Origin of the sequence: Flavobacterium psychrolimnae (genome assembly GCF_003312425.1) — a bacterium.
Lineage (GTDB): Bacteria > Bacteroidota > Bacteroidia > Flavobacteriales > Flavobacteriaceae > Flavobacterium > Flavobacterium psychrolimnae.
Genome location: NZ_QNUX01000009.1, coordinates 115,344 through 171,500 on the forward strand (window position 1 = coordinate 115,344; position 56,157 = coordinate 171,500).

Annotated in this window: 42 protein-coding genes and 1 pseudogene (1 of these 43 cut by a window edge); 23 read left to right on the top strand and 20 right to left on the bottom strand. The window is 35.6% G+C overall.

Translation table 11 applies throughout. The features are described from left to right. From mgtE to DR980_RS10790, 3 genes are all read left to right on the top strand, one after another. Positions 1-317: the 3' portion of a magnesium transporter gene (mgtE, locus tag DR980_RS10780; RefSeq protein ID WP_113635986.1), read on the top strand. Its footprint begins 1,036 nt before the window's first position; only the last 317 of its 1,353 coding nucleotides appear in the window; its start codon lies beyond the left edge, outside the window; its stop codon occupies positions 315-317. Between the two features lie 158 nt (positions 318-475). Then, a complete protein-coding gene (proC, locus tag DR980_RS10785; protein ID WP_113635987.1) occupies positions 476-1,252 on the top strand; it encodes a pyrroline-5-carboxylate reductase in 777 nt (258 codons plus the stop codon). A gap of 150 nt (positions 1,253-1,402) precedes the next feature. Further along, positions 1,403-1,783: a Dabb family protein gene (locus tag DR980_RS10790; RefSeq protein WP_113635989.1), complete on the top strand. Its 381-nt coding sequence runs from the start codon at positions 1,403-1,405 to the stop codon at positions 1,781-1,783. A gap of 114 nt (positions 1,784-1,897) precedes the next feature. On the opposite strand, the gene nhaA is transcribed toward DR980_RS10790, so the two are convergent. Beyond that, positions 1,898-3,067, bottom strand: coding sequence for a Na+/H+ antiporter NhaA (gene nhaA, locus DR980_RS10795; RefSeq protein WP_113635991.1), 1,170 nt, complete (start codon positions 3,065-3,067; stop codon positions 1,898-1,900). A gap of 146 nt (positions 3,068-3,213) precedes the next feature. Here nhaA and DR980_RS10800 point away from each other — a divergent pair. Both DR980_RS10800 and DR980_RS10805 read left to right on the top strand, forming a co-directional pair. After that, positions 3,214-4,152: pseudogene (locus tag DR980_RS10800) on the top strand (2-hydroxyacid dehydrogenase); the annotation flags it as partial. 456 nt (positions 4,153-4,608) lie between these two features. Continuing rightward, the gene (locus DR980_RS10805) at positions 4,609-4,890 is read left to right on the top strand and encodes a TM2 domain-containing protein (protein WP_113635993.1); all 282 of its coding nucleotides are present in this window, start codon (positions 4,609-4,611) and stop codon (positions 4,888-4,890) included. Between the two features lie 131 nt (positions 4,891-5,021). On the opposite strand, the gene DR980_RS10810 is transcribed toward DR980_RS10805, so the two are convergent. Then, positions 5,022-6,824 carry a GNAT family N-acyltransferase gene (locus DR980_RS10810; RefSeq protein ID WP_113635995.1) on the bottom strand — a complete coding sequence of 601 codons (1,803 nt, stop codon included), beginning with the start codon at positions 6,822-6,824 and terminating at the stop codon, positions 5,022-5,024. 115 nt (positions 6,825-6,939) lie between these two features. Between DR980_RS10810 and DR980_RS10815 the strand changes: the two genes are divergently transcribed. The 3 genes from DR980_RS10815 (at position 6,940) to DR980_RS10825 (ending at position 10,079) form a co-directional block, all read left to right on the top strand. Beyond that, positions 6,940-7,701, top strand: coding sequence for an exodeoxyribonuclease III (locus DR980_RS10815; RefSeq protein ID WP_113635997.1), 762 nt, complete (start codon positions 6,940-6,942; stop codon positions 7,699-7,701). 165 nt (positions 7,702-7,866) lie between these two features. Further along, on the top strand, positions 7,867-8,808 hold the full coding sequence (locus DR980_RS10820) for an OmpA/MotB family protein (protein ID WP_113635998.1): 942 nt from the start codon (positions 7,867-7,869) through the stop codon (positions 8,806-8,808). A gap of 233 nt (positions 8,809-9,041) precedes the next feature. Beyond that, entirely contained in the window at positions 9,042-10,079 is a 1,038-nt protein-coding gene (locus DR980_RS10825) for an aldo/keto reductase (RefSeq protein WP_113636001.1), read from the top strand. Between the two features lie 99 nt (positions 10,080-10,178). Here the strand turns inward: DR980_RS10825 and DR980_RS10830 are convergent, their stop codons facing one another. From DR980_RS10830 to panC, 8 genes are all read right to left on the bottom strand, one after another. Beyond that, entirely contained in the window at positions 10,179-12,146 is a 1,968-nt protein-coding gene (locus DR980_RS10830) for a transglycosylase domain-containing protein (protein WP_113636003.1), read from the bottom strand. A gap of 201 nt (positions 12,147-12,347) precedes the next feature. After that, positions 12,348-12,788: a hypothetical protein gene (locus tag DR980_RS10835; RefSeq protein ID WP_113636005.1), complete on the bottom strand. Its 441-nt coding sequence runs from the start codon at positions 12,786-12,788 to the stop codon at positions 12,348-12,350. A gap of 41 nt (positions 12,789-12,829) precedes the next feature. Then, on the bottom strand, positions 12,830-13,234 hold the full coding sequence (locus DR980_RS10840; RefSeq protein WP_244199292.1) for a hypothetical protein: 405 nt from the start codon (positions 13,232-13,234) through the stop codon (positions 12,830-12,832). Between the two features lie 185 nt (positions 13,235-13,419). Then, positions 13,420-15,063, bottom strand: coding sequence for a carboxylesterase/lipase family protein (locus tag DR980_RS10845; protein ID WP_113636007.1), 1,644 nt, complete (start codon positions 15,061-15,063; stop codon positions 13,420-13,422). Between the two features lie 35 nt (positions 15,064-15,098). After that, positions 15,099-16,460 (bottom strand): DNA repair protein RadA, encoded by a 1,362-nt coding sequence (gene radA / locus DR980_RS10850; protein ID WP_113636009.1) that lies wholly within the window; start codon positions 16,458-16,460, stop codon positions 15,099-15,101. After that, the gene (locus DR980_RS10855; protein WP_113636011.1) at positions 16,460-17,608 is read right to left on the bottom strand and encodes an alpha/beta hydrolase; all 1,149 of its coding nucleotides are present in this window, start codon (positions 17,606-17,608) and stop codon (positions 16,460-16,462) included. Before DR980_RS10855 ends, radA begins: the two co-directional genes overlap by 1 nt. 223 nt (positions 17,609-17,831) lie before the next feature. Then, on the bottom strand, positions 17,832-18,182 hold the full coding sequence (panD, locus tag DR980_RS10860; RefSeq protein WP_113636013.1) for an aspartate 1-decarboxylase: 351 nt from the start codon (positions 18,180-18,182) through the stop codon (positions 17,832-17,834). A 14-nt stretch (positions 18,183-18,196) separates the two neighbouring features. Continuing rightward, positions 18,197-19,045, bottom strand: coding sequence for a pantoate--beta-alanine ligase (gene panC / locus DR980_RS10865; protein WP_113636015.1), 849 nt, complete (start codon positions 19,043-19,045; stop codon positions 18,197-18,199). 108 nt (positions 19,046-19,153) lie between these two features. Between panC and DR980_RS10870 the strand changes: the two genes are divergently transcribed. The 7 genes from DR980_RS10870 (at position 19,154) to DR980_RS10900 (ending at position 30,399) form a co-directional block, all read left to right on the top strand. Next, a complete protein-coding gene (locus tag DR980_RS10870; protein WP_113636017.1) occupies positions 19,154-19,960 on the top strand; it encodes a glycogen/starch synthase in 807 nt (268 codons plus the stop codon). 20 nt (positions 19,961-19,980) lie between these two features. After that, positions 19,981-21,642: a DUF4270 domain-containing protein gene (locus DR980_RS10875; RefSeq protein ID WP_113636019.1), complete on the top strand. Its 1,662-nt coding sequence runs from the start codon at positions 19,981-19,983 to the stop codon at positions 21,640-21,642. Between the two features lie 9 nt (positions 21,643-21,651). Further along, the gene (glmS, locus tag DR980_RS10880; protein WP_113636021.1) at positions 21,652-23,499 is read left to right on the top strand and encodes a glutamine--fructose-6-phosphate transaminase (isomerizing); all 1,848 of its coding nucleotides are present in this window, start codon (positions 21,652-21,654) and stop codon (positions 23,497-23,499) included. Positions 23,500-23,877: 378 nt separating this feature from the next. After that, the gene (locus DR980_RS10885; RefSeq protein ID WP_113636023.1) at positions 23,878-26,685 is read left to right on the top strand and encodes a TonB-dependent receptor domain-containing protein; all 2,808 of its coding nucleotides are present in this window, start codon (positions 23,878-23,880) and stop codon (positions 26,683-26,685) included. A gap of 29 nt (positions 26,686-26,714) precedes the next feature. Then, complete coding sequence (locus DR980_RS10890) at positions 26,715-28,265, top strand: SGNH/GDSL hydrolase family protein (RefSeq protein ID WP_113636025.1); 1,551 nt, start codon at positions 26,715-26,717, stop codon at positions 28,263-28,265. A 260-nt stretch (positions 28,266-28,525) separates the two neighbouring features. Continuing rightward, the gene (atpD, locus tag DR980_RS10895; protein ID WP_113636027.1) at positions 28,526-30,037 is read left to right on the top strand and encodes a F0F1 ATP synthase subunit beta; all 1,512 of its coding nucleotides are present in this window, start codon (positions 28,526-28,528) and stop codon (positions 30,035-30,037) included. Positions 30,038-30,117: 80 nt separating this feature from the next. Further along, positions 30,118-30,399 carry a FoF1 ATP synthase subunit delta/epsilon gene (locus DR980_RS10900; protein WP_113636029.1) on the top strand — a complete coding sequence of 94 codons (282 nt, stop codon included), beginning with the start codon at positions 30,118-30,120 and terminating at the stop codon, positions 30,397-30,399. A 48-nt stretch (positions 30,400-30,447) separates the two neighbouring features. Here the strand turns inward: DR980_RS10900 and DR980_RS10905 are convergent, their stop codons facing one another. The 6 genes from DR980_RS10905 to DR980_RS10930 all read right to left on the bottom strand — a co-directional run bounded on the left by DR980_RS10905 (position 30,448) and on the right by DR980_RS10930 (position 36,362). Next, complete coding sequence (locus DR980_RS10905) at positions 30,448-30,990, bottom strand: GNAT family N-acetyltransferase (RefSeq protein WP_113636031.1); 543 nt, start codon at positions 30,988-30,990, stop codon at positions 30,448-30,450. Positions 30,991-31,067: 77 nt separating this feature from the next. Further along, positions 31,068-31,496, bottom strand: coding sequence for a DoxX family membrane protein (locus tag DR980_RS10910; RefSeq protein WP_113636033.1), 429 nt, complete (start codon positions 31,494-31,496; stop codon positions 31,068-31,070). Between the two features lie 166 nt (positions 31,497-31,662). Further along, positions 31,663-33,219 carry a phosphatase PAP2 family protein gene (locus tag DR980_RS10915; protein ID WP_113636035.1) on the bottom strand — a complete coding sequence of 519 codons (1,557 nt, stop codon included), beginning with the start codon at positions 33,217-33,219 and terminating at the stop codon, positions 31,663-31,665. Beyond that, positions 33,209-34,132 carry a hypothetical protein gene (locus DR980_RS10920; protein WP_113636077.1) on the bottom strand — a complete coding sequence of 308 codons (924 nt, stop codon included), beginning with the start codon at positions 34,130-34,132 and terminating at the stop codon, positions 33,209-33,211. Before DR980_RS10920 ends, DR980_RS10915 begins: the two co-directional genes overlap by 11 nt. Before the next feature lie 82 nt (positions 34,133-34,214). Further along, positions 34,215-35,342 carry a hypothetical protein gene (locus DR980_RS10925; protein ID WP_244199294.1) on the bottom strand — a complete coding sequence of 376 codons (1,128 nt, stop codon included), beginning with the start codon at positions 35,340-35,342 and terminating at the stop codon, positions 34,215-34,217. A 480-nt stretch (positions 35,343-35,822) separates the two neighbouring features. After that, the gene (locus tag DR980_RS10930) at positions 35,823-36,362 is read right to left on the bottom strand and encodes a hypothetical protein (protein WP_146779237.1); all 540 of its coding nucleotides are present in this window, start codon (positions 36,360-36,362) and stop codon (positions 35,823-35,825) included. A gap of 296 nt (positions 36,363-36,658) precedes the next feature. Between DR980_RS10930 and DR980_RS10935 the strand changes: the two genes are divergently transcribed. The 5 genes from DR980_RS10935 to DR980_RS10955 all read left to right on the top strand — a co-directional run bounded on the left by DR980_RS10935 (position 36,659) and on the right by DR980_RS10955 (position 41,711). After that, positions 36,659-37,810 carry an aminotransferase class I/II-fold pyridoxal phosphate-dependent enzyme gene (locus tag DR980_RS10935; protein ID WP_113636040.1) on the top strand — a complete coding sequence of 384 codons (1,152 nt, stop codon included), beginning with the start codon at positions 36,659-36,661 and terminating at the stop codon, positions 37,808-37,810. Between the two features lie 47 nt (positions 37,811-37,857). Then, positions 37,858-38,250: a GxxExxY protein gene (locus DR980_RS10940; protein ID WP_113636043.1), complete on the top strand. Its 393-nt coding sequence runs from the start codon at positions 37,858-37,860 to the stop codon at positions 38,248-38,250. A gap of 56 nt (positions 38,251-38,306) precedes the next feature. Then, the gene (bioD, locus tag DR980_RS10945; protein WP_113636045.1) at positions 38,307-38,924 is read left to right on the top strand and encodes a dethiobiotin synthase; all 618 of its coding nucleotides are present in this window, start codon (positions 38,307-38,309) and stop codon (positions 38,922-38,924) included. An 85-nt stretch (positions 38,925-39,009) separates the two neighbouring features. After that, positions 39,010-40,281 (top strand): adenosylmethionine--8-amino-7-oxononanoate transaminase, encoded by a 1,272-nt coding sequence (bioA, locus tag DR980_RS10950; protein WP_113636048.1) that lies wholly within the window; start codon positions 39,010-39,012, stop codon positions 40,279-40,281. Between the two features lie 275 nt (positions 40,282-40,556). Then, complete coding sequence (locus DR980_RS10955; RefSeq protein ID WP_113636081.1) at positions 40,557-41,711, top strand: beta-ketoacyl synthase N-terminal-like domain-containing protein; 1,155 nt, start codon at positions 40,557-40,559, stop codon at positions 41,709-41,711. Between the two features lie 15 nt (positions 41,712-41,726). On the opposite strand, the gene DR980_RS10960 is transcribed toward DR980_RS10955, so the two are convergent. Further along, positions 41,727-42,206, bottom strand: a complete 480-nt coding sequence (locus DR980_RS10960; RefSeq protein WP_113636050.1) for a regulatory protein RecX — start codon at positions 42,204-42,206, stop codon at positions 41,727-41,729. Between the two features lie 372 nt (positions 42,207-42,578). Between DR980_RS10960 and DR980_RS16365 the strand changes: the two genes are divergently transcribed. After that, entirely contained in the window at positions 42,579-46,022 is a 3,444-nt protein-coding gene (locus tag DR980_RS16365; RefSeq protein WP_167400558.1) for a glycine-rich domain-containing protein, read from the top strand. 361 nt (positions 46,023-46,383) lie between these two features. Further along, positions 46,384-50,184, top strand: coding sequence for a T9SS sorting signal type C domain-containing protein (locus tag DR980_RS10975; RefSeq protein ID WP_244199295.1), 3,801 nt, complete (start codon positions 46,384-46,386; stop codon positions 50,182-50,184). Between the two features lie 67 nt (positions 50,185-50,251). Here DR980_RS10975 and bioB read toward each other — a convergent pair whose 3' ends face one another. The 3 genes from bioB to DR980_RS10990 form a co-directional block, all read right to left on the bottom strand. Continuing rightward, on the bottom strand, positions 50,252-51,337 hold the full coding sequence (gene bioB / locus DR980_RS10980; RefSeq protein WP_091172407.1) for a biotin synthase BioB: 1,086 nt from the start codon (positions 51,335-51,337) through the stop codon (positions 50,252-50,254). A 278-nt stretch (positions 51,338-51,615) separates the two neighbouring features. Next, positions 51,616-52,071, bottom strand: a complete 456-nt coding sequence (locus DR980_RS10985) for a hypothetical protein (protein WP_113636057.1) — start codon at positions 52,069-52,071, stop codon at positions 51,616-51,618. A 94-nt stretch (positions 52,072-52,165) separates the two neighbouring features. Further along, positions 52,166-53,107 carry a bifunctional riboflavin kinase/FAD synthetase gene (locus tag DR980_RS10990; protein WP_113636083.1) on the bottom strand — a complete coding sequence of 314 codons (942 nt, stop codon included), beginning with the start codon at positions 53,105-53,107 and terminating at the stop codon, positions 52,166-52,168. 214 nt (positions 53,108-53,321) lie between these two features. Here DR980_RS10990 and DR980_RS10995 point away from each other — a divergent pair, with 214 nt between their 5' ends. Continuing rightward, the gene (locus DR980_RS10995; protein ID WP_113636060.1) at positions 53,322-56,021 is read left to right on the top strand and encodes a zinc-dependent metalloprotease; all 2,700 of its coding nucleotides are present in this window, start codon (positions 53,322-53,324) and stop codon (positions 56,019-56,021) included. Positions 56,022-56,157: the final 136 nt, after the last annotated feature.

The following is a 56,157-nucleotide window of genomic DNA, read 5'->3' on the forward strand; positions in this document are numbered from 1 at the left end:
CGTCGAGCGGATCCTTGTTTAATCGATTGGTCAAAGAAGTGTCTCTAAGCTTATTAAACGGACTGATTTTAGCGACGATATTGTTTTTAGGAAGTCATTTTCTGTTGAATGTTGAAATTATAATCGGAGTTATTGTTACCGTAGCATTGATGTCGGTAATTATTATTGCTTCATTAATAGGCACTTTTGTTCCGTTATTATTGGATAAATTTGGTATTGACCCCGCTTTGGCTACCGGACCGTTCATCACAACAAGTAATGATATTTGTGGAATTCTAATTTATTTTTCGATAGCAAAAATGATTTTAGGGTTTTAAAATAGAAGCAAGAGAATAGAACAAAGAATAAAGAGGATAGAATATTGAGAAGGAATTCAACAACAAACTAATACAACTATAACTACACAACCAACACTTTTCTTTAACAACTTACTTTCATTTGGATACTGTTAGGGAGAGGAAAAACCACAACCAGCATGAAAGTACACATCATTGGCGGCGGAAACTTAGGTGTTTCTATTGCATTAGGATTATCAAAATTTTCTCCGGAAAATCAAGTCACTATAACCCGAAGAAACACATCCAGTATTTTGTATCTTGAAAAACTGGGTGCTACAGTTTCCACGAATAATATCCATCAGATTCAGGAAGCTGATGTCATTATTTTGACCATAAAACCGTATCAAGTAGATACCGTTTTAGCCGAAATCCTTCCTGTGATTTCCAATAAAATCATTGCTTCGGCAGTTAGCGGCTTATCCATAGAAAATTTACAAAACAAAATCGGTACTGCTAATAGTGCGATCCGAATAATGCCCAATATTGCGGCACAATTTGGCGCTTCAGCTACTTGTATTGCGTTTCATGAAAAAGACAAAGAGAAGGGACAAGACGTAGTTTCCCTTTTTCAGAGTTTGGGAACCGCACCTATTATTGACGAAAAACTAATGGATGCAGCAACCGTTTTGGCGGCCAGCGGAACTGCTTTTGCATTGCGATACATTCGCGCATCGATGCAAGCCGGAATTGAAATAGGATTCGATTGGCAGACCGCTTTGGCAATTTCAGCACAAACCGTAAAAGGCGCTGCCGAAATGCTACTAGAAGAAAAAGTACACCCGGAACAATTAATTGACCGTGTGACCACACCACAAGGCTGCACGATTGCGGGATTGAACGAAATGGAAATGCACGGATTCAGTTCGTCATTGATTCGAGGAATCAAAACTTCATTGAAACAAATCAAGGGGTAAATCTCCATTTCCGTTTCCGTAAAATATTCGCATATAAGCTGCGCAAATGTCTCTGACTTTGCGCAATTTTTTTACTTAAGCTTAGCAAATATTGATCTTTCATATTTGTATAAGCATTCAAATAAATCCTATATTTGGAAAAAAACTACCATGAAAAAACTACTTCTATTAACGCTTATTTTAATTTCAAGTTACACTGTAAGCGCCCAACAAAATAAGCAAAAACAATTGCTTAGACATGTAGTGATGTTTGGTTGGAAACCAGGAACCGATGCCGCTGCAATTGACAAAGTGGTAACTGCTTTTGGAGACTTGGAACATAAAATTAAATTAATAAAAGCCTATGAATGGGGAATTAACAACAGTCCTGAAAACTTGAATAATGGTTTGACGCATTGTTTTACCCTAACATTCAAAAGTGAAGCCGATAGAGATGCGTATTTGATTCATCCGGATCACAAAGCTTTTGTGGCTGTTTTGAGTCCGGCACCAGATAAAGTCACAGTAGTAGATTATTGGACAAATAACTAAACAGAGAGACACAATCCAAATAATGGATTTAGTTTTTAAATAAAATTTAAACTAACATAAAAAAACCTTCGTTTAATCTCTTAAACGAAGATTTTTTTATGAAATAGATTGTAGCTAAACTTTCTTGGATTGTTTTTTTGCTTTAGCGGGTTTCAAATTAAATTTCAACCATAAAAAACCAATGGTTCCTGCTATAAAAGAAGCAACCAGAATTGCAATTTTAGAATACGTGATTACTTCTTCTCCATCATTTTTGAAGGCAAGCAATGTTATGAAAATAGACATTGTAAATCCTATTCCACCCAGCATTCCTGCGCCTAGAATAGTGCTCCATTTTAAATCTCTTGGCAGCGTACAAATCCCTAAACTCACGGCAAGGAATGAAAACAACCAAATCCCTAATGGTTTTCCTACCACAAGGCCTAACATAATTCCAATTGTGTTGGGGTGATTCAATCCCTCATGCCAATCGGAGTTTATAGCAATACACGTATTGGCTATTGCAAATAACGGAAGGATAAAAAACGCTACCGGATAATGTAAAAAATGCTGTAATCGATAGGAAGATGTCTTCTTGCCTCCATCACCAAATGGAATTACAAAGGCTAATAATACTCCGGTTACAGTAGCGTGAACACCAGAATTTAGCATGAAATACCACATTGCAGCACCACCAATTAAATAGGGAATAAGACTGTGTACTTTTCTTCGGTTCAGGATAAACAAACCACCCATAATGGCAAAAGCAATCAGCAAATTCATATAAGCAATGGTGTCTGTATAAAATATGGCAATTACCATAATAGCACCTAAGTCATCAATTACGGCAAGTGCGGTTAGGAAAACTTTTAAAGAGGTAGGAACACGATTTCCTAAAAGGGACAAAATACCAATTGCAAAAGCAATATCTGTCGCCATCGGAATTCCGGCTCCGTTTTGTGTGATTGTTCCAAAATTTAATAATAAAAAGATTCCTGCCGGGACAACCATTCCTCCCAAGGCACCAAAAATAGGCAATGCCGCGTTTTTTATACTGGATAATTCGCCTTGATACATTTCGCGTTCTAATTCTAAACCAATGAGTAGAAAGAAAATCGCCATTAGGCCATCATTAATCCAGTGTGTAATGGAATGGCTTCCAATATCAGTTCCCCAAAAAGCAATATATTCGGTTTGAAAAGATGAATTAGCCAATAACATGGAAACTATGGTAACAAATAGTAGTAAGAGTCCGCCTGATTTTTCGCTTTCAAAAAAAGCTTTGAAGGTTTTTGTCAATTTCATTTTTGGATTTTAATTTATTCTAAATATAAGATGTAGAACAAAAAATTATAAAACGCTAATTTACGATTTTACGAGCTAATTTCCTCCGATAAATCAATAAACCGTAATTTTTTTTGTTAATTTGAAGGATCAAAAACCGAACAATTATGGATATCAAAATCCTTCATATAGACAGTAATCATCCCATACTTTGGGATCAGTTGCATCAATCTGGATTTATAAATCACAGTGATTTTTCCTCTTCAAAAGAAGAGATTGAGGCCAAAATTCAGGATTATCATGGAATTGTAATTCGAAGCCGATTTAAGATTGACAAAGAATTTTTGGACAAAGCCACTAATTTGCAATTCATTGCGCGTGTTGGAGCTGGATTAGAAAGTATCGATTGTGATTATGCAACATCCAAAAACGTTACGCTCATAGCTGCTCCCGAAGGTAATAGAAATGCGGTTGCCGAACATACTTTAGGGATGATTTTATCTCTTTTTAATAAATTGAACGAAGCTGATAGTGAGATACGAGCGGGACACTGGAATCGGGAAAGCAACCGCGGTCATGAACTGGACGGAAAAATAGTTGGGATCATTGGTTATGGAAACATGGGAAAATCTTTTGCGAAAAAACTCCGTGGTTTTGATGTGGAAGTGCTTTGTTATGATATTCAGGAAAATGTGGGTGACGCCAATGCAAAACAGGTTTCCTTACAGGAATTTCAGCAAAAAGTAGATGTAATAAGTTTGCATATTCCTTGGACTCCGGATACTGATAAAATGGTTGACAATGATTTTATCAATGGATTTAAGAAGTCTTTTTGGATTGTAAATACGTCTCGGGGCAAGAATATTGTCACTGCCGATTTGGTTAAGGCCATGCAATCTGGGAAAATTCTCGGCGCAGCTTTGGACGTTCTGGAATATGAAAAATTATCTTTTGAAACGCTGTTTAAAGATAAACACACACCGGAAGCTTTTCAATATTTATTGAAATCCAAGAATGTGATTTTGACACCGCATATTGCCGGTTGGACTTTTGAAAGCCATGAGCGATTGGCACAAGTAATCGTTGATAAAATAAAAGCAAAGTATTTTGGTCAAGCTAAAGTTGAAGCGCCGGAGCAACGCGTTACCGGAATTGGCGGTTTCTTTTTTAAATCAAAAAACCCTAAAGAATTGGTGGCTTGGTACGGGAAACATTTGGGTTTAAAAACCGATGATTATGGTTCTACTTTCTGGTGGAAAGACAAAGAAGGAAATGACTGTTCTACACAATGGTCGCCATTTTCGGAGGACACCACTTATTTTGCGCCAAGCGAAAAACCGTTCATGCAAAACTTCCGAGTAAATGATTTAGAGGACTTGTTAAAAAAATTATCGGATGAAGGTGTAACAATTGTGGGTGATATGGAGACTTATGAATATGGAAAATTTGGTTGGATAGTAGATTCCGAAGGAAATAAAATCGAACTTTGGGAACCAATTGACGCCGCATTTCAATAAAATTATATTTTTAACCACTGAAAAACAACCTTATAACTATAATTTATGGAAAACTCTAAAATTGAAGAATGGAATAATCCGCGACCGGTTCGTCAGGATAATAAAAAACTGCCTGCTGGAATTTTAGCGATACTTTTAGGTCCTTTAGCAATTCATAAATTCCTTTTGGGATATACCACTGAAGGGATTATCTGGTTAGTGATAAGTCTTTTTACTTGTGGAACGGTGACGTACATTTTAGGTATTATCGAAGGAATTATCTATTTGACCAAATCTGATGAAGAGTTTTACCAAACGTATCAAGTTGGAAAAAAAGCTTGGTTCTAAAATATAAAAAATCCCGATTTTAATCTGTGGAAATCTGTTCAATCCGTGAAATCTGTGGCTAAAAAATAGCACACGGATTACACGGAATTAAACAGTCAAAATCGCAGAAATCATTTTTTATAATTCTGAAATTAATCTTCTTTATCTGCTAATTTTCGTTCAAGTTCTTTCTGAAACTCTTCCATTACGGGTTTCATGGTGCTTTCCGGAATATCTGCAATTCGGATGTACATTAATCCGTCAACGGCATTATTAAAAAGCGGATCTACATTGAATGCTACTACTTTCGCATTCTGTTTGATGTATTTTTTGATCAAAACCGGCAAACGCAAACTTCCTGGTTCCAGTTCGTCAATAATCTTATCAAACTTATTCAAATCGGATTCGGCTTCATCAAAAATGAAATCCTTATCGGCATCCTTCAGTTTTACTTTATACGCTTTCTTAGGATGAATATACTGTGCAATATACGGATCATAATAATTGGACTTCATGAATTCAATCATCAGTGATTTTGAAAAATCTGAAAATTGATTACTGATACTCACGCCGCCCAATAAAAATTTATGTTCTGGATAACGCAAAGTCGTGTGCATAATTCCTTTCCAAAGCAGGAAAAGCGGCATTGGTTTCTGTTGGTATTCTTTGATGATAAAAGCTCTTCCCATTTCTATGGATTTGTGCATCATATCATGCAATTCTGGTTCAAATCGGAACAAGTCGTTGAGGTAAAAACCATTTATTCCGTATTTTGGATAAATTTCTGAACCCAATCCCATTCGGTACGCACCTGCAATTTTATTAGCTTCATTATCCCATAAAAAGAGGTGGTGATAATATTGATCATGCTTGTCTAAGTCAATAGATTCATTTGTTCCTTCGCCCACTTCTCTGAAAGTAATTTCTCGAAGACGGCCTATTTCATGAAGGATATTTGGTATTTTTTTTGCTTCTGCAAGAAACACTTCGTAATTTTTACTTTGTAAAAGGCGACAATCCGTACTTCGCAAAGCATCCACTTCTTTGGTCATTTTGTCTTGGCTGGCAGCAGTGACAATTGTTTTTGGGCTTTTAGGAATTTTTAAAGTAGGCGTTGGCAAAAAAGGAATTTCTTTCTCGAAAGGATTGGCCAACATGTATGTTTTTTTTCTTAGAAATTCAGAGTATTCCTCTAAAGTCTTGTGCTCGTTTTGTTCGCTTACTGAAATTGGTTTTCCAATACGGACTTTAATCACGCGATGTTTTTGACTAAATACTTCCGACGGCAGTTTTGCCGTTCTAAAAGTCCCGCTTATTTTAGAAAGCAAATAAAATAACCGACTATTTTTAGCGTGAAAATAAATAGGCACAACAGGTACTTGTGCTTTTCGAATAACTTTGATAGCACCTTCTTCCCAAGGTTTGTCTACCATTAATTTTCCATCTTTGTAGGTTGAAACTTCACCTGCGGGGAAAATTCCTAGCGGTTTCCCATCACTCAAATGACGAAATGTTTCTTTTAATCCTACCACACTCGATTTTGTATCCTTGTGATTTTCAAAAGGATTTACTGGCATGATGTATTTCTTGAGCGGCTCAATGCGATGCAAAAGAAAATTGGCGATAATTTTGAAATTTGGTTCTCTTTCCAGCATCAATTTCAATAACAAAACCCCATCAATTCCTCCCAATGGATGATTTGAAATCGTGATATAAGCACCTTCCTTTGGCAAACGTTTTAAATCCTCTTCGGGAATTTCGAATTTTATTTGTAAATCATCAAGTATGCCATTCAGGAAATCAACTTCTGTTAAATGTTTATTTCTGTCGTATACTTTGTTTAAAGTGGAGATTTTTAGCACCTTCATTAGCATCCAGCCGGAAAAAGTACCTAAAACCCCGTACTTATCAGCATTTATTGCTTTTGCAACTTCTTTCGCGGTTACTAAACCCATGTATTTTTTGTTTTTTTAGAGCAAGAAACAAAGATAGCAAAAAACTCCATTTTCTCTATTTTTCTCCATCAAACTTCTACTTTTTTGTTACATTTGGAAATCAAAAAATACTTTAATGAGAATAATTTCATACAACGTAAACGGAATCAGAGCCGCTATTTCAAAAGGATTTATCGACTGGTTGCAGCACGCAAATCCAGATATTATTTGTCTTCAGGAAATTAAAGCAACCGAAGACCAAATTCCGGTAGACGATATGACTAAGGCCGGTTATCCATACCAATATTACTATTCAGCAACCAAAAAAGGGTATAGCGGAGTGGCTATACTTTCTAAAATCAAACCCAATAATGTCGTTCATGGCACGGGAATTCATCACATGGATTTTGAGGGAAGAAACCTTCGTGCTGATTTTGATGGATTTTCTGTAATGAGTTTGTACTTGCCATCGGGGACAAATATCGATCGATTGGACCATAAATTCACGTTTATGGATGATTTTCAAACCTACATTGACGAACTCAAAAAAGAAACGCCAAACCTCATTGTTTGCGGGGATTACAACATTTGCCACGAGGCAATCGATATTCATGATCCTATCCGAAACAAAAATGTTTCCGGTTTTTTACCACAGGAAAGAACTTGGCTTGATACTTTTATGAAGTCCGGATTTGTGGATAGTTTTCGCCATTTCAATAGTGAACCGCACCAATATACATGGTGGAGTTACCGCGCTGGAGCCAGAGGAAACAACAAAGGTTGGCGCATCGATTACAATTTAGTCAGCGATTCTTTAAAACATAAATTGAAAAGAGCCGTTATTTTATCAGATGCCGTGCATTCGGATCATTGCCCAATTTTGGTAGAAATCGAATAACATTTTCAGGAGCTATTTCCCGTCTCGTCCTAAATACGAGATTGCAATCTTTTCTTTCGTTAAATAACTAGAGAAAAGGATTGTCACCGATATTGGGGCTCAATCGAATACTATTTGATTTTTTGCTTTCAAAACAACATTAGAAACAACATAAATACCATCAAAATGATTAAAAGAGTTTCCATCGGAATATTAATTCTGGCGCTTTCAACTTCCTGTGTATCCAAGAAAATATACAATGATTTAGAAAGTAAATACGCCGATTCTAAAAAAGAAAACAGAAATTTAGCAGACGAAAATGCCGATTTACTAAAAGCTAAAAACCAACTGGAATTAGACCGCGATGGTTTAAAAACTGATTTGAGTAAATCCAAAGCAGAACTGGAAAAATTGAAAGCAGATTACGCCGCAGCGCAAAATAAATTTAAAGTCTTGCAGGATTCGTACGCCGCTTTGGAAAAAAACAGCGGTGATGCTTTGCAAAGCAACATGAAGAAAAATCGTGATTTGCTGGAGCAATTAGACGAAAAAGGAAAAGCATTGGCTTTAGAACAAGACCGATTAAGCAAAAGCGCACAACGTTTGCAAGAATTAGAGGATTTGATTGCCGCCAAAGAAGCGAGCATGAAAAAACTAAAAGAAACCTTGTCTAAAGCCTTGAACAGTTTTGAAGGAAAAGGGTTGACAGTAGAACAAAAAAACGGAAAAGTATATGTTTCTATGGAGAACAAACTACTTTTTAATTCCGGAAGTTGGGCGGTAGGTTCCGAAGGGAAAAAAGCAGTTGTAGAATTAGCAAAGGTTTTGGGTGACAACCCGGACATATCAGTACTGATCGAAGGTCATACTGATGATGATGCTTTCACGGCTTCAGGTCCAATTGCCGATAACTGGGATTTATCGACTAAAAGAGCTACTGCAATAGTTGCTATTTTGAGCGAAAACAAAAAAATCAATAAACAAAATCTTACTGCGGCAGGAAGAGGAGAATTTTCGCCATTAACTAGCAATTCAACTGCAGATGGGAAAGCTAAAAACCGTAGAATTGAAATCATTTTAACACCAAGATTAGATGAAATCGCCGAAATGTTGAATGAGATAAATTAAAAAATAATTAAAGTTTCAAATTGAGAAAGGTTCAGAGTGTATGCTTTGGACCTTTTTTCTTTTACCGCAAATTCGCTAATTTTATCTTTTGATAGAAGGATTTTAAATTCGCAAATTCGCGGTTGTGTTTTTTGAATATCTTGTAAACGTTTCTCAATTTTCTGTTAACACTAAATCGTAACCACAAACTAATTTTATCTTTGTTTTCGAAAATAAAATACAATTTCCTTAAAATGAAATACACAACCTTACCCAATACTGATATAAAAGTCAGCAAAATTTGCCTTGGAACCATGACTTTTGGTGAGCAAAATACCGAAGCGGATGGTCATGCCCAAATGGATTATGCTTTAGAAAACGGAGTCAATTTCTTTGATACTGCCGAAATGTATTCGGTTCCAGCGCGTCAGGAAACCTACGGAAGCACTGAGAAAATCCTTGGAACTTGGTTCAAAAAAACAGGAAAGAGAGAAGAAATAGTTTTGGCATCGAAAATTGCCGGACCAAATCCAAATTTTGGATACATGAGAGAAAAGTTAGATTTCTCACCAGCCAGCATCAAATTTGCATTGGATAATAGTTTACAGCGCTTACAAACAGATTATATTGATGTGTACCAATTGCATTGGCCAGAACGCAAAACCAACTATTTTGGACAACGCGGTTTTAAAGTACAAGATGATGCTTGGGAAGATAACATTCACAATGTATTGGAAACGTTGGACGGTTTTGTCAAAGAAGGAAAAATTAAACACATCGGACTTTCAAATGAAAATCCTTGGGGAATTATGCGTTTTCTGGAAGAGAGTAAATACAATAATTTGCCAAGAGTGAAAACGATTCAAAATCCATATTCTCTATTAAACCGACTTTTTGAAAACGGTTCTGCCGAAGTTTGCCTGAAAGAAAATGTTGGTTTATTAGCGTATTCGCCGATGGCTTTTGGTGTTTTGTCCGGTAAATTCCTAACTGGTGAAGCGCATCCAAATGCCAGAATCAAATTGTTTCCGCAGTATTCTCGATACAACAGCGCACAAAGTACTGAAGCTACTCGATTGTATCAGGAGATAGCCAAAAAAAATGGACTGACTTTAACGGAATTGTCTTTGGCATTTATAGAACAACAACCGTTTGTAACGAGCACGATTATTGGCGCTACCACATTGGAACAATTAAAAGAGAATATTGATACGATTCAGGTTACACTTTCGGATGAACTTCTAAAAGCGATTGATGAAGTACAAGCTGTTATTCCTGATCCGGCACCGTAAATTAAAAAACCATTTTTTGTAATTCTGATGAAGGAAAAATCCCGTTGCGTGAGATTCCTCCTTCGTCGGAATGACATTTCTATTTACAATTTCCAATAATTAAAGATCAAATTCATCATCAACGGATAAGGAATCTACTTTTATTTGTGTTGAATCTTGCACTTTGAATTTGATAAAAGATTTTGCAGGTCCTGAAATCAGTATTGGTAAGGACTTGTAAATAGTGTCTTCAGGAGTTAAGAGTCCTCTTCGAAACATAATATTGGTTAAGAACGATTCTTGTTTTACAGCAAAATCTTTCAACATCCCCTGATCGTTAAACTGATACATGAATTTTTTAGGACTCGGGATAATTCGGGCGAGATACAAGCATTCATTCAGCGATAATTCCGAAGGTATTTTTTGGAAGTAAAACTGACTTGCTTCCCCAATTCCATATATATTTGGACCCCATTCGATAATATTAAAATATACTTCGAGCATGCGTTCCTTGCTTACAATCCGGTTATTTTCCAGAATGTAAACCAATAAAATTTCTTCCAGTTTACGAGATACTGTTTTCTCACGACTCAGGAAAGCATTTTTTACTAATTGCATGCTGATGGTACTAGCGCCGCGGGAGAACTTTTTGGTTCTTATATTTTTGACTATGGATTGTTTGAATGCTTCGCTGATAAAACCACGGTGCGAAAAGAAAGAAGGGTCTTCTGTAGTTAAAACGGATTTTCTTAAATACGGGGAAATTTGGTCTAAAGTCGTATAATTTGGATTGGCAGAACCAACCAAAATCGGGCGTTGCAACACATTTTTGATAAGGGCACGATATACAAATTCGCCATTGAGTTTGTTGAGATTCGCTTCGCCATACTTTGTGATTTTTAGATTTTCTTTTTTCAATTTACTGTCAAAAACCAGTTGATTGGGTTTGTTTTGGTTGAAAGCAAAATCTAATTTGTAATCAAAAGTACCAGTAGCTTCCATTCCCTGAAAGTGGGTAAATAGACCATCAGGAAGCGAAGTGATAAAATCCTGTGCTTTCATTTTTGGAATAGTTACTTTGAGTTTGTAAATCGTGTCTTTTTCGGTTTCGTAAGCCAGATAAGGATGAAGTTTTATTTTATTTAACTCTAAAGTTGAACTGCTGTCAATTGAAATAAAATCCGAACCCAATAAGAATCGGTAATCAAATTTGGCGTTTTTTAGCAGTACATCTTTACTGGCAATTTTTGGATGATTGATTTTTAAATTGGCAATAGCCATAAACCCGTCAATGTGAAGTTCGTCACCGTCTTTATCTATGTTTTGAACGTTCAATCGAATCGAGTCAAAGCTCGACTTCAGGTTGAAACGCTCGTCTAAATATGGCATTTTGATGGCGCCGGTATCCATATTTACGAAACGAATATCTGCCTTTTTGTTTCTTGGATCGGCAAATCCTTTAATTTTCCATCGTTGTGAAATCGTATTGGTTTGAACTTTTATCGAAGTTTCGAGCTGTTTGTTGATCAATCGTAATTTTTGGAAATTGACAGTTGCTTTCTTTCCGTTATCATCAAATCGAAAAGACAGATTGTCCAGAATCATATCCGTTGGGACTAAATTCAGCGCTTTTGAAATAATTCTGTAGGCAAACTGAGCGTAATTTCTTTTTTCGTCACGAATTTCTGTTTGATTGTCTTTTTTTAGAAATGCATCATAATTTCCCGACTTTCCTTTTTTTACAAATTGGACAAAACCATTCTGCATTTCTAGAGTTCCAAGTTGCAAGTCGCCGGTGATTAATTTCCATAAATTGACACTGGTTTTTAGTTTTTGAATTTTAAAAAGAGTGTCTGCATTTTTTGGAACCAGAATTATTTCGGTAAGATTCAAGCCAGATAATCCGTCAAAAGACGCTTTTTTGATTGAAAAAGTACTGTTATAATCCACTTCCATCTCGTGCGAGACCTTTGCGATGGTTTGTTGTAAAACGGCATCACGAAATATGTAAAAAACAATAATCATGATGGCAAATAATACAAAAAGTATTTTCGCAGCAAGGATTATTTTTTGTTTTCCGGTTCTCATAAATGATTTGGATACTTGATAAAATCTAAAATAATGGAGTTTAGAATCTCGTGTATAAAGAAAAGCAAAATAATACCAAAGGAAAGTTTTTTATAGTTTTCTTTAGAATTTTGATGAATAATATAATTTTGTTCGATTGTAAACATAAAAAACTACAACTTCAATGGCGCTGTAGTTTCTAAACTTTTTTGTTGTGGTCAATTAGCTTTTTGGCTTTGGTTCTTTGTATTCATAAGGATTGTAGAACCTGCGCACTTTCTCTACAATTTGATTTAACGTCATTTTGTCTGCGGTTTCTACGGCTTTTAGTTTTCCGGGTTCAATTAAATGATCGGTCATTAATTTTTGTTCCAGTTTCGTTTTAGTCTGTGCCGGACCAAAAACGATAAGTTCATCTGATTTTTTCACATACGACAGCACTGATTTTATAAAATAATCCAGTTCTTGTTCTTTTCGGTTGTCAAATTTTTTGTCGCTATTGCCATGATGAACTCCTGAGAAAGTTCCTTTATTACCTTCGTCATTATGATGTACGCTATTTTCAACCTCAGAGTCTATTTCGGTAATTTTTTCTGTATCACCATCAAGAGCAACAATTATTGCTTTTGACGAATCTATCCAAATGCCAGTTTGTCTTTTCATGTCTTTGCTATTTTAAATTAAAGTAGATTTTTTTTACTATTTTATTGCAAAAGAATCGCGCTCAGTTGACTTATTAAAACGTGTTCTGATTTATTTTTTCCTGAAAATGATGAAGCTACGGCGTTGGCAGTTTTTAGAATTAAGGCATTAATTTCTGGAGTGAACAAGTGTTGATGCTCTTCTCTGAAAATTTTAAAGTCGGGAATCACTTGTTCCAATTCCCATTCATTGGCAACAAGCCAGTCAAAAACAATTTCGATTTCATAAGCAGTGTCATCCCCAAATTCATTAAAACTATTTTCTAGCGGAAGCCACTCCGTTTTTATGATTTGTTTCAGTTTCTCGATTTCCTCTTTACGAACGGTTTTGTCTATGGCCGCAATAGAATAGAACACTTTGCCTAAGTGTTCGTATAAATGAGTCATAGTTTGGTGAGAAGGTTTCATTTTTATTTCCGTAACATATTGTAAAACATAAAGTTACAAAAAATAATGAATTCCTTTGCTGCTTTTTATTTTTAATTAAAATAAAAGTGAAATTAACAAAAATATAATTATTTGATTTTCAGTTTTTAACAAAAAAAGAGGAAGCCTTTTTTAGTGACTTCCTCTTTTTTGCAGCGGTAGAAAAATTATTTTTTCGAGTATTCTTTGTCTAAAAATAAGTAACGGGCGTCGTTCTCTGCTCGTACTGATTTTGAGGTTAAATTGATAATCATGATTTCGGGTTTTTCTTCATTTTTTGACATTGGCCAAACCGGAAGCTTATCAGCATTTGGATTTCCAGTTTTAATAAAGTTGGCAAAATAATTCAGCATCGTTTCTGAAACTGCATAATCAGATTCTGTCCAGGCATAGTCTTTATTTCCGGCTAAATTACCCATTGCATATTCGATTTCGGCAGAGTGAACCGCTCCTTTTGGTATTGGTGCTTTTGGAGTGTTTGAATTCTTTTTGATGACACCGCCAGCAAGGCCAGCTTCAAGACTATTGTCTCGCATTTCTGGTCTGGGATGTGTATAATAATAGCGATATACTGGTTGCGTGCTGTTTTTTCGATGCAAATCAAACCATTTCCAGGTGCTGTAGGCGATAAAACGGTCACCCGATAAATCGGTGGCAGATTGCTCTGTTACTTCCAGAGTTCCTGTTGGATATAATTTCAATACTTCATCAGCTTTTTTGCCATACAATTCTTTTACTTTTTGAATATAGGTTTCATTACTGATGTCTTTTCCAGCTGTCAATGCTCTGTAAGTCATTTCTTCGGAGTTCCATCCTAATAATAAAGGAATCATAGCCTGTTGTTTGGCTTCAAAAGTTTCAGGTAGTGTTTTGGTTAAAAAATAACCGTCAATGGTAGTTTTAAAAACGCCTAAACTGCTTCCTAACGATTTTTGGTAAAGTTCTAACGTAGACATTTCACGCAGATTTTTTAAGGAAGTTGCTCCAATTTTTTGGGCGTATTCAAGGCCTGTTTTTTCGGCTTCAGCCAAAGGAACCGGAGCTAAGGTTGGGAATATAGAACCACCGCTTTCGCCAATAGCTCCTGCAATAAGTCCTTTTGATAAAGGAGAAGCCATTTGTGCACTTACGGCAATAGAACCCGCTGATTCTCCTGCAATAGTTACACGTTTTGGGTCACCTCCGAATTTTGAAATATTGGCTTGTACCCATTTTAAAGCAGCATTTTGATCTAATAATCCGTAGTTTCCAGATGCACGATTCGGTGATTCTTTGGTCAGTTCCGGATGGGAGAAAAATCCCCAAATCCCTAATCTATAATTTACGGTTAAGGTTACTATTCCTTTTTTTGCCATATTCTCACCATCATAACGACTTTCTGAGCCATCGCCTGCAGCAAAACCGCCACCATAGAAATACACTAAAACTGGTAATTTTTCACTGGCAGATTTAGCAGGAGACCAAACGTTGAGGTACAAACAATCTTCGCTCATTCCATCACTTCTAAAACCCATATCGCCAAAAACATTAGATTGAATGGCTCGTGGTCCAAATTTTTTGGTTTGCTTTACTCCAGTCCAATTTGTAACGGGCTGCGGAGCTTTCCATCGTAAATCACCTACTGGTGGTTGTGCAAACGGAATTCCTTTGAAACTTTGAATGTTTGTCTTTATGTCAAATTCTCCTTCAATAGTTCCGTTAGCAATAGTGAGTTGAACAGGGAAAGCATTTTGATTTTCAGCTTGTTGCGCTTCCGAAAAGAAAGGAATGAGCAACAGCAGTATTCCGATACAGTTTGTTTTTAGATTCATAGTGTATTATTTTATTTGTTTTTTTGACATTATATTTATCCAAATAGTTCACTCGCCACATCTTCAATTTTCGCTACCAATCGTATTTTGATTCCGGTATTTTTCAATGCAATTTTGTTGTATTTGGATACGAAAATGGTCGAAAAACCTAATTTTTCTGCTTCCTGAATGCGTTGATCCACACGGTTTACCGGACGTATTTCGCCTGAAAGCCCCACTTCACCGGCAAAGCAAAAATCTTTATTCACTGCAATATCTTCATTCGAAGATAAAATGGCGGCAACAACAGCTAAATCTATCGCCGGATCATCTACTGAAATTCCTCCAGTTACATTTAGGAAAACGTCTTTGGCGCCAAGCCTAAAACCAGCACGTTTTTCTAAAACCGCTAGAATCATATTCAGTCTTTTGGCATTGTAACCCGTGGTGCTGCGTTGCGGTGTTCCGTAAACTGCGGTGCTTACCAAGGCTTGAATTTCAATCATCAACGGGCGCATGCCTTCTAAAGTTGAAGCAATTGCGGTTCCGGATAATTCTTCATCTTTATGCGAAATTAATATTTCGGATGGATTGGAAACTTCGCGTAAACCATTGCCGAGCATTTCATAAATACCAATTTCGGCAGTGGAACCAAAACGATTTTTTAACGAACGTAAAATTCGGTACACGTGATTTCTATCGCCTTCAAATTGTAAAACGGTGTCGACCATGTGTTCCAGGATTTTTGGTCCTGCAATGTTTCCGTCTTTGGTAATATGACCAATCAGAATCACGGGAATATTGGTTTCTTTGGCAAATTTTATTAGTTCGGCTGTGGTTTCTCTAATTTGAGAAATACTTCCTGGAGTAGATTCAATATAATCCGTATGCAAGGTTTGAATGGAATCGATAATCACGATTTCCGGTTCGATGGCTTCAATTTGCTTGAAGATATTTTGTGTTTTGGTTTCGGTCAGAATATAGCAATTGTCTCCGCTTGGCGTGATTCTTTCGGCACGCATTTTTATTTGTTTCTGACTTTCCTCGCCCGAAACATATAAAGTTTTATAGGGTAATTTTAAGGATATTTGAAGCAATAGCGTACTTTTTCCAATGCCGGGTTCTCCGCCCAAAAGGATTAAGGAACCTGGAACGATTCCGCCACCAAGTACCCGATTTAATTCCCCATCTGTCGTGTCCATTCGGATTTCCTGAGCCGAATCAATTTCGTTTATTCGTAAGGGTTTTGGTGCTTTATTACTGGAAGTTGGTTCGCTCTTCCAAGCTACTTTTTCTTGTTTTTGGATAATTTCTTCCGCAATGGTGTTCCATTCTTTACAGGAATTGCATTGTCCTTGCCATTTTGCATATTGTGCGCCACAGTTTTGGCAAAAAAAAGTTGTTTTTACTTTTGACATTATTTTTTTGGTGTTTGACTGATCATATTATCATATTTCTCCATCATTATGTTTTTTGTAAGGTCGCCAATTTCTTCTAGTTGTGAAGCAGTTTGGTATCGCTTTGCTGCTTTTTTCATGTCGCCCGTTTTTTCATACATTAAACCCAATTCATAATCGGCAAGCATTGATTTTGGATAGTTTTTATTAGCAATTTCAGCTAATTTATCCAATTCAGAATACGCTTTGTTTTTAAGAATTGCAGCTTCAATGGCTTTGAAATCATTAACGCGAATGGGGATTTTTAAACCTAAATTTTTAGATAAAACCTCGTATTTGTTAGTTAGGTAATCCACATATCCGGATTGGAGAATAACAATTTTCTCCGAATATTCAGTTGAAGAAATGGGTTTGTATGTGTCGAAAAATTGGTACAAAGCATTTGGAATCGAATACAGAACCAGCGAATAATGAGATGCGCCCTTGAAATTATCAAATTTATAATTCAGTAATGGATTTGTAACCTGTTTTATATTAGTGTCTAATTTCTTGATAGATGTTTGCAGTTTCTTTACATCGCCATCACCATTTGACTGATAATAAAAAACAGGTTGTTTGAGTTTTGAAAGTTGCTCCGGAATGCGGTTTTCCATATCAGGCGCTAGTTCTGGACTCAATGAAATAAAGGCATTAAAAATAGGATTGTCTTTGTACAGAAAAAAGTTCAAAAAACCAGCAGTAGTGTCATGACCGGCGATTATGCGGAAAGGGGCAACAGGATATTTCTTTTCGATGTAGGGCAATAACTCCGCTCCAATGAATTCGAAAAATTTCGCGCCTTTTCCTGAAGGAACGCCATCCGCTTCGTCGTGATTACAATCGTCATATCGTTCGTTGTTTTTGTTTTGGCTGATGCCAACAATGATGGTTTCCGGTAAATCATCCCAATAGGCACCATAATTTAAAGCACCGTAGAAAGGTTCAAACAGATAATCGCCATCCAATAAAACGAGAATTGGGTATTTTTTATTTGGATTTTTTTCAAAAGAAGGCGGGAGCCCAATGGTAATTTCTCTGCTTTCGCCAAGCACTTGAGAATCGAAAGCAATCACAGTTTTTTGTGAAAATACGGAAACAGAAAAGAGTAATAAGAGTATTAGTTTTTTCATGAATTGGTTTGGTTTAGAAAGTATAGAATGCTCCAAATAAGAGCAAGCAATATAAACATTATTACTTTTATTTGAAAATGAATGCCGGTAAATGTTAATATTGCGTCTTGATTTCAAGGGTGGCACCAGCGTTTAAAAAAATAACCACTGATTCTTTGATTTTAAAATGCAAAATCAGAGAATCAGTGGCTAAAAAATATTGTTGGTTTTAATCGAATAGAAATTAAGTCAACGAATTGTCATTTTCATTTGGAAAAATAACCCACGGTTTGAAAGTTTTAGCTTCTTCAAATTCTAGGGTTGCGTATGAAATGATGATGATGATATCGTCTTTTTGAACTTTTCTGGCTGCAGGACCGTTGAGTGTTATTGTTCCAGAATTTTTTTCGCCTTTGATGGCATAAGTTTCAAAACGTTCTCCATTATTGATGTTTACAATGGAAACTTTTTCGCCTTCAATTATATTTGAAGCCTCTAACAATGATTCGTCAATAGTGATCGACCCGATATAATTTAAATCGGCGCCGGTTACCTTAACGCGGTGAATTTTTGATTTTAATACTTGAATTTGCATGCTACAAAAGTAAATTAATTTAGTGAAATGGTGTCAATTAAACGAATATTGTTGACTAATACGGCTATGAAAGCGCGGTATTTTTTATTTTTATTTTTTCGGGTGCACGATAAAAGCGTGGCTTCATCAGCAATGGTGAAATATTCTAAAGTAAAATGAGGATTGTTATCGAATGATTTTTGAACCCATTCTGAAATTTTAGCGGTGCTATTTTTCGAAAATTGCTCTTTTACAGAGCTTAGAATTTTGTAGATAATAGATGCTTCGTCTCTTTCCTGCGCAGATAAACGCTCGTTTCTGGAGCTCATGGCAAGTTCATTAGCTTCTCTATAAATAGGGCAGCCAATTACATTTACTTTTAAATGATTTTTAGCCACCATTTTTTTTACGATTTGTAATTGTTGAAAGTCTTTCTCGCCAAAATAAGCGTTGGTTGGTTCAATAATCTCAAAAAGGCGCTTCACGATGGTTCCCACACCATTGAAATGTCCAGGTCTGAATTTGCCTTCCATTTGGTTTTCTAATCCATCGAAATCGAAAGGTTCCGAAACCGGTTTTCCGTCATAAATATCTTCAACCGTTGGGGCATACAAGATAATGTTTGGATTCAGATTGGTCAATTTTTTTACATCTTCCTCTAGTGTTCTTGGGTATTTTGCCAAGTCTTCCGGATTGTTGAATTGAGTAGGATTTACAAAAATACTCACAATGGTTTTGTCGTTTTCCAGCAATGATTTCTGCATTAAAGCTAAATGACCTTGATGTAACGCACCCATTGTTGGAACAAATCCAATAGTGGAATGGATGGTTTTTATAGGTTTCAAATAGTCCATTAAAGATGCTTTTCCGTAGAAAATATGCATGGCAGTATTATTAAAATTAAATGCAAACTTACTATTTTAGTTAATAACTGCATAAATTTTTGTAATTTTGCATGGTTTTTATTGCCAATAAATTAAGTAAATTACAATATGAAAGATAAGAGGATATTATATGTATCATCTGAAGTGGTGCCGTATCTCGCTGAAAACGAGGTCTCTTTAATGTCTTATGACGTTCCAAAAATGATTAATGATCAAGGCGGACAGATAAGAATTTTTATGCCAAGGTATGGAAATATTAACGAGAGAAGACACCAATTGCACGAGGTAATTAGACTTTCGGGGATGAATTTGGTAGTAAATGACTTGGATATGCCGTTAATTATTAAAGTGGCTTCTATTCCAAAAGAGAGAATACAAGTCTACTTTATTGATAATGATGAATATTTCAAAAGGAAAGCAACCTTTGCAGATGAAGAAGGTGTGATGTATCCTGATAATGATGAACGTGCCATCTTCTTTGCAAAAGGAGTTGTGGAAACTGTCAAAAAACTCAACTGGGTTCCTGATATTATTCATGTTCATGGCTGGATGGCTGCAATGTTGCCTATTTACATGAAACATTTTTATAAAAACGAAGCCTTATTTTCGGAAACAAAGATTGTTACTTCAGTGTACAGCCAGTCTTTTGAAGGGACTTTGAACGAGGAAATGATTAATAAAGTGAAATTTGACGGAGTTCCGGATGATGCAATAGCAGATTTGGAGGTTCCTAACTACGAAAATATCATCAAGGCGACAGTTAAACATTCTGATGCTGTGATTATTGCTTCAGAAAACCTCTCTCCAAGTTTAACAAAATTTATAGAATCTTCAGGAAAACCTTTTTTACCTTTCGCACCGAAAGATGCATTCGCGGAAGCGTATACTAATTTCTATATAAACGAGGTTCTGTAAATTAAACTTTTTTAATAAATATGTACAATAATTCTTTTTTTAAGAAAATTCTTCTAGTAGCAAGTGTTGTTTTTTTATATTCTTGTGATAAAGATTATAATGAAATTGGTGGAGATTTGATAGGTGAAAATAATTTTGATCTTAATAAGCAGACATATAGTGTGTTGGGTTACAATCAAAAAACAGGAGCAATACAATCCAATAATCTTGAAGTAAATCCATTGGGGATTTACAGCAATACAAATTTTGGTGAAACAACAGCAAATTTCAATACTCAGTTAACATTACCTGCACTAATTACTTCAGTAAGTACAAATTTATTTGTAGAAAGTGTTGTTCTTACAGTTCCTTATTACACGGATGCAACTCAACTAAAAGTCAATGCTGATGGAACTCGTGTATATGTTTTAGATTCTATCTACGGACCAGAAAAGGCTAAAATGAAATTAAGTGTCTATGAATCTGGTTATTTTATGAGAGACGCAGATCCTGTTGGAGGATTCCAACAACCTCAAAAATATTTCACAGACCAAGATACTGATTTCAATAATTTGAAGGTTGGAAATCGGTTGAATAATAGTTTAAACAAAGCTGAAAATGATGAATTTTTCTTTGATCCGGCTGAACATCCTGTAGTTGCTACGGATACAGTGACAGGTGTAAAAACAACGACGTATACGGCGCCAGGTATGCAATTGAATTTGAACAAAGATTATTTTAAATCAAGAATCCTTGAAGCAGTTAATTCAGGAAAATTAGCCTCGAATGATGTTTTTAAAAATTACTTCAGAGGACTTTATTTTAAAATGGAGAAATCAGGAAGCAGCGCTGGAAATTTAGCAATGTTGAATTTTAAAGCTGGTAAAATAACCATCACTTACAAAGAAGATTTGGCCTCAACAACTGGTGGTGCTACGACTAGAGTTAAAAAGACAATCGTTCTTAATATGACGGGTAATACTGTTAGTTTATTGAAAAATGATTATAGCGTTAATGGAGGTGCTTATGATGCTTTACCAAATACCGGAAACCAAACTGAAGGGGATGATAAATTTTTCCTGAAAGGCGGCGAAGGTTCTGTAGCGGTTTTAGATCTTTTTGATAAAAAAGATTTGAAAGGGTATGATGCTAATGGTGTTTTAACTGGTCCAAATGGAATTTCAGATGAGCTGGATGATTTAAGAAATCCTGCTGATGGCAAAAAATTATTAGTGAATGAAGCCAACTTGGTTTTCCATATTGATGCTGCTGCAATGGCTAGTAGTTATGAACCACAAAGAATTTATTTGTACGATTTTAAGAACAGCAGGCCTTTAACTGATTATTACTTAGATGTAACATCAAATAGTGTTGATGCAAAGAAGTCAAAAGCGTTTTTTGATGGTATTATAAAGAAAGATGCTACTAGTAAAAAGGGATTGACTTATAAAATTAGAATTACGAATCATATCCGAAATCTTATCAACAATAAAGATTCAACTAATGTTAAATTGGGTCTTGTGGTTACAGAAGATATTGGGATAATTGCATCTTACAAAGTAAAAACTCAAAATGCGAATATTAGTCAAGCACCAAAAGCTTCGGTTATGAATCCGTTAGGGACTGTTTTACACAGCGGAAAATCTACCGTAGCTGAGGCTAAAAGATTAAAACTGGAAATTTATTATACAAAACCTAATTAAACCAAGACTATGTGTGGAATTGTTGGATATATTGGATACAGAGAAGCTTATCCTATTGTAATTAAAGGATTAAAAAGACTCGAATATAGAGGCTATGACAGTGCTGGTGTCATGTTATTTGATGGTGAAAACCTAAAAGTATCAAAAACAAAAGGAAAAGTTTCTGATCTTGAAGAAAGATCTTCAAAAGAGATAACTACTAATGGAACTATTGGGATTGGTCATACACGTTGGGCTACGCATGGTGTTCCAAATGACGTGAATTCACATCCACATATTTCTAATTCAGGCGATTTAGCAATCGTACACAACGGAATTATTGAAAATTACGCTCCTTTAAAAGCAGAGTTAATAAAGAGAGGATATGTTTTTCATTCGGATACAGATACTGAAGTATTGATTAATCTCATTGAAGAAGTGCAGAAAAAAGATAATTTAAAATTAGGAAAAGCAGTTCAGGTGGCTTTGAATCAAGTAGTGGGAGCGTATGCAATTGCTGTTTTTGATAAAAAAAATCCTAATGAAATTGTTGCTGCTCGGTTAGGAAGCCCATTAGCAATAGGTGTTGGTGAAGGAGAGTTTTTTATTGCTTCGGATGCATCTCCGTTTATTGAATATACATCTAATGCTATTTATCTGGAAGATGGTGAAATGGCAAATATTAGATTGCATAAACAAATGAAGGTTCGTAAAATTAAAGATGATTCTTTAGTTAATCCTACTATTCAGGAGCTTCAAATGAATTTGGAGCAAATTGAAAAAGGTGGTTATGATCATTTTATGCTTAAAGAAATTTATGAGCAACCTAGCGTTATCAAAGATACATACCGTGGAAGACTTCATGCAAATGAAGGTTTAATTCAAATGGCAGGTGTTGAGGATAATTTAGAAAAATTCTTGAATGCGGATCGAATTATAATAGTTGCTTGTGGTACCTCATGGCACGCAGGTTTAGTGGCTGAATATATTTTTGAGGAATTTGCAAGAATCCCTGTTGAAGTAGAATATGCTTCTGAATTTAGATATAGAAATCCAATTATAAACAGTAAAGATATTGTTATTGCTATTTCTCAATCAGGAGAAACAGCTGATACAATGGCTGCGATAAAATTGGCTAAAGAAAGCGGCGCATTTGTTTTTGGAGTTTGTAACGTAGTAGGTTCTTCTATTTCAAGAGAAACTCATGCTGGTGCTTACACTCATGCAGGGCCTGAAATTGGAGTTGCATCAACAAAAGCATTTACAACACAAATTACTGTTTTGACAATGATTGCGTTACGTTTGGCTAAAGCCAAAGGAACTTTGTCAAATTCAGCTTTTCACACCTATTTACAAGAATTAGAAATTATTCCTGAAAAAGTAAAAGAGGCTTTAGAGACAAATGATAGAGCAAAAGAAATTGCTGCAGTTTTCAAAGATGCTCCTAACTGTTTATATTTGGGAAGAGGATATAATTTCCCAGTGGCTCTTGAGGGTGCTTTGAAATTAAAAGAGATTTCTTATATTCATGCTGAAGGATATCCTGCAGCAGAAATGAAACACGGACCAATTGCATTAATTGATGAGCATATGCCTGTGGTTGTAATTGCACCAAAACAAGGACATTACGATAAAATTGTAAGTAATATTCAGGAAATCAAATCTAGAAGTGGAAAAATTATAGCGGTGGTAACTAAGGGAGATACGCAAGTACGTGAATTGGCGGACTATGTTATCGAAATTCCAGAAACTTCGGATGCATTATCACCGTTGATTACAACAATACCATTACAGCTGTTGTCATATCATATTGCTGTTATGCGCGGATGCAATGTAGATCAGCCTCGTAATCTTGCTAAATCAGTTACAGTAGAATAATTAGTAGTTAACTGCTTTATAAATACTAAGCCTCGGAAGTTTTCTTTCGAGGCTTTTTTTGTGCGTCAAATTATCAAATTTGTCAGATGCTTTTAAAGTCTACAAAAGTGAAAAAAACTATAAATTTGGGCGCTTTTATCACTTTTATCAAATATCTAAAAATTAATAATTATTTTGTGATTAATGCATTTTTTATATGCATGCATAATGATATTCTGTTTTTTCAACACAAAATTTAACATTAAATAATTAATTATAAATACGAAATAAGCGCAAATGGGGCAAATTAACTGATGAATGTGAAATTTTTTTGGGACTTTTTTATTAATATCAAAAATATTTGTACTTTGGCTACATAAACCAACAAATTATAACCCAATGAGAGTGTATTTACTTTTTTTGACATTGTTTTTTTGCAGCCTAACTTTTGCTCAAAACTCAATTTCAGGTGTTGTTACAGACAGCAACAACCAGCCTATTCCTGGAGCCAACATTAAAATTGTTGGAGATTCTGCAGGGACAATAACTGATTTAGATGGTTCTTTTACTTTGCAATCTTCTAAAAAACCTCCTTTTGTAATTGAGATTACAAGTGTGGGTTTTGGATCTCAAAAGATTAACGTTACTTCAGCAAATCAAAGAATTTCGGTTAAGCTTTTAGATGAAGAAAATAAACTGGATGAAATTGTGGTTTCTGCATCAAGAACTCCTGAAAGAGTTCTGGAGTCCCCGGTGACTATTGAAAGAATGGGAATCGCTGAAATAAAAAAAACTGCCTCTCCTTCTTTTTATGATGGTTTAGAAAACTTAAAAGAAGTTCAAATGAATACTTCAAGTATGTCTTTTAAATCAATAAACACTCGTGGTTTTGCATCTGTTGCTAATACTCGTTTTATGCAACTTGTTGACGGTATGGACAATTCCTCGCCTCTGTTGAATTTTGTTCTTGGAAATTTAATTGGTGTCTCGGAGATAGATGTTCAAAGTGTGGAATTATTACCAGGTGCGTCTTCAGCCTTATACGGCGCAAACGCCTTTAATGGTATTTTGTTTATGACTAGTAAAAGTCCTTTTACAAGTGAAGGAATTAGAGCGTATGCTAAGTTTGGACAAACGAGTCAAAAAGCGGCTGGTACTAATGACTATGTTGACTACGGTGTAAGAATGGCTAAAGCATTTAATAAATATTTTGCAGGGAAAGTAAATTTTGCTTACATGAGAGGTACTGAATGGCATGCAGTAAATTATGATGATAAAACCCGTGCAGGTATTGATAGAAATACAATTGATTATGATGGTATCAATATTTATGGAGACGAAGTAGTTACTAATATTAAAGGTGTTGGTCAAGCTTTAGCTTCTCAGGGTTTAATTCCGGCTTCAGCAGTAAATTTATTGCCTAATACGAATGTGAGTAGAACAGGATACAATGAAGTTGATTTGACGGATAATAAAGTTTCTAACACAAAAATTGATTTTTCATTACACCTCCGTCCATTTGGAGACGAAAGATTAGAAGTAATCTGGCAAAGTAAATTTGGTTACGGTAATACCGTTTATCAAGGAGCCAATCGTTACTATTTGAATAACTTTTTTATGCAACAACATAAAATTGAGTTCAAAGGAAAAAACTTCTTTTTAAGAGGTTATACCACTACGGAAGATGGTGGTCAATCTTATGATATGTTGTTTACAGGTATAAATGTTAACAGAAAATGGAAAGATGACAGAACATGGTTTGGGCAATATGCAGGTGCTTATGTTCAATCAACTTTAGCAGGTTTTACTCCTGAACAAGCACATTCAAGAGCTAGGTCTACTGCCGATACTGGTAGATTGATACCTGGAACTGATGCGTTTAAAAACGCATTCAATCAAGTTGTTAGCGATCCAAGTGTTTTAACAGGTTCTAAATTAGTTGATAATTCTAGAATCTACCATTCAGATGCTAATTATAATTTTAAGGATTTAATAAAATTTGCAGAAATTCAAATTGGAGGTTCTTACAGACAATATGAGTTAAATTCTTTTGGCCGTATTTATACCGATGCTGACGGACCGATTACTTATGACGAATATGGTGCCTACACGCAGGTAATGAAAAAGTTTATGGATGATCGTTTGAAGTTCACGGGTTCTATGCGTTATGATAAAGCGCAAAATTTTAAAGGTAATATTTCTCCAAGAGTTTCCTTAGTATATTCTGGAGGTCAAAATAAAAATCATAATTTCAGAGGATCTTTTCAAACTGGTTTCAGAAATCCTTCTACTCAAGATCAATACATTGGTTTTAACGTAGGTAGTGCTATTTTACTAGGTTCTGCACCGGATAACCTAACTCGTTTTACGGAAACACTACCAATTGCAACAGCGGTTGGTCAGGGATTTGCAGGAGGTAATTCAGTTACTATAAATGGTACCAATGCATACGATAATTCATATACAGCATCATCAGTTAGAGCATTTGCTGCAGCTGGTAACCCTGCATTATTGCAAAAAACTAATGTTGATTTAGTGAAACCTGAAGAGGTAAAAGCAATTGAATTAGGGTATCGTTCATTCATAAACAAAACTTCGATTGATATCAATGGGTATTATAATGTATACAATAATTTCATTGGTAATTTGAACGTTGTTACGCCTTTATACGGTTCTGCAATAGATGGAGGTGGATTGACAAATCCTCAAGGTCAACAGGCATTGCATGCACTTCAAAATGGTAATACAAGAGCCTTTCAATTGTATACCAATACTCCTTTAGAAATTGAATCATTAGGTTTTGGAGTTGGATTGTCTCGTAAAGTTTACAAAGATTTTGAAATAGGTGCAAACTATAACTATGCTGAGTTTAAATTTGATCAATCAAAAGATCCTAGCTTTGAGGCTGGTTTTAATACACCAAAACATCGTGTTAAAGCTTCTATTGGTAACGAAAAGTTATTCCCAAATTTCGGGTTTAATGTGAGTGGTAGATGGAATAGTGAGTACTTATGGCAATCATCTTTTGCGGATGGTACTATAGCCTCAGCAACAGTTATTGATGCTCAATTAAACTATAATTTTCCAGCTTTGAAATCTACGTTGAAAGTAGGGGCTTCCAATATTGGAGGAAAAGAATATGGACAAGTGTTAGGAGCGGGTCTAATTGGTCAACAATATTTTGCATCTTGGACAATCAACCCGTAACATTTTATTAAAACTAAAATCAAAGAACAATGATAAAAAATTTCAAATGGTTGCTATTTGCTTCTTTAGCATTTGCAGCATGTAATAATGATGATGAAGTAACTATTGATGCTAATTCATCTGACGGGAATCCTTTAACTTCCGGTACGGCTGTTGTGACAAAATATACAGCATTAGGAGATTCTTATGCGGCTGGCTATAGTGATAATGCTTTGTTTATTGAAGGACAAAAAGGCTCTTATACTAATATTATAGCACAGCAGTTTACATTAGCTGGAGGTGGAGAGTTTAAAACGCCGTTTATGGCTGATAATGTTGGAGGATTGTTATTGGGTGGCAATGTGATTTTTGGGCAGCGATTGTTTTTTAATGGAACAGCGCCAGTGCCAGTAAGCGGAAGGCCTTCAACTGAAACGACAACTAAATTGACAGGGCCTTTTAATAACTTAGGAGTACCTGGTGCTAAAAGTTACCATTTGGTTGCACCAGGATATGGAAATGTTGCTGGAGTTGCAACAGGACAAGCTAATCCATATTTTGCAAGATTTGCATCGTCATCGTCTACAACTATTGTTGCTGATGCCGTGGCACAAGATCCAACTTTCTTTTCGTTGTGGATTGGGGGTAATGATGTTTTATCATATGCTACCTCAGGTGGTGTAGGAATTAACCGAATTGGCAATTTGAATCCAGCAACCTACGGTAGTAATGATATTACGGATCCAACAGTGTTTGCAGGAGTTTATACAAATATAGTTAACGCTATGACGGCAAAGGGTGCTAAGGGTGTAGTGGCAAATCTGCCGTATGTAACATCTTTACCTTATTTTACTACCGTTCCTTTTAATCCATTAACGGCTTCTGTTCTGGGTCGAGGTAATGTTGCTGTAGGAAACGCAACAATTTCAGCTCTAAATGCGCAATTGTATGGGCCTTTAAAACAAGCATTAACTGTATTTGGTCAAGGAGCTCGTATAGAGCTACTGTCAACTACTGCCGCAAATCCATTGTTAATTGTTGATGAGAGTTTGACGAATCTTTCAGCACAATTAACGGCTGCATTTACTCCTACTTTAGGGGTAGCTACAGCAACTTTTTACGGCCAAGTTTTTGGTCAGGCAAGACAAGCAACTAAGGATGATTTAGTGGTTTTAACAGCTCAAACTGTTATTGCTTCAGCACCAGCTGGTGTTCCAGCTCCTTTAAATAGTTTTGGAGTCACATATCCTATGCAAGATAAAGATGTGTTAACTAAAGCGGAAGTTGCCGAAGTTAAAGTCGCTACCGATGCTTATAATGCAACTATCAAGTCGGTAGCTGATGCTAAAGGTTTGGCATTTGTTGAATTGAAAGGAGTGACTGATCAATTGGCAAATGGTGGAATAGTATATAATGGTTTTACTACAACCTCTACTTTTGTAACTGGTGGTATGTTCTCCTTAGATGGAGTTCATCCAAGTCCAAGAGGTTATGCTATTATAGCAAATTTATTCACTGATGCTATAAATGCAAAGTATGGCTCTAACTTCAAAAATGTAAATGTAGGGTCATATCGTATTTTATACCCTGCATCATTGTAAAATTTTATAAATTGAATTATAAAAAACAACCGCCCGTTTTGCTACGTGGCGGTTGTTTCTTTTAGGGATAATCTTGTCTTTTGTTAGTTTCTAAGTCATTTCTAGACAATCTATTAAAAAAATATCTTTTTTTGTAAAAAAACATATTGATTTTATATTTTAAAAATTATCTTTGCACACTGAAAAAAGTGTCTAATCGATATGTTTCGATTGGCAGTATTTCATAAACCTATAATAGCTATTTAATAAATACATAAGTAATGTCAAAAGTAATAGGAAAAGTTGCCCAAATCATTGGCCCAGTAGTTGACGTTGTTTTCAACGGTAAGGATGTTGAACTTCCAAAAATTTATGATTCATTAGAAATCACAAAAAAAGATGGTACTTTATTAGTGCTTGAAGTACAATCTCACATTGGTGAAAATACAGTACGTACCATTTCGATGGACTCAACAGATGGTTTGAGTAGAGGTTATGAAGTAGTTGGAACAGGAAATCCTATCCAAATGCCAATTGGTGCCGATGTTTACGGTCGTTTGTTCAACGTAATTGGAGATGCCATTGATGGTTTACCTGAATTGCCAAAAACTGGTGAAAACGGAATGTCAATTCACAGAGCAGCTCCAAAATTTGAAGATTTATCTACTTCTTCTGAAGTTTTATTCACAGGTATTAAAGTAATCGATTTAATTGAGCCTTACTCAAAAGGGGGTAAAATTGGATTGTTTGGTGGTGCTGGAGTTGGTAAAACAGTATTGATTCAGGAGTTAATTAACAATATTGCAAAAGGTCACGGTGGACTTTCTGTATTCGCAGGAGTAGGAGAAAGAACACGTGAAGGGAATGACTTACTTCGTGAGATGTTAGAGTCAGGAATTATAAAATACGGTGACGAATTCATGCACTCTATGGAAAATGGAGGATGGGATTTATCTAAAGTAGATTTGCCAGGAATGAGAGAGTCTAAAGCTACTTTCGTTTTCGGACAAATGAATGAGCCTCCAGGAGCTCGTGCTCGTGTAGCACTTTCTGGATTATCTATCGCTGAATATTTCCGTGATGGAGCAGGAACTGATCAAGGGAAAGATGTATTGTTCTTCGTGGATAATATCTTCCGTTTTACACAAGCAGGTTCTGAGGTTTCGGCTCTTTTAGGTCGTATGCCATCTGCGGTAGGATACCAACCAACATTAGCAACTGAAATGGGTGCAATGCAAGAACGTATCACCTCTACAAACAAAGGTTCTATTACATCTGTACAGGCGGTTTACGTTCCTGCGGATGATTTAACGGATCCAGCTCCGGCTACAACTTTTGCTCACTTAGATGCTACAACAGTATTGTCTCGTAAAATTGCTGAGTTAGGTATTTATCCTGCGGTTGATCCATTGGATTCAACTTCAAGAATTCTTACACCTCAAATTTTAGGTGATGAGCACTATGATTGTGCACAAAGAGTAAAAGAAATTTTACAAAAATACAAGCAATTACAAGATATCATTGCGATCCTTGGTATGGAGGAATTATCAGAAGATGATAAATTAGCCGTTTCAAGAGCGCGTCGTGTACAACGATTCTTATCTCAACCTTTCCACGTTGCTGAGCAATTTACAGGATTAAAAGGAGTTTTAGTAGATATCAAAGATACTATCAAAGGATTTAATATGATTATTGACGGTGAATTAGATCACTTGCCAGAATCAGCTTTTAACCTTAAAGGTACAATTGAAGAAGCTATCGAAGCTGGAGAAAAAATGTTAGCGGAAGCTTAAAATAAGTTTACAAGTTTAAAGTTTAAGGTTCACTCGTAACTTTAAACTTTTAAACTTTAAACTTTAAACTAAAAAGAATTATGTTATTAGAAATAGTTTCACCAGAAGCAAAATTGTTTTCAGCAGAAGTAACTTCGGTTACATTGCCAGGAGTTGATGGAAGCTTTCAAATTTTGAATAACCACGCGCCAATTGTTTCTATTTTAGAAAAAGGAGTAGTGAAAATTACAGCATCAAACTTTACTTTTGCAAAAGAAGTGGCGAGTAAATTCACGAAGTTGGATGCTCAAAATTATACACTTGCTATCAATTCAGGAACAATTGAAATGAAAGACAATAAAGTTATTGTTTTAGTTGACTAAGATAATTTAGATTATATAAATGAAAGCCTCGCAATTTGCGGGGTTTTTTTATATCCAGTCCCAAAGGATGATATTCCATTCGATTCCATCTTCATGATATGTATCAATTATTTTAAATCCAATAGCGTGGTGTGCTTGCATAGAGCGAATGTTTATGGTGGCAACTTCAGTGATTAAATAATCAAATTGATGTTGCAATTCTTCTCTGTAAAAATGATAAAGCTCTCTGAATATTCCTTGTTTTCTATAGTTCTTATTTATACAAATTTGGCCCATTACAACATAGGTTTTGTCTTTAGGCATTAATTCATCTATTCTCTCAAACATTGGAATAAGAACCTCGATTTGGCGCCTAAAATCGGGAAGCATTACTAAAGCGAAGCCTATGACAGTATTATCATTTACAGCTATGATATGTGGGCAAGCAGAATTCATTTGATCTAACAATGCAAGGGAATGTTGTACCGTAACAAATCCTTGTTGAAGTTTTTCTTCGGAAGTAATATTTTGGGAACTATTTTGTAATTGAAGTGTTCTGATTTGTTCCAGTTCCTTTTGATTTGATGCTCTTTTATAACTTATAGTTTTCATTAGCCTTCAATGATTCAAATTTAATTAATTTATTACTTTCATAAAATTATAAAATTCTAGAGGTTAACGAATAGTATTCATTTGCTATTTTTGATTCGTTCCAAATTCATATCAACATAATACTTTTTATTGTATTTTCCTGCAACAATAAGAGCTCCAGAAATAAGAATCAGATTTTTGATAATGTATTGTCCCGCTAAAGTAGGGCAGTATGGAAAAGCATCAAAACAGATGGTTTTTAGAATGAAAACAGGAAAAAATGTAGCTGCCATATGTAATAATAATAACGGAATAGTGTAAGGAATACATCTTTTTATAAGCAAACCAATACCTATAAGAACTTCGCAAACACCAAGGATTGGAATGAATATTTGCGGTTGAAACCAATGAACGGTTTGTTCTACTAATTCGTCGGCCGGGCTCATCCCGAAAATTTTTAATCCACCAAACCAAATATATACAATAGACAGAGCAATGCGCATGATATTGATGCTGTGTTTCTCCATTTTGTGACTAAATCTAAAATAGAAGTCTTCAAATAGTGTTTTAATAGTATAGTAGTTTCAGTCTTTTATAAAAAAGCCTAACAGGTTTCCAACATCTGTTAGGCTTGAGCTGATAAAGAATTTTTAAACAAACCTTTAAACAAATTATCAACTTAATTGTTTCAAATTATTCTGCGCCATCAGTAATGGCTCTTGCTACAGCAAAACCCCCTACTTTTTCTCCTAGTTCAAGTCCTTTCTCACAATCGCTTCTGTAATGAATGCAACCAAACATTCTAGAATCCGAAGCTTCTTTTGCCATAGAGATAAAACTTTGTTTTTTTGCCGGAATTATATGTGATAAAACTACACATGCAGCACCGCTAAACGTGGAGTGTCCTGACACGTAGGAAGGGAAATTAGGTGTTCCTGTCAATGTTTTTATTGATGAATCAACTTGAGATGGTCTTGGGTTAAAGTAGGTATATTTTGCATCCCAACAGCTGATTGCTGCATCCATCATTGCGATGTTTAATAATGCAAGATTTCTTGCCCAACGTACTTCACTATAATTTAGTTCTACAAACGACTCTGAGGCAATTGCATTCCAGTGTCCAGGAGGTGTGTATGTTCCTACGCCGTCAGCCCAAAAAGTAACAATTTGCATGTTCTTTTTTGTGGCATTTTTGCCATAGTTTTTTACTTCAGCCAATTCCTTTGCAAATTGTTCTGATTTTGTAGAAGGCGGTGGAACCGGACGGCTTGCAACAACCATTTCTGGTGTCATTAAGAATGATTTTACTTTTCCAAACAATGGTAACATTGGAGGTCTTACAGGTATATCTAATGATTTCCAAGGAGTTTCTCCTGTGGCAGTAGTTTGAGTTTCCAGTTGTGTCCAAAGCACTTGATTGCCAATAGCTGCTCCAGTTCCATCAGAAGCCGCTCTGGCGATAAATTTACCTGCAATTTTTCTTCCTAAAATAATTCCCGCATCAATATCACTCCTAACATTAGCGCCACTAATAATACGATATAATTTTTGTTCCTCTGCCTTTTCTTGTATGTAAGCAATTTCTGTTGGAAACAATAATTTTAATAATTCAACCGTAACTCCTGCTAAAACAGCATCTTCAGATGGATAGGAAGGTAAGATGCTTTTTGGGATTAAAACCGGTAAAGTAGCATCAACCGTAAAAGGTGCAGCTCTATTATATAGTTTTTTATAATGCCAAGTCGCAATCATCGCATCGTATTGCGCCGCACTTACATAAGCATAAGCTCTTGCTGCATATGGAGGATTTGAAAAAGGAAATTCAGGATTCGCAAATGGATTTGCTCCAGATGGTGCAGGGTAGGTTCCGTCTTCATTTTGATATGGCGGACGATTGTGTCTTGCAACTAAAGTTCGCATGATTTCATTCCAACGTAAAACACCTCCGGCACTCCAGTATTTTATTATTTTTTTCTGTTCCGGCGTTATGCTTGCTTGATAACTTTTTATTTCATTGATTTCTCTTGTAAATGCGGCTGCAGTACTTGCTATTGGTGCATCCAAAGAGAATTCATCCGGCGTAGTCAATAGGAATGTTTTCCAAGTTCCTGCTAATTCGTCTGTATTAGCCGGATTTAATTGAGGAAATTGTTCGTTGCGTTCTGTTAACTCATCACTACAAGAATAGTTCAACGTAATAAACAAAATCAAAAGACTGTTATAGGCTATTTTTTGTATTTTATTTTTCATTTTCTTGAGTTGTTTTTTTTAAATTAAGGATATAAAATAAACCGCCATAAAAGGTATTAGATTGTCCAATATTTCTGCCTTCTGTAACAAAATTGCATCCTCCAATAATAGATAATGCGGGTATTTTTTTGAGCGTATATTTAGTATTCACACCTACTTTTAATGCATTCATAGTATTGCTTGGAAAGGGCATGTTGTTTTTTGTAATGTCAAATCCTCCAGTTTGCGTAACCCAGTTATCAAGTACTGCTTCGGCTATTAATCTATTGGAACGATAGCCTATTCTGTAGTTTACCGAAATAGCGTCTGGCATGTCAACTTCATTGGTATAATGTATTTCGTCTGTATAATAGGAATTTCGGTCAATGGTTATGTTGGCTCTTTTTATATACGCTCCAGATAGCGTGGTGAAAAAACGACCTCTTTGATAATCACCCATTAATCGTAAAGATGCAGTTTTGCTTTTTAGACCAAGACTCAAAGGTAAATAATCAGCTGAATAATTAGAAACTGGAGCCGAAAGTCCTCCTAAAGCATATAAAGAGTAGGTGGCTTTTCCAATTGTTTTTTCAAAAGGCATGTATTTTATCGTTAACGATAGATCTTGTAATCCTTTTTGACCTTCCATTGTTCCTGCAGAAGCTTTTGTTTCTACATAAGGAAGACTGAAAATAATATTCAATTTATCAGAAACACCATAGTTTCCCATTAGTGCAACTGATTTTGTGGAAACAGTTCCAAGATTGAGGTTTTCCCTTTTAAAAGTTCCTTCCCAATATTCGTCCCAGCTGCTATATTGGTATACAGCCCCAAAACAAAAATTGTTCTTGCTCATCATAATGCCATCAATCTCTGTTTGAGCATTCATAAATAAAGGTGCCAATAGCAGGCAACTCAAATAAAATTTTTTCATTAAAAATGGTTTTTTGGTTAGTGGTTTTGGTATTTTATTTTTTAAAAGTGTGTTGTTTCTATTATTGCTACTGCAGGGAATGTTAAAATCTAGTTGATATACCAATGTTAATGGTGTAATCAGCAAATGCCGCATCTCCTTGAACATGAGTTCCTGTTGTTACAGAATTTTCCTTGTCGGTTACACTTTGAGTACGGTTACGAACCACTGCAAACGGTACCGATGCAAACAGAACAACTTTTTTATATTCATAATTTATGGAAGGTTCAACCGACCAGATATAACCTGGACGACGGAAATCTCCACTGCCACCCACAAGATCATTCACAGGAATCCCTTCTAATCTGGCACCTGCGGCTAGAGACAATCCTTTAATTTGATTCACTGAATAATTGAAACCCGCTCTAAACATATATTGATCCGGAACACTCATAATAGCTTCGTTAGCAAGTCGTGATGCTAATGTTTCACGATAGGTTCGAGTTCCGTTTTGTTCACGTGGATTTATCAAATAATAGAAATTACCGTAAACGCCAAAGTTTTCTATGAAGTTGTAGAATGTATTTACTTCAAATGTAAATCCCGTTCCGCCGTCTCCTAACTGGATAGATTGATCTACCGGGCGCAATTCTTTTGTTCCGTTTGGACCTACATTGTAAAAATAATCTTTGTAATTGTAATCACCAGTTGGTAATTTTATACCTAATCCTAGTTGTATGTTTCCATTGGTGCTTTTTGCAGGGTCTAACATCCATCTGTAAGCGGCGAATCTTATGTCGCCAATACCAAATGAGCTGGTAGAATTACGTTCTCTTTTTACGTAAGTGCCATTTACCAATCCATGTTCGTACAATGAAGAACGAACGTTATTTGAAATAGGAAGATCGACCATAACGGACCATCGGTTATTTAATATTCGGGTAAGTGAAAGATTGAAAACGGAAGTGTAATTGATAACTTCTGTTTTTTGCACTAATCTGTCTTTGTTTTCCTCTGTTCCTGAAAAGTGTCTGAATGATCTAAAATAGCGTCCGCTGCTGGCAAATTGCCATCCAGAAACGTTGGTACTGTCAGCATGAATCGACATGCAACTTGTCGCGTTACCTTTGATAGCGACACAGCCTTGCGCAGCTATTTTTTGGGAGTTAAATGCAATTGTTACGAACAGGATAAAACTACAAACGGATTGTAAAGTGGGTAAATTTTTCAATTTTTTGGTTTTTTGAATGGTTAATGATTTAAAATAGGCCTATAACAACTTCTTCCAGATTGAAGTAATTGTTAAAAATTTAAATTGATTGATAGATAGTGTCGCTTTAAAACAAGATTTTCTGTTGGCTTTCGCCAAAGATTTACGTGTGATTTTACAAGGCAAAGTTGATGGGTGAAAGCCTTTCTTTAAAATAAAGAATGCTGTTCATAAATCCAAATTTGAATTTTCCAATCCATTTAAATTACGATACTGAAAGCTAATTGTATAAAACAAACCAAAATAGAAATAAAATAAGCCTTTGAAAACATGAAAAATAAATGAATTCAGAAAATACAAAAGTCTATTTTGCATTTTTAACGGGCATAATTTCTACTAAAAGAGTGTAATAAATGTACAGATTTAGCTAAAAAATAATCGTGAATTATCTTGACTTTACAAATGCCAGATAAAAGCGAATGATTTCACTAAAAAGAAGATTTAAACGAAATCGGGTGGTGAATACGATAAAGAAATGTATCCGGAATCTATCGCTTGGTTTGGTGTAATGATAGATTCAGTTGAATGTAGGACAGTTTCCGGAGAAAAATCCATGCAAACCGTATTATTTGGAATATAATCTTGAAGAAAAGACTTCATGAGTTTTTTTACCGGAGACTCTTTAGATGAAGATCCGTTGAATAATTGGTTATCAACAATGTCTTTTAAATCCTGGCTTATCGCATCTTGATGAGAATTGCGCAGGTAATATAAGCTAAGTATATTGTTTTGGATTCTTTTCTTGAAAATGTGATAACTCTTGTTGTTGATAACCACATCTTCATTTACATACTCAAAGTCAGTATCTTCGATAAAGGAGTATAAAGTTGCATTTAATTGGATTACTTGAAACTCTGAATCGTGTCTTTTTTCCATAGAAGCTACCCATGCTTGCTCTTCTTGATAAGCAAACATCAGATAGTATCCCATCACGTTGTAGAACAACGTTACTATTAGAAAAAGTGATGCAATTCGTTTCATATTGCCCGAAAGTAGAAAACTATTTCATTGGTTAACATCTTCGATATTAATTTTAAGTTTTTTTTAACATAATTTTATGAAATATATATATCGAAACCGTTTTCGGAAAAAATTACAAGTATTTTTTTAATTGCTTTAATTCAAATATTAATTTGTAATAGAATTGTTTTTTTGGTGAGCAAGTTGAATATCGTTTTGAAGAAATGAGTTTTATTCATTTTTTAAAATTTGATAAAAAAACTAACAAATAGTTCCCAAAATTCTTAAACCAAAAAAGATGCTTATTTTTGTGGACTATGAAACATTTTCCAGAAAATTTATCCGCTAAACTTGAAATTCGAAAGCAAAATAATGCGTTGCGAAAATTATCTTTGTCAAGTAATAAGATTGATTTTTCTTCCAATGATTACTTGGGTTTCTCACAATCAGAAATTATTTTTAAGGAAACGCATCAGCGTTTAATTGCCAATGGAATTATTCAAAACGGAGCAACGGGTTCCCGATTATTATCTGGAAACCACAAAATGTATCAAGAAACTGAAGATTTTATTGCAAAGTTTCACAAATCGGAATCGGCTTTAATTTTCAATTCCGGGTATGATGCTAATCTTGGATTCTTTGGCTCGGTTCCACAAAAAGGAGATTTAATTTTATACGATGAATTGTGTCATGCTTCTATTCGGGACGGAATTCAACTGTCGAATGCGAAAGCCTATAAATTTAATCACAATGATTTTGAAGACCTAGAAAAATTAATTTTAAGAAATCCAAATACCATTATTTATATTGTCACTGAATCTGTTTTTTCTATGGATGGTGATTGTCCAAATCTAGAAGAATTGGTTTCGGTTTCAAATAAACACCAGTGTTATCTTGTTGTTGATGAAGCGCATGCTTTGGGAGTTTTTGGTTCAACAGGCGAAGGATTTGTTCAAATGCTGGGGTTGCAAGATCACGTTTTTGCCAGAATTATGACTTTCGGGAAAGGTTTGGGATGTCATGGAGCCTCGATTTTAGGTTCAGTTGAATTGAGGGAATATTTAATAAATTTTGCTCGAAGTTTTATTTATACTACAGGGCTTTCACCACATTCTGTTGCTACAATTTTGGTTGCTTATCAGCATTTAAAACGGGATTCGGATTCTATTTTGAAATTAAGAGAAAATATTATTTCTTTTAATCAGCAGAAGAATTTGTTGGGATTAAAGCCGCTTTTTGTTCGAAGCAAATCTGCGATACAATCCGCCATTATTCCGGGAAATGAAAAAGTAAAAACTATTGCGAATCAACTGCAGGAAAAAGGATTTGATGTGAAAGCGATACTTTCGCCAACGGTTCCCGAAGGACAGGAAAGACTGCGTTTTTGTTTGCACAGTTATAATTCACAAGAGGAAATCTCTGAAGTCTTACGATTGTTGAGTACTTTTGTTTTTATGGAACGCGGATAATACGGATTTAACCGATTAGCACGGATTTTAAATTTAAAATATATACGATGTGTGATTTGTTGCATAAGAATTTGAGCGACACTATTTTGAAAATCTATTTTGAAGTTTACAACGAACTTGGTTATGGGTTTCTTGAAAAGGTGTATCAAAATGCCATGTATTTAGAGTTAAAATCCCGAGGGTACAAAGTAGAAGCTCAAAAACAAATTAAAGTATATTACAAAAGTCAATTGGTAGGTGATTATTTTGCGGACTTATTGATTGAAGACTCTATTATTCTTGAACTTAAAGCCTGTGGGTATTTGTTAGATGAGCATAAAGCCCAACTTTTAAATTATCTAAAGGCAACTGATGTAGAAATTGGATTGTTACTAAACTTTGGAACAACTCCAGAATTTAAAAGGTCTATTTATACCAACGATAGAAAAAAGCTAATATAAATTTTTAAAAAATCCGTGACAATCAGTTAAATCTGTGTCATCCGTGTGCCAAACTTATGAAACTATTTATAACAGGAATTGGGACCGATGTAGGTAAAACCATCGCGTCAGCCATTATAACAGAAGCTTTAGAAGCTGATTATTGGAAACCCATACAAGCAGGCGATTTAGAAAACTCCGACAGTCATAAAATCAAATCATTTTTGTCCAATGAAAAAACGGTGATTCATCCCAATAGCTATGCTTTGAATACACCAGCTAGTCCACATCTCGCTGCTCAACTGGACGGAATTGTGATTGATTTAAAGAAAATTATTGAACCCGAAACAGAAAATCATTTGGTTGTTGAAGGAGCGGGAGGTGTTTTCGTACCATTAAATGATACTGATTGCGTGATTGATTTAATCCAAAATGAATATAAAGTGATTGTGGTTTCCCGACACTACTTGGGAAGTATCAATCATACGTTATTGACGATTGAAGCCTTGCAAAACAGAAAAATCGCAGTCGTGGGAATAGTTTTTTCTGGTGACGAAAATAAAGCAACCGAATCGATTATTTTATCTAAAACGGGAGTAAAATGCATTGGACGAATAGAACAAGAGCCGTATTTTGATAAAAATGTAATCAAAGAATACGCAGACCGATTTAGAGAAAATCTATTGAGTCTTTAAAAATTGAAAATCAAGAAGAAAGAATCAACACTTGTTTTTTGCGTTTTTCTCGCTTCTTGTATCTTGCTTATTTTATCTTTGCAGAATGAAATTAACTGATAGAGACCGCCAATATCTTTGGCATCCGTATACCCAACACAAAACGGCAGCGTTGCCAATTGCCATCAAAAAGGGCAAAGGCGCTTTGCTTTGGGACGAAAATAATAAGGAATATATTGATGCAATCGCTTCTTGGTGGGTGAATCCTTATGGGCATTCAAATACATTTATTGCTGATGCAATTTACAAACAACTTACCACATTAGAACATGTATTGTTTGGGGGTTTTACACACGAACCTGCTATTTTGGTAGCCGAGAAGTTGATGGAAATTTTACCAAAAAACCAACAAAAAATATTCTTTTCTGATAACGGTTCTACGGCGGTTGAAGTCGCGATAAAAGTGGCGTTACAATATTTTTTCAATAAAGGAGAAAAGAGAACTACAATAATTGCTTTCGAAAATGCTTTTCATGGCGATACTTTTGGTGCTATGGCAGCAAGTGGAATCTCGTTTTTTATAGAAGCTTTTCAGGGAATGTTTATTGATGTGGTTCGGATTCCAGTTCCGGTGAAAGGACAGGAGCAGGAAAGTTATGATGCGTTACAATCAGTTATAGAAAACAACAATTGTGCGGGTTTTATTTTTGAGCCATTGGTTCAAGGAGCCGCAGGAATGGTGATGTATGAACCGGAATCGTTAGATAAATTGATGCGAATTTGTCAGGAGAATAATGTGCTAACCATTGCCGATGAAGTAATGACAGGCTTTGGGAAAACCGGAAAAACTTTTGCAACGGATTATTTGGTGGAAAAACCAGATATGATGTGCTTGTCCAAAGCATTAACTGGAGGAACTATTCCTATGGCGATTACGACTTTTACGCAGGATTTATTCGATGCTTTTTATGATGACGATATCAATAAAGCTTTGTTTCATGGACACACCTTTACAGCAAATCCAACAGGTTGTGCTGCGGCTTTGGCAAGTTTAGAATTGTTGCAAACCAATGAAATACAAGCGAATATTGTTCGAGTAAATAAAAGTCATTTGGATTTTCAAGAATATATAAAAAATCATCCAAAAGTAGTTACAACACGAGTGCTGGGTGTCATTTTTGCTTTAGAAATAAAAACAGAAAGTTCAGCCAGTTACTATGGAACATTACGCAATAAACTATATAATTTTTTTATCGAAAACGGAGTGATTTTGCGTCCGGTTGGTAATGTTGTATACATTTTGCCTCCTTACATTATTACGGATGAGCAATTACAAAAAGTATATCAGGTGGTTGAAAAGGCGTTGGAAATAGTTTAATTTTTAAGCCACAAATCACAAGGATTCTCCAAGATTAAAAAATCAGTTTTTATCAGTTAAAATCCGTGTTATCCGTGTGCTATTTTTTTACCATTAATCTGGCTGAGAAACAGCTACAATTGATTTCTATTTTTTTTAGCCACAGATTGAACGGATTAAGCGGATTTTCACAGATTGAAAAAATAAAAATCTTTTTTTGTCAGTAGCATAGGTGCTATTGTGTGCCAATTTTACGAAAAACTTTGCGACCTTTGCCGCAAAATAATAGTACTATCTTGTCAACAACAATTTCCATAACTGCCATAGCTTCCATTTCTCCATTGGGTACTGACTCAAAAACAATTTGGGAAAACTATCTCCATGAAGACCATTGTTTTAACGAACATATTTTAGACGATAAGAAAACTTTCGTTGCTAAGTTGGACAATGATTCAAAAGAAGTTGTGGATGCTTTACAAGAATCAGATAACAAATATAAGTCTTTAGATAAGTCAGTTTTGTATGCGATGGCTGCTTCGCGTCAAGCAATGCAAAATGCGGGTTGGACACAAAACGATATTTTTGGGATTAACATTGGTTCGTCTCGTGGTGCGACAGATTTATTCGAAAAACATTATCAGGAGTATTTAAAAACTGGAAAAGCACAAACTCTAGCTTCTCCAACGACGACTTTGGGTAATATTTCCTCTTGGGTTGCCCATGATTTACAAAGTTCCGGACCCGAAATCTCACATTCTATAACTTGTTCTACTGCTTTGCACGCGGTATTAAATGGCGTGGCGTGGCTTCGAGGCGGAATGGCTGATAAATTTTTAGTTGGTGGTAGTGAAGCGCCTTTAACTGATTTTACGATTGCCCAAATGCGGGCTTTGAAAATTTATTCGAACAGTACAGAAGAATATCCGAATCGCGCACTTGATTTAGATAAAAGACAAAATACCATGATTCTTGGCGAAGGTGCCGGCGTGTGTTGTCTGGAAATTGGCAAAAAAGAAAACGCATTGGCGTATATCGAAGGAATTGGTTACGCTACGGAGATTCTGGAACATAATATTTCTATTTCGGCTGAAGCGACTTGTTTCCAAAAATCAATGAAAATGGCATTGCAAAATACTGATTTATCCGAAGTAGATGTTATTGTGATGCATGCTCCGGGAACCATAAAAGGCGATTTGACGGAATATAAAGCGATAGGGAAAATCTTTGGCGAAAGCCTTCCTTTATTGACGACCAATAAATGGAAAATTGGACACACTTTTGGCGCATCGGGAATATTGAGTATGGAACTCGCTATACTGATGATGCAACATAATAGATTTATCGGAGTTCCTTTTGCGGAAGCACAAAAACAAACAAAACCTATAAAGAAAGTACTGATTAATGCAGTAGGTTTTGGTGGAAACGCGGTGAGCTTGCTTTTGAGTTTATGATTTTTTATGCTTATTTTATTCTTCTTTTAAATTTTCCAACTCTTTTACTTTTTCATAAATTATATTACTTTCGAATCCTTTTCGCAATAGATAATCACAACATTTTTTTCGTTTTTTCAGATTGTTGGTTTCTCTTATGGCTTCCCATTGTCTTTCTGCGACATTATGAAAAGTCGATAAATACTCCTCAGCAGTGATTTCTTTGAGTGCCAGATTTATATTGTATTGTGTAATTTTTCGAAATTTCAATTCATTCACAATTCTAATTTTTCCCCAAAATTTAATTCGGTGCTTTCCTCTAGCGAAACTGCAGGCAAAACGACTTTCATTTAGAAAATTCTCCTTGATCAGATGTACTAAAATAGTGTCGATTTCATCAGAATCCATTTTCATACTTCGTAATTTTTGCACGACTTCGTCATGACAACGTTCTTGATAGGCGCAGTAATGCTCTATTTTATGTATGGCTTCTTTTATGGAGTAAACTGGGTTCATTTTTTTGGGTTTTACAGCACTATTATCGAGCTTAAAGTTGATTTCTGGTTTCGATAATTTAATTTCAAAAATAAACCTTTAAATCGAAATTGCTTTAAGTGGTAAAAGGAATTTTTTTTATCAGTAAAGACTTTTTAAATTTTAGACATGAGTACTGTTTAAAAGCAAGTTAAGACTGTAAGGATGTTTTTTTTAAAAGAATTTTAAATGCTCTAAAACATGTATTTAAACGGATTATCCTGCACTTAATCGATTAAATTATATTTTATTTAAAAACCGAAACTATATTGCTGCAATTACTATGTTTTCAGTTTTTTTTTGGTTAAAAAAGGCAATCAGGCGTAACGTTTAAGACAAATAAAATAATACCATATGAATAAAAATTACTCTATCTCTAAAATGAATTTATTATCATCAAAACCATCAACAGCAATTCGTTTGCTGTTGATGGTTTTGTTTGTTTCCATAACCCCTTTAGTTTCTTTTGGACAATCTACCCAGACTTTTAATACACCTGGGACATATCCATTTACAGTGCCTTCAGGTGTAACTAGCATTACCGTTGAAGCATGGGGAGCTGGAGGTGGAGGAGGAAACGGAGCCGGAGGCGGAGGAAATGGAGGCGGAGGCGGAGGATATGCTAAGTCTACGTTTGCGGTTACACCGGGTTCTACTTACTATTATACAGTAGGAGTAGGTGGATTAGCAAACAATAATGGTGAAAACTCAAGTTTTGAATCAGCTAATACCACCATATTAGTAGCTTCAGGTGGAAAATCTGGTGGTGCTGGTGGAAATACAAATACAGGAACAATTACTTTTAACGGAGGTAGTGGAGGAACTTATACAAATTCTAGTACAAAGGAAGGTGCAGGTGGCGGAAGTTCAGCAGGTAGTTATCAAGATGGTAATCCTGGTAGTGGTACTAATGGTGGTGCAGCTAAGTCAGGTGGTGGTGCAGGTGGTAATGGTGGAAATGACAATGTTCAAGGATCAAACGGTGGTAGTCCTGGCGGCGGCGGCGGCGGCGGCGGAAAAGGAAAAGGTGGTGGCAATGGCGGTAACGGTCAGGTAATTATTACTTATGCATGTCCAACATCTACTCTAACGTCCACTGGGGTTTCAATTTGTGCCGGAGGTTCAGGATCGTTATCGGTATCTGGGACTTGTAGTAATCTAGTAACAACACAAGCTGCTAATGCAGGAGATGGTTCTACTTCCGGAACAGGAAGTGATTGGAGTAATGTCTCTAGAATTTATTCAGATGATAATTCATATGCCAATTCACAAATTGGAGGAAGTTTATCCAAAAATCTATTAGCAACTAAATATGGATTTAGTATCCCTACTAATGCAACAATAAATGGAGTTCAGGTTATTATTGGTCGGAAGGCGAGTAGATCTAACAGTCTTTTGGATAATAAAGTGTTTTTAAGTATTGGAGGAAGCGCCACTGGAACAAACAAAGCATCTAGCACCATATGGAGTAACACTGAAACAGTGGCAAATTATGGTTCGCCCTCAGATTTGTGGGGTACGACGACATTGACACCAGCAATCATAAATGCTGCAAATTTTGGTGTTGTTTTAACGGTGAAAAATTCCAATGATGAAGATACTGTAGCATCTGTAGATTACATTCAAATTATAGTTTCATATAGTATCGCAGGTACTCTAAAGTGGTATACTGCCTTATCAGGGGGTAACTCAATTGGTTCTGGAGCGTCTTTCAATCCAGTGGGAGTAACGGGATCTGGACTTACAAACACCAATACACCTGGATCAACTACTTATTATGTAGAATGTTCTCTTAATCCAGGCTGTAGAACACCAGCTGATTTTGTTATTAATGCTTTACCATCTACACCACAGGCAACTAATACAAATGCCACTTGTGCGTTAGCAACAGGATCAATAACTATAACTAGTCCAGCACCAGCTGATGGAATTTTCTTTACAGTTACGGGGAAAAGTCCGGTTGTAGCAGCAGTAACGAATACAACAGGAGTGTTTTCAGGTTTGGCAGTGGGTACTTATAATGTAACTGCAAACAATGCCTCTGGATGTGTGTCACTACCTTCTGCTGATATAGTTATTAAGCCATTAGTATTAAAACCTAATACATGGAATGGTACTGTTTGGTCAACTGGCTCTAAGCCTTCAAGTGACGCTGAAGAAATTATTTTTAATGGTGATTATCAAACAAAATCGGAGGATCTTACAGCTTGTACCTGTCTTGTCAAAGCAGGTAGAAAAGTTATAATTAAAGAAGGAAAAACTTTAAAACTGACTAACGGTCTTACCGTAGAAGATACAGTAGATCCAAAAACTACTTTAACTTTCGAGAATAATGCAAGCTTGGTGCAAGTGAATAAAGATGCTGTAAATAAAGGTGTTATATCCTATATTCGAAGTAACAACACTACTAGAGAAACCGATTACACGTATTGGTCTTCACCAGTAGCAGGACAAAAATTGATTGACGTGTCCCCTAAAACACCTTTGGATTATTTTTATTCGTTTGATGCAGGTGTAAATAATTGGATTTATGAGGATCCAAATAAAGTAGTCATGAAAGACGGAAAGGGTTACATTATTAGAGGGCCTCATCATACCGGCATCCCTCCTACAAATTTTTATGATGCTCCTTTTAAAGGTGTTCCAAATAACGGGGATTATGAGGTGGATATTGCAGGTGCTGGAACTTCAAACCTAATAGGGAATCCATATCCTTCGGCACTAGACGCTGAATCGTTCTTAATAGCCAATAGAGAGGTGTTGCAGGGAACTCTTTATTTCTGGACGCACAGTACACCAATACGTACTGCAACTGGCGCTGCTAACGAAGGTTCAGGAGATTTAGTATATATTACGGATGATTATGCTTCTTATAATCTTACGGGAGGCGTTGGAACTGAAAAAAAAATAATAACAACAATCGGTAATACGGAACCAAGTGGAGAGAACAAGTCTAATAGACCAACTGGTAAGATTGCCTCGGGACAAGGTTTCTTTGCAACTGGTAAAGCGGCAGGTAAAGCAACATTCAAAAATACTATGAGGGTGGGTGTAGATGGTATCGCGGGAGACAATATGCAATTTTTTAAGACAACCCAAAGCTCAAAGAATACAAATGCAATCGAGAAAAACCGTGTTTGGCTAAATTTAACCAATGATAAAGGCGCATTCAAGCAGGTCTTGGTTGGTTATATTACAGATGCAACTAATGGTTATGACAATGCCTTAGATGGTGCAAATAATAACGGAAATCAGTTTATTAATTTTTATAGTATCAACGATGATAAAAATTTAACGATACAAGCAAGGGCTTTACCCTTTGATGAAAATGATGTTGTACCATTGGGATATAGTTCTACAATTCAAGGTAGTTTTTCAATTAGTATTGATGAGGTCGATGGGTTGTTGACTTCTGAAAATATTTACCTTGAAGATAGAAGTAACAATAGCATTCATGATCTGAAAAAAGCAGCGTATACTTTTGACACTGAAAAAGGAACTTTCAATGAGCGTTTTGTATTGCGTTACACGGATAGAACTTTGGCGTCAGCTGATTTTGAATTAAATGATAGCAGTGTTCTGATTGCTAAAGATAAAAATGAATTAAAGATAAAATCAAATACTGAAATTATTTCTCAAATTGCTGTTTTTGATTTACTAGGCAGAAAAGTGTTTGATAACGTTGCAGTGAATTCTAATGAGTTCCAAACGTCTGCGATTAGACTGAGCAATCAAGTGGTGGTGGTCAAAGTGACCTTAACAAATGGAGAGGTAATTTCTAAAAAAGTTGTTTATTAAAAATTGATATTTCATTTTCCAATCGTATTGGAAGTCCCATTCTGTTTGTTCAGAATGGGATTTTTTTTGATTTTAAATAAACAAATATTCCTATTGATGTTTAAATTTTTTAGATGTAAATATCACTAAATGTGGGTATTGCGATAACGAAAGATTATTTTTATATTTATAAAGTTATTGTTGTTATTGCTTTATCAAAAGAGTCTCAACAAAAACGGAAATAATTTAAAACAATCAGTATGAAAAGCAATTCTTCGTTGCCAATATGAATTTTCGAGCGATTTTCGCAAACGCCAGCAAATCAATTTTACAGATAAAAATACGACACTTCGTTGTTCTTTTCATCTTTCTTTTTATTAATGTGGCTCATTCGCAGCAAGGAAAGTCAGATGCAACATTCAATATTTATGATGATGGTTTGCAAGGGGATGGTTTTGATGGTACAGTCAGAACAGTTGCTTTGCAAACAGATGGAAAATTGATTGTTGGAGGTGAGTTTTTGAATTTTAATGGAGGTGCAACTTTATATTTATGTCGATTGCTGCCGGATGGTTCTAAAGATCTTTCGTTCAATTTAGGTTCCGGAATCATTGGCAAAGTATACTGTTCTTTAATACAAACTGATGGAAAAATTATTTTGGGTGGTTCTTTTACGAGCTTTAACGGTGTAAATGTTGGAAAACTAATCCGTCTGAATGCGGATGGGTCAAGAGATGTTACCTTCAACTCTTCACAGGGAACTACAACGTACGCTATTTACGCATGTGATTTACAATCAGATGGTAGCATTATTATTGGTGGTAGTTTCACTAATTACAATGGAGTTGCTGCATCCAGAGTTGCTCGGATTTTGCCAAACGGAAATTTAGATCCAACATTTGCAATAGGATATGGTGCTAATTCACTTGTTGAGGAAGTTCACATTCAACAAGACGGAAAAATTATTCTGGGAGGATCATTTACTTCCTTCAATGGAACTGCTTGCGGCAGAATTATTCGATTGAATAGCAATGGGACTGTTGACGCTACTTTTTTACAAGGAACAGGTTTTGATGCTAATGTATCCGCACTAGCAACACAGGCTGATGGAAAGATTTTGGTGGGTGGTGATTTTTTAAATTTCAATAGTGTTAAAGCCAGTAGAATAATTCGGTTGAATCCCGATGGAAGTATCGACAACTCCTTTATTTCCGGATCTGGTTTTAGTAATGTAGTTGAAGTTATAAAAGTAAATGCTGCCGGCGCTATAATGATTGGCGGCTCGTTTACGGGAAGTTATAATGGAACTGATGTTAATAGGGTGGTTCTTTTGGATCCTTTCGGAGTGATCAATCCGGGATTCGATATTGGATCCGGACCGCAAAGTGGTGCAGTGAATGCGTTGGCAGAGGATTTAGCAAACTCGTGGTACATTGGCGGATCATTTACAGTTTTTGATTCCCAGACTCAAGGCCGATTGGCTAGAATTGACGGTGTTGGAACTTTAGATTTTGGATATCTTACCGCTGGAGTTGGTTTTGATAATTCGGTTTTAAAAGTAATTGCCTTATCCGACAATAAAACGATGGCTTTTGGAAATTTCACAAAATTCAACGGAACAATTTGCAACAGAGTTACACGATTGTCTGAAGACGGAGTGCTTGATTCTTCTTTTAATAACGCAGCTACCGGAGCTAATAATTCAATTAAAACCGCCGTTGTACAGCCTGATGGCAAAATTGTTATTGCTGGTGTTTTCACAAATTACAATGGTGTCGTAAGGAATAAAATCGCCAGAATTCAAGCGAATGGAGAAATTGATGCAGCTTTTACTATTGGAACGGGCTTCAATAATCAAGTGTATGCTTTGGCGTTGCAGCCAGATGGTAAAATAATTGTTGCAGGAAATTTTACAAATTATAATGGGGTTTTGATTAGTAGAGTGGTTCGATTATTACCTGATGGGACTTTGGATTCTGGTTTTACTATTGGTTCCGGAGCCGATGCTATCGTAGACTGTATTTTGGTGCAACCAGACGGGAAAATTGTTTTGGGTGGCCAGTTTTCTCTTTTTAATGGAATATCATATAATCGAATGGTGCGTTTGAATCCCAATGGAAGTATAGATTCAGGTTTTTCCATTGGAGCTGGTTTTGATAAAAATGTGTATTCAATCGCATTGCAATCGGACAATAAACTCATTATTGGCGGGTCATTTACAAGTTATAAAGGCGTTTCCACAAAAAGATTGTTGAGATTGAACATCGATGGGACTTTAGATACCACTTTTTCAACGGGATTGGGTTTTAGCAATGGTGAAATTAGAACTATTTTAGTCCAGCCTGATAATCGATTATTGATTGGGGGAACATTCTCTGGAACCTACAACGGAACAGCTGTGAGGCGAATGGTACGGCTACTGGCTACTGGAGTTTATGATGGTACGTTTTCGGTGAATTTAAATAATACGCTTTTCAGTATTTGTTTTACACCAAATTATAAAGTGATGATTGGAGGAAATTTTAATTCTGTTTCTGGTGTTACAAAACATCGTGTGGCTCGAATTAAGCTTTGTACAAACAGCTCTAATTGGAATGGGGTTTCTTGGAGTAATGGAACTCCGTCCGCTGAAAAGACACTTTTTTTCAACGAAAATTATTCGGTATTAGCATCTGTAAATTCCTGTTCCTGTACAATCAGTTCGGGAAAAACAGTTACAATTCCAGAAGGAAATACTTTAGGTTTGGTTTTCGATTATTCAGGTTCAGGTACATTAATTTTAGAAAATAATGCAGCGTTGTATCAATCCGAAGATCAGGTCACTAATTCTGGAACTATTCAACTAAAAAGAAAAACAACACCAATTCTCTTTACAGATTATACCTATTGGTCATCACCAGTATCAAGTCAAAAATTAATTGATGTTTCTCCTGATACGCCGTCCGATAAGTTTTATTCCTTTGATGCTTTTAGAGATTCTTGGGCAAATGAGATTGCAACAAATGTAATGTCAGTGGGTAAAGGTTATATTATTCGGGGCCCACGAACTTTTTCAGAAACTGTTGCGGCCCGGCACGAAGCTGTTTTTATTGGGGTTCCAAATAATGGTGAGGTATCAGTTCCTATTAGTGTGACTGATACATCAAATCTTATTGGGAATCCTTATCCTTCAGCCATAAACGCAGATTTGTTTATAAACAGGAATAAAGATATTATGGATGGGACTATCTATCTTTGGACACATAATACTGCGATTACTAAAAATGTTTATACTTCGGATGATTATGCGGTTTATAATTTATTGGGTGGAGTTGGTACGAGTGCTGCCATAAATTCAGGAATTAATAATGCTAAGCCAGACGGAAAAATAGCTTCTGGACAATCTTTTTTTGTTACCAGCATTAATGTTGGCGGAACAGCTGTTTTTCAAAATAATATGCGTGTGATTGGTCAAAATGCTAATTTTTTTAAATCAAGTTCGCCTAAAAAATCGCAATCTGATGAGGTTGAAAAACATCGTATTTGGTTGAATTTGAGTAACAGCGAAGGCGCTTTCAAACAAATTTTGATAGGATATGCAACTGGCGCCACTAATGATTTTGACAGTTCTTTTGATGGCGAAAGTTTTGATGGAAATCAGTTTTTAGATTTTTACAGCATCAATCAGGATATGAATTTAGTCATTCAAGGACGAGCATTGCCACTTGAAGAAACCGATGAAATTAAATTAGGTTTCAGCAGTACTGTAGCTGGAAGTTATATGATAAAAATTGATGAAAGAGATGGTGAGTTAGTCAATAAAAATGTTTTTATTGAGGATAAATTAACCAATAGTATTGTTGATATAACAAACGAAAGCTATGCTTTTAATACTGTCATTGGAACATTTGATGATCGTTTTGTGTTGCGGTACGCGGATAAAACCTTGAATACGGATGAATTTTCAAATAATAAAGAATCCGTTTTTGTATCGAGTAAAAATGAACAATTACAAATAAATTCAACTAATGAATTCATTGATGAGGTTGCTATTTATAATTTGAATGGAAGAAAAATATATCAAAAGAAAGAGATAAATAACAGTGATTTCTCAGTATTGAATTTGCAAGCCGGTCACCAGGTTGTTATGGTGAAAATTGTTCTTCGGAATGGTGAGTCAGTTAGCAGGAAAATAATGTATTAAAGTAATCAGTATAAAAAAAACCATCTTGGCTAACAAGATGGTTTTGGGTATTTATTGTAAACAAAATTTATTTTTCTTTACCGGATGCTTCAAGATTTCGCTCGATAGTATGTCCTGGTCTTGACCATTTTGGTTTTTCACCTAATGGAGCAAATTGAGAATCTTCCGCTTCAACAGTTTGCGGTTGTGAAACTTTTGTAAATGGTTTTTGAGGATTTAAACCTAACATTTCAAACATTTTCATGTCTTCATTTACATCAGGATTTGGAGTTGTCAATAACTTATCTCCTGCAAAAATGGAATTGGCACCAGCAAAAAAGCACATGGCTTGACCTTCGCGGCTCATGTTCATTCTTCCTGCAGAAAGACGAACTTGAGTTTCCGGCATGATGATTCTGGTTGTTGCGACCATTCGAATCATTTCCCAGATTTCAACTGGTTTTTCTTCTTCCATTGGAGTCCCTTCAACAGCTACCAACGCATTTATTGGCACTGATTCTGGTTGTGGATTTAACGTAGAAAGTGCGACAAGCATTCCAGCTCGGTCTTCGATACTTTCTCCCATTCCGATAATTCCACCGCTACAAACAGTAACATTTGTTTTACGAACATTTTCAATAGTTTGCAAACGATCTTCAAATCCACGAGTCGAGATTACTTCTTTGTAATATTCTTCAGAGGTATCTAAATTGTGGTTGTAGGCATATAAACCTGCTTCAGCTAACCGATGCGCTTGGTTTTCCGTGATCATACCAAGGGTACAGCACACTTCCATATCCAGTTTGTTGATGGTACGAACCATTTCCAAAACTTGGTCAAATTCAGGACCGTCTTTAACATTTCTCCAGGCTGCTCCCATACACACACGGGATGATCCGCTTGATTTTGCTCGCAAAGCTTGGGCTTTCACTTGACTAACTGACATTAAATCATTGCCTTCAATTTCAGTATGATACCTTGCGGCTTGTGGACAATATCCACAATCCTCGGGACATCCACCTGTTTTTATAGAAAGTAAAGTAGAAACCTGAACTACGTTAGGATCGTGATGCTCTCTATGAATAGAGGCTGCTTCGTAAAGCAAATCCATCATAGGTTTATTATATATTGCGATAATTTCGTCTTTGGTCCAATTGTGTTTTGTAATACTCATCGATACGATTTTTTGATACGTCAAAAGTAGTTAAATTGTTCTAAAGAACCAATGCAATACTATTGAAAAGCCTGCCACAAAACATTTTTTGAATAAAGTTAGGCAGTTGTATGCAGGTGTTTCGGCATTTTATAAAATCTCATCAAATGATTTACGTAAAGCTATTTGTTGAATATAAGGAATAGATAATTTCAAAATATATAAAAAAATAAACGCCGTAAAAACAGCAATAGCTACTGGTTTGCGACGTGGTATTGTGATAAAGGAATGATAAAAAGTTAAGATTCAGCGCCATGTTTATCTGAAGAATAGCGGGTGTCCCAGTATAACATCAACATGAAGGTAACGATTACTGCCGAAACAATTCCTTCAAATAACAGAGAAATAGAATACGTCATTACGGATGGATCGCCACCAAATAAAAATGTTTTTGACAATGTGCCCACATAGGCATCTCCGCCTTGGACGTAACTATAAACAATTAACCCTACAATGCTCAAGAAAATACCTGTGAGGGAAGTTAATAACGCAGAAACAGCGTTAGAAACTAATACGTTTTTGCCTTCAGCGAAATTAGATTTTAGCGTTTTATAGGTTCCAAAAAATACAAATAGGACATTAAATAAACGTAATAAGTAAATATCCGCTAGGCCTAAAAGTTCCATTAATAGGAAATAAAAGCCAATTCCCATGAAAATAATGAATCCGTTTACTAATTCTTTTGGAAGTTTCATATAACTAGTTTTAAAAGTTAGAAAGCATATCGTTATGACAAAGAGGATATTACTTTCAAATTTACAGAAAAAATAGTAATATGTTATTAAAAAATCAAAATTTATTCAAGTATACCAGTGCAGTTTTTTTATCTTTTTCAAGTTGTTCTTTCAGTAAATCAACCGATTCGAATTTTTGTTCGGAACGAATTCTTTGTAATATTGAAACACGGATTTCTTGATTGTATAAATCAGCATTGAAATCAAAATAATGAATTTCGATGGACTGATTGTGCCCGTCAACAGTAGGATTGAACCCAATATTCATCATTCCAAAAACAGTTTTTTCATGGATAATACTTTCTACAATGTAGACTCCATTTTTTGGAATTAGCTTATAATTTTCTTCGATTTTTAAGTTTGCCGTTGGGAAATTGATGGTTCTTCCCAGTTGTTTTCCTTGAATAACAGACCCTGTCAGAAAATAATCATAACCTAAATATTCGTTGGCCAAAGTCATGTCTCCTTCCAATAAAGCATTTCTAATTTTGGTTGAACTCACGGAAATATCATTAATTTCCTGAACAGATATTTGTTCTACTTCAAAATCATATTGTTTTCCAAAAGCGATCAGATCATCAATATTGGCCGTTCGATTTCGTCCAAATCGGTGATCGTGGCCAATAATTATTTTCTGGATGTGAAAGCGATCTACAAGAATAGTACGTACAAATTCTTCGGCAGTCAATCTTGAAAAAGTTTCGTCAAAAGGATGTATGACAAGATTTTCGATACCAATTTTTTTCAGCAAATCAATTTTCTCAGTGATGGTGTTGAGCAATTTTATATCAGAATGTTCCTGTAAAACCATCCGAGGATGCGGAAAAAAGGTAAGTACCAGACTTTCATATTTCTCGTTTTCCGTCCCGACGCTTCGGGATTGGGTTAGTTTATTTAAAATTTTTTTGTGACCAATGTGAACTCCATCAAAGGTTCCCAACGTTAGGATTGTTTTTTTTGTGGAAGTGAAATCGTTTATAGAATGAAAAATATTCAAAGCAAGTGTTTTATAAAAGCGCAAATTTAAGGTATCTTATTTAAAAGTAGCGATATGACTAATTGAATTTCAATATAATTTTTAATTAAAATATGAAAAAAGGGATTAAAAATAGAAAAGTACTGAGTTTTCCATAATTTGATTTAAAATATTAAATAATTGAAGTAACCATTACTATAAATACTTTAATTTTGAAGCTTAAATTCATGATATTATGAAAAGAATTATACTATTTTTTATAATTATTTTTTCCAATTCTGTGGTCCATGCCCAAGATGGCTCTTTTTGGAAAAGAATTGTTCAGGATAAAGTTGCAGTTTATGATAGAATCAATGTTAAACCCGTTGCTGAAAATCAGTTGTTGTTTAATTTAAACGAATCTGCAATAAAAAATTCTTTGGAAACACTTCAAAATAAAACCTCAAAGCAGAGCAGAATTGAAATTACGATACCTAATATGAATGGTGAGTTAGAAAAATTTTGGGTTTGGGAATCTTCTAATTTTGAACCGGAATTGCAAGCACAAAATCCTGACATAAGAGCCTATAATGGTGTTGGAATTACAGATAGAAAGGCTTCTTTGTATTTCAGTTTGTCGCCAAAAGGTATTCAGACCATGATTTTGAGAGGTGAAAGTGGCTCTGAATTTATCGAACCTTATTCGAAAGATCATACTGTTTATGTTCTTTTTGATTCCAAAAGCAGAGTCCGAGGAAGTTTGCCTTTCACTTGCAAAACAGAAGATGTCGCTTTGAATAAAGAACTTTTAAACAAGACAGGCAAAGTAGCTGCAAATAATAGAGTTTTCAAAACTTTAAGATTAGCGTTGTCCTGTACCGGTGAGTATGCAGCGTTTCATGGCGGGACTGTTGCGAATGCTTTGGCTGCGATGAATGCCACTATGACAAGGGTTAACGGGGTTTTCAATAAAGATTTAGCGGTAAAGCTGAGTATTATCGCAAATAACAATCTTATAATTTATACGGATGCTGCCACAGATCCGTATTCAGATTCCTCAGAAGGAGCATCGGGTGCCTGGAACTTGGAATTACAAGAAAATTTAAGCGCTACAATAACGGATGCAGGATACGATATTGGTCATTTATTTGGGGCGGATGGTGGTGGTGGAAACGCCGGTTGTATAGGATGTGTGTGTATAAATCCAACGGTTGAAGAGCCTTCGGCAAAAGGAAGCGCTTTTACGTCGCCAAGTGATGCCGTACCTCAAGGAGATACTTTTGATATTGATTTTGTAGCGCATGAAATCGGACATCAATTAGGGGCAAATCATACGTTTTCTTTCGAGATTGAAGATACTGGTGTAAATGTGGAGCCTGGAAGCGGTTCTACTATTATGGCGTATGCAGGAATTACTTCGGGTTATAACGTTCAAAATAATTCTGATGATTATTTTGCCTACGCAAGCATAAAGCAAATACAAGATAATCTATTGTCTAAGACTTGTCCAATAAGTACGGTTCTTACTAATAGTCCTCCAACAATCAGCGCAGGCTTAGATTATACTATTCCTAAAGGAACGGCATTTATCTTAAAAGGTTCCGGTTCTGATTTGAATGGTGATGTAGTTACTTATTGTTGGGAACAAAATGATACAGCTGTAAATACTTTAAATCCTCCGGTAAGCGAAGAGGGTGATTTTAGCTTTGCGTCGCCTACAAAAGTCTATGGTCCTAACTTTAGATCTTTTTATCCAAGTAGTTCGCCAGTTCGATACATGCCTGCTTTAAGTTCGGTTTTGGCTAATGAATTAACAACGACTTGGGAATCCGTTTCAACAATTGAAAGAACCCTTGCTTTTACTTTAACAGGAAGGGACAATGCGGCTCTTGGAACTGCGCAAACAAATACAGATTTGATGATGGTAAACGTGAGTGGTGCAGCTGGTCCATTTGAAGTGACATCACAAAATACTGAAAATTCAGGTTGGTTACAGGGATCGACTCAAACAGTCACTTGGAACGTAAATAATTCTAATTCTCTTGCCGGTTCTACGAATGTGAATATCAAACTTTCAACTGACGGGGGATTAAATTTCACTACAGTTTTAGCTTCTAATACGCTGAATGACGGTTCACAAACAATTACGGTTCCAAATGTAACGGCTAAAGATTGCAGAATTCTAATTGAGCCAACAGCAAATATTTATTATGCAGTAAACAGTAAATCTTTTGCAATTGGGTATTCCGTTGTTTCATCTTGTAATACGTATGCTTTTGCAACACCGTTTTCTATACCGGAATCTTCAACTTATCGAACTAGAACAACGACTGTTCCAGTTACAGCTGAAGTGATTTCTGATGTTAATTTTGCTATTTCTTTTACACATACTTATTTGAGTGATGTGCAAATAGAAGTGGTAAATCCACAAGGGACTGTTGTAAAGTTATTTGACAGAAGTTGTGGTTCTACAAGTAATAGTTTAGTGTTGAATTATGATGACCTGGGAGTTTCCCTTGATTGCGCAGCGAAAACTGCCCAAACCGTAGCGCCTTTTGAATTATTGTCCACATTTAATGGGATAAGTCCGCAAGGAAATTGGACTTTGCGTGTTCGTGATTTAGATACAGGTGACTTTGGTACAATAGATTCTGCATCAATAACAATTTGTACAAAAACATACACTTTGGCAACGCCGGACTTTGAAATCAATGATTTTGTTGTGTTTCCTAATCCAAATAAAGGGAATTTTAATGTTCAATTCACTACTAAATCCGATGAAGGAGTAAAAGTTATGGTTTATGATTTATTAGGAAGAAAGCTTTTTGAAAATGACTTTAAAAACAAGTCAAATTTCAATGAAAATATCCAATTGAAAAATGTCTATCCAGGAGTTTATTTACTGACGGTGACTGATGGAGAACGAAAAGAGGTCAGAAAGATTGTGATTGAATAATCAAAATAGAATTATTAAAAAAGGGAAACGCTAGTAATAGACTGCCCCCAAAAGTTTAGACAAATTTATAATTAATTTTGATAATAATGAGCTCGATATTGTATCGGGCTCATTCCTTTTAAATTCAGTTTTATTC

What these genes read in the sequence shown, in the direction of transcription:
- proC (WP_113635987.1), top strand. Translation starts at nt 476, where the DNA reads ATGAAAGTACACATCATTGGCGGCGGAAACTTAGGTGTTTCTATTGCA.
- DR980_RS10790 (WP_113635989.1), top strand. Translation starts at nt 1,403, where the DNA reads ATGAAAAAACTACTTCTATTAACGCTTATTTTAATTTCAAGTTACACT.
- nhaA (WP_113635991.1), bottom strand. Translation starts at nt 3,067, where the DNA reads ATGAAATTGACAAAAACCTTCAAAGCTTTTTTTGAAAGCGAAAAATCA.
- DR980_RS10805 (WP_113635993.1), top strand. Translation starts at nt 4,609, where the DNA reads ATGGAAAACTCTAAAATTGAAGAATGGAATAATCCGCGACCGGTTCGT.
- DR980_RS10810 (WP_113635995.1), bottom strand. Translation starts at nt 6,824, where the DNA reads ATGGGTTTAGTAACCGCGAAAGAAGTTGCAAAAGCAATAAATGCTGAT.
- DR980_RS10815 (WP_113635997.1), top strand. Translation starts at nt 6,940, where the DNA reads ATGAGAATAATTTCATACAACGTAAACGGAATCAGAGCCGCTATTTCA.
- DR980_RS10820 (WP_113635998.1), top strand. Translation starts at nt 7,867, where the DNA reads ATGATTAAAAGAGTTTCCATCGGAATATTAATTCTGGCGCTTTCAACT.
- DR980_RS10825 (WP_113636001.1), top strand. Translation starts at nt 9,042, where the DNA reads ATGAAATACACAACCTTACCCAATACTGATATAAAAGTCAGCAAAATT.
- DR980_RS10830 (WP_113636003.1), bottom strand. Translation starts at nt 12,146, where the DNA reads ATGAGAACCGGAAAACAAAAAATAATCCTTGCTGCGAAAATACTTTTT.
- DR980_RS10835 (WP_113636005.1), bottom strand. Translation starts at nt 12,788, where the DNA reads ATGAAAAGACAAACTGGCATTTGGATAGATTCGTCAAAAGCAATAATT.
- DR980_RS10840 (WP_244199292.1), bottom strand. Translation starts at nt 13,234, where the DNA reads ATGAAACCTTCTCACCAAACTATGACTCATTTATACGAACACTTAGGC.
- DR980_RS10845 (WP_113636007.1), bottom strand. Translation starts at nt 15,063, where the DNA reads ATGAATCTAAAAACAAACTGTATCGGAATACTGCTGTTGCTCATTCCT.
- radA (WP_113636009.1), bottom strand. Translation starts at nt 16,460, where the DNA reads ATGTCAAAAGTAAAAACAACTTTTTTTTGCCAAAACTGTGGCGCACAA.
- DR980_RS10855 (WP_113636011.1), bottom strand. Translation starts at nt 17,608, where the DNA reads ATGAAAAAACTAATACTCTTATTACTCTTTTCTGTTTCCGTATTTTCA.
- panD (WP_113636013.1), bottom strand. Translation starts at nt 18,182, where the DNA reads ATGCAAATTCAAGTATTAAAATCAAAAATTCACCGCGTTAAGGTAACC.
- panC (WP_113636015.1), bottom strand. Translation starts at nt 19,045, where the DNA reads ATGCATATTTTCTACGGAAAAGCATCTTTAATGGACTATTTGAAACCT.
- DR980_RS10870 (WP_113636017.1), top strand. Translation starts at nt 19,154, where the DNA reads ATGAAAGATAAGAGGATATTATATGTATCATCTGAAGTGGTGCCGTAT.
- DR980_RS10875 (WP_113636019.1), top strand. Translation starts at nt 19,981, where the DNA reads ATGTACAATAATTCTTTTTTTAAGAAAATTCTTCTAGTAGCAAGTGTT.
- glmS (WP_113636021.1), top strand. Translation starts at nt 21,652, where the DNA reads ATGTGTGGAATTGTTGGATATATTGGATACAGAGAAGCTTATCCTATT.
- DR980_RS10885 (WP_113636023.1), top strand. Translation starts at nt 23,878, where the DNA reads ATGAGAGTGTATTTACTTTTTTTGACATTGTTTTTTTGCAGCCTAACT.
- DR980_RS10890 (WP_113636025.1), top strand. Translation starts at nt 26,715, where the DNA reads ATGATAAAAAATTTCAAATGGTTGCTATTTGCTTCTTTAGCATTTGCA.
- atpD (WP_113636027.1), top strand. Translation starts at nt 28,526, where the DNA reads ATGTCAAAAGTAATAGGAAAAGTTGCCCAAATCATTGGCCCAGTAGTT.
- DR980_RS10900 (WP_113636029.1), top strand. Translation starts at nt 30,118, where the DNA reads ATGTTATTAGAAATAGTTTCACCAGAAGCAAAATTGTTTTCAGCAGAA.
- DR980_RS10905 (WP_113636031.1), bottom strand. Translation starts at nt 30,990, where the DNA reads ATGAAAACTATAAGTTATAAAAGAGCATCAAATCAAAAGGAACTGGAA.
- DR980_RS10910 (WP_113636033.1), bottom strand. Translation starts at nt 31,496, where the DNA reads ATGGAGAAACACAGCATCAATATCATGCGCATTGCTCTGTCTATTGTA.
- DR980_RS10915 (WP_113636035.1), bottom strand. Translation starts at nt 33,219, where the DNA reads ATGAAAAATAAAATACAAAAAATAGCCTATAACAGTCTTTTGATTTTG.
- DR980_RS10920 (WP_113636077.1), bottom strand. Translation starts at nt 34,132, where the DNA reads ATGAAAAAATTTTATTTGAGTTGCCTGCTATTGGCACCTTTATTTATG.
- DR980_RS10930 (WP_146779237.1), bottom strand. Translation starts at nt 36,362, where the DNA reads ATGAAACGAATTGCATCACTTTTTCTAATAGTAACGTTGTTCTACAAC.
- DR980_RS10935 (WP_113636040.1), top strand. Translation starts at nt 36,659, where the DNA reads ATGAAACATTTTCCAGAAAATTTATCCGCTAAACTTGAAATTCGAAAG.
- DR980_RS10940 (WP_113636043.1), top strand. Translation starts at nt 37,858, where the DNA reads ATGTGTGATTTGTTGCATAAGAATTTGAGCGACACTATTTTGAAAATC.
- bioD (WP_113636045.1), top strand. Translation starts at nt 38,307, where the DNA reads ATGAAACTATTTATAACAGGAATTGGGACCGATGTAGGTAAAACCATC.
- bioA (WP_113636048.1), top strand. Translation starts at nt 39,010, where the DNA reads ATGAAATTAACTGATAGAGACCGCCAATATCTTTGGCATCCGTATACC.
- DR980_RS10960 (WP_113636050.1), bottom strand. Translation starts at nt 42,206, where the DNA reads ATGAACCCAGTTTACTCCATAAAAGAAGCCATACATAAAATAGAGCAT.
- DR980_RS16365 (WP_167400558.1), top strand. Translation starts at nt 42,579, where the DNA reads ATGAATAAAAATTACTCTATCTCTAAAATGAATTTATTATCATCAAAA.
- bioB (WP_091172407.1), bottom strand. Translation starts at nt 51,337, where the DNA reads ATGAGTATTACAAAACACAATTGGACCAAAGACGAAATTATCGCAATA.
- DR980_RS10985 (WP_113636057.1), bottom strand. Translation starts at nt 52,071, where the DNA reads ATGAAACTTCCAAAAGAATTAGTAAACGGATTCATTATTTTCATGGGA.
- DR980_RS10995 (WP_113636060.1), top strand. Translation starts at nt 53,322, where the DNA reads ATGAAAAGAATTATACTATTTTTTATAATTATTTTTTCCAATTCTGTG.